39 protein-coding genes and 1 other RNA gene (1 of these 40 running past the window's edge) are annotated in these 46,078 nt (G+C 40.1%); 24 read left to right on the top strand and 16 right to left on the bottom strand.

What is annotated here, in order from left to right; translation table 11 throughout:
- A partial coding sequence (locus tag K2X50_07885) for a hypothetical protein (GenBank protein ID MBX9587165.1) occupies positions 1 to 1,087 on the top strand: 1,087 nt, incomplete at its 5' end.
- A gap of 239 nt (positions 1,088 to 1,326) precedes the next feature.
- Here the strand turns inward: K2X50_07885 and K2X50_07880 are convergent.
- A complete protein-coding gene (locus K2X50_07880) occupies positions 1,327 to 3,801 on the bottom strand; it encodes a hypothetical protein (protein MBX9587164.1) in 2,475 nt (824 codons plus the stop codon).
- A 208-nt stretch (positions 3,802 to 4,009) separates the two neighbouring features.
- Here K2X50_07880 and K2X50_07875 point away from each other — a divergent pair, with 208 nt between their 5' ends.
- Both K2X50_07875 and K2X50_07870 read left to right on the top strand, forming a co-directional pair.
- Entirely contained in the window at positions 4,010 to 7,648 is a 3,639-nt protein-coding gene (locus K2X50_07875; GenBank protein MBX9587163.1) for a hypothetical protein, read from the top strand.
- Between the two features lie 158 nt (positions 7,649 to 7,806).
- Complete coding sequence (locus K2X50_07870; protein MBX9587162.1) at positions 7,807 to 8,139, top strand: HU family DNA-binding protein; 333 nt, start codon at positions 7,807 to 7,809, stop codon at positions 8,137 to 8,139.
- Between the two features lie 21 nt (positions 8,140 to 8,160).
- Here K2X50_07870 and dcd read toward each other — a convergent pair whose 3' ends face one another.
- The 3 genes from dcd to K2X50_07855 form a co-directional block, all read right to left on the bottom strand.
- Positions 8,161 to 8,727, bottom strand: a complete 567-nt coding sequence (dcd, locus tag K2X50_07865; protein MBX9587161.1) for a dCTP deaminase — start codon at positions 8,725 to 8,727, stop codon at positions 8,161 to 8,163.
- 13 nt (positions 8,728 to 8,740) lie between these two features.
- Positions 8,741 to 9,535: an iron-sulfur cluster carrier protein ApbC gene (apbC, locus tag K2X50_07860; protein ID MBX9587160.1), complete on the bottom strand. Its 795-nt coding sequence runs from the start codon at positions 9,533 to 9,535 to the stop codon at positions 8,741 to 8,743.
- A 126-nt stretch (positions 9,536 to 9,661) separates the two neighbouring features.
- Positions 9,662 to 10,138 (bottom strand): response regulator, encoded by a 477-nt coding sequence (locus K2X50_07855; GenBank protein ID MBX9587159.1) that lies wholly within the window; start codon positions 10,136 to 10,138, stop codon positions 9,662 to 9,664.
- A gap of 230 nt (positions 10,139 to 10,368) precedes the next feature.
- On the opposite strand from K2X50_07855, the gene metG reads away from it, so the two are divergent.
- From metG to nth, 3 genes are read left to right on the top strand one after another with little or no spacing between them, the layout of a single operon-like run.
- Positions 10,369 to 12,024: a methionine--tRNA ligase gene (metG, locus tag K2X50_07850; protein MBX9587158.1), complete on the top strand. Its 1,656-nt coding sequence runs from the start codon at positions 10,369 to 10,371 to the stop codon at positions 12,022 to 12,024.
- Positions 12,021 to 12,659 (top strand): RnfABCDGE type electron transport complex subunit B, encoded by a 639-nt coding sequence (locus K2X50_07845; GenBank protein ID MBX9587157.1) that lies wholly within the window; start codon positions 12,021 to 12,023, stop codon positions 12,657 to 12,659. Before metG ends, K2X50_07845 begins: the two co-directional genes overlap by 4 nt.
- On the top strand, positions 12,659 to 13,291 hold the full coding sequence (gene nth, locus K2X50_07840) for an endonuclease III (GenBank protein MBX9587156.1): 633 nt from the start codon (positions 12,659 to 12,661) through the stop codon (positions 13,289 to 13,291). Before K2X50_07845 ends, nth begins: the two co-directional genes overlap by 1 nt.
- Positions 13,292 to 13,302: 11 nt before the next feature.
- On the opposite strand, the gene K2X50_07835 is transcribed toward nth, so the two are convergent.
- Positions 13,303 to 15,021, bottom strand: coding sequence for an ankyrin repeat domain-containing protein (locus tag K2X50_07835; GenBank protein MBX9587155.1), 1,719 nt, complete (start codon positions 15,019 to 15,021; stop codon positions 13,303 to 13,305).
- A gap of 279 nt (positions 15,022 to 15,300) precedes the next feature.
- On the opposite strand from K2X50_07835, the gene K2X50_07830 reads away from it, so the two are divergent.
- Complete coding sequence (locus K2X50_07830; GenBank protein MBX9587154.1) at positions 15,301 to 16,890, top strand: hypothetical protein; 1,590 nt, start codon at positions 15,301 to 15,303, stop codon at positions 16,888 to 16,890.
- Between the two features lie 57 nt (positions 16,891 to 16,947).
- On the opposite strand, the gene K2X50_07825 is transcribed toward K2X50_07830, so the two are convergent.
- Positions 16,948 to 19,104 (bottom strand): hypothetical protein, encoded by a 2,157-nt coding sequence (locus tag K2X50_07825; protein ID MBX9587153.1) that lies wholly within the window; start codon positions 19,102 to 19,104, stop codon positions 16,948 to 16,950.
- Positions 19,105 to 19,401: 297 nt separating this feature from the next.
- Here K2X50_07825 and K2X50_07820 point away from each other — a divergent pair, with 297 nt between their 5' ends.
- On the top strand, positions 19,402 to 21,180 hold the full coding sequence (locus tag K2X50_07820; GenBank protein ID MBX9587152.1) for an ankyrin repeat domain-containing protein: 1,779 nt from the start codon (positions 19,402 to 19,404) through the stop codon (positions 21,178 to 21,180).
- A gap of 83 nt (positions 21,181 to 21,263) precedes the next feature.
- On the opposite strand, the gene K2X50_07815 is transcribed toward K2X50_07820, so the two are convergent.
- The gene (locus K2X50_07815; GenBank protein MBX9587151.1) at positions 21,264 to 22,652 is read right to left on the bottom strand and encodes an LbtU family siderophore porin; all 1,389 of its coding nucleotides are present in this window, start codon (positions 22,650 to 22,652) and stop codon (positions 21,264 to 21,266) included.
- Positions 22,653 to 22,834: 182 nt separating this feature from the next.
- On the opposite strand from K2X50_07815, the gene pyrC reads away from it, so the two are divergent.
- Together pyrC and rnt are read left to right on the top strand one after the other, a co-directional pair.
- Positions 22,835 to 23,869 (top strand): dihydroorotase, encoded by a 1,035-nt coding sequence (pyrC, locus tag K2X50_07810; GenBank protein MBX9587150.1) that lies wholly within the window; start codon positions 22,835 to 22,837, stop codon positions 23,867 to 23,869.
- Complete coding sequence (rnt, locus tag K2X50_07805; protein ID MBX9587149.1) at positions 23,866 to 24,504, top strand: ribonuclease T; 639 nt, start codon at positions 23,866 to 23,868, stop codon at positions 24,502 to 24,504. Before pyrC ends, rnt begins: the two co-directional genes overlap by 4 nt.
- A 147-nt stretch (positions 24,505 to 24,651) precedes the next feature.
- Here rnt and K2X50_07800 read toward each other — a convergent pair whose 3' ends face one another.
- Positions 24,652 to 26,127, bottom strand: a complete 1,476-nt coding sequence (locus K2X50_07800) for an LbtU family siderophore porin (GenBank protein MBX9587148.1) — start codon at positions 26,125 to 26,127, stop codon at positions 24,652 to 24,654.
- 500 nt (positions 26,128 to 26,627) lie between these two features.
- A complete protein-coding gene (locus K2X50_07795) occupies positions 26,628 to 27,236 on the bottom strand; it encodes a peroxiredoxin C (GenBank protein MBX9587147.1) in 609 nt (202 codons plus the stop codon).
- Positions 27,237 to 27,560: 324 nt separating this feature from the next.
- On the opposite strand from K2X50_07795, the gene K2X50_07790 reads away from it, so the two are divergent.
- Both K2X50_07790 and dapB read left to right on the top strand, forming a co-directional pair.
- Positions 27,561 to 28,145, top strand: a complete 585-nt coding sequence (locus K2X50_07790; GenBank protein ID MBX9587146.1) for a superoxide dismutase — start codon at positions 27,561 to 27,563, stop codon at positions 28,143 to 28,145.
- A gap of 9 nt (positions 28,146 to 28,154) precedes the next feature.
- The gene (gene dapB / locus K2X50_07785; protein ID MBX9587145.1) at positions 28,155 to 28,886 is read left to right on the top strand and encodes a 4-hydroxy-tetrahydrodipicolinate reductase; all 732 of its coding nucleotides are present in this window, start codon (positions 28,155 to 28,157) and stop codon (positions 28,884 to 28,886) included.
- Positions 28,887 to 28,901: 15 nt separating this feature from the next.
- Here the strand turns inward: dapB and K2X50_07780 are convergent, their stop codons facing one another.
- Entirely contained in the window at positions 28,902 to 30,851 is a 1,950-nt protein-coding gene (locus K2X50_07780; protein ID MBX9587144.1) for a CocE/NonD family hydrolase, read from the bottom strand.
- Positions 30,852 to 30,988: 137 nt separating this feature from the next.
- Here K2X50_07780 and K2X50_07775 point away from each other — a divergent pair, with 137 nt between their 5' ends.
- Positions 30,989 to 31,255 carry a ribbon-helix-helix protein, CopG family gene (locus K2X50_07775; protein MBX9587143.1) on the top strand — a complete coding sequence of 89 codons (267 nt, stop codon included), beginning with the start codon at positions 30,989 to 30,991 and terminating at the stop codon, positions 31,253 to 31,255.
- Positions 31,239 to 31,607, top strand: coding sequence for a type II toxin-antitoxin system PemK/MazF family toxin (locus tag K2X50_07770; GenBank protein MBX9587142.1), 369 nt, complete (start codon positions 31,239 to 31,241; stop codon positions 31,605 to 31,607). Before K2X50_07775 ends, K2X50_07770 begins: the two co-directional genes overlap by 17 nt.
- A gap of 64 nt (positions 31,608 to 31,671) precedes the next feature.
- Here the strand turns inward: K2X50_07770 and K2X50_07765 are convergent, their stop codons facing one another.
- Together K2X50_07765 and K2X50_07760 are read right to left on the bottom strand one after the other, a co-directional pair.
- On the bottom strand, positions 31,672 to 32,748 hold the full coding sequence (locus K2X50_07765; protein MBX9587141.1) for an SIR2 family protein: 1,077 nt from the start codon (positions 32,746 to 32,748) through the stop codon (positions 31,672 to 31,674).
- A gap of 348 nt (positions 32,749 to 33,096) precedes the next feature.
- A complete protein-coding gene (locus tag K2X50_07760) occupies positions 33,097 to 33,825 on the bottom strand; it encodes a hypothetical protein (GenBank protein ID MBX9587140.1) in 729 nt (242 codons plus the stop codon).
- A gap of 149 nt (positions 33,826 to 33,974) precedes the next feature.
- Between K2X50_07760 and K2X50_07755 the strand changes: the two genes are divergently transcribed.
- A complete protein-coding gene (locus K2X50_07755) occupies positions 33,975 to 35,330 on the top strand; it encodes an MBL fold metallo-hydrolase (GenBank protein ID MBX9587139.1) in 1,356 nt (451 codons plus the stop codon).
- Here K2X50_07755 and K2X50_07750 read toward each other — a convergent pair.
- Genes K2X50_07750 through pepP form a run of 3 tightly spaced genes read right to left on the bottom strand, consistent with a single transcriptional unit; the run spans position 35,325 to position 39,094 of the window.
- Positions 35,325 to 36,545, bottom strand: a complete 1,221-nt coding sequence (locus K2X50_07750; GenBank protein MBX9587138.1) for a UbiH/UbiF/VisC/COQ6 family ubiquinone biosynthesis hydroxylase — start codon at positions 36,543 to 36,545, stop codon at positions 35,325 to 35,327. The genes K2X50_07755 and K2X50_07750 overlap by 6 nt on opposite strands.
- A complete protein-coding gene (locus tag K2X50_07745; protein MBX9587137.1) occupies positions 36,532 to 37,764 on the bottom strand; it encodes an FAD-dependent monooxygenase in 1,233 nt (410 codons plus the stop codon). Before K2X50_07745 ends, K2X50_07750 begins: the two co-directional genes overlap by 14 nt.
- Before the next feature lies 1 nt (position 37,765).
- On the bottom strand, positions 37,766 to 39,094 hold the full coding sequence (gene pepP, locus K2X50_07740; GenBank protein ID MBX9587136.1) for a Xaa-Pro aminopeptidase: 1,329 nt from the start codon (positions 39,092 to 39,094) through the stop codon (positions 37,766 to 37,768).
- 445 nt (positions 39,095 to 39,539) lie between these two features.
- Between pepP and K2X50_07735 the strand changes: the two genes are divergently transcribed.
- From K2X50_07735 to K2X50_07705, 7 genes are all read left to right on the top strand, one after another.
- The gene (locus K2X50_07735) at positions 39,540 to 39,746 is read left to right on the top strand and encodes a hypothetical protein (GenBank protein MBX9587135.1); all 207 of its coding nucleotides are present in this window, start codon (positions 39,540 to 39,542) and stop codon (positions 39,744 to 39,746) included.
- A complete protein-coding gene (locus K2X50_07730; protein MBX9587134.1) occupies positions 39,739 to 40,053 on the top strand; it encodes a cell division protein ZapA in 315 nt (104 codons plus the stop codon). Before K2X50_07735 ends, K2X50_07730 begins: the two co-directional genes overlap by 8 nt.
- A 90-nt stretch (positions 40,054 to 40,143) precedes the next feature.
- Positions 40,144 to 40,323, top strand: a non-coding RNA gene (gene ssrS, locus K2X50_07725) — 6S RNA.
- 2 nt (positions 40,324 to 40,325) lie between these two features.
- A complete protein-coding gene (locus K2X50_07720; GenBank protein MBX9587133.1) occupies positions 40,326 to 40,931 on the top strand; it encodes a 5-formyltetrahydrofolate cyclo-ligase in 606 nt (201 codons plus the stop codon).
- 18 nt (positions 40,932 to 40,949) lie between these two features.
- On the top strand, positions 40,950 to 41,564 hold the full coding sequence (locus tag K2X50_07715; protein ID MBX9587132.1) for a rhomboid family intramembrane serine protease: 615 nt from the start codon (positions 40,950 to 40,952) through the stop codon (positions 41,562 to 41,564).
- Positions 41,561 to 41,965, top strand: a complete 405-nt coding sequence (locus K2X50_07710; GenBank protein ID MBX9587131.1) for a peptide chain release factor-like protein — start codon at positions 41,561 to 41,563, stop codon at positions 41,963 to 41,965. Before K2X50_07715 ends, K2X50_07710 begins: the two co-directional genes overlap by 4 nt.
- A 127-nt stretch (positions 41,966 to 42,092) precedes the next feature.
- Positions 42,093 to 43,403 (top strand): alpha/beta hydrolase, encoded by a 1,311-nt coding sequence (locus K2X50_07705; GenBank protein ID MBX9587130.1) that lies wholly within the window; start codon positions 42,093 to 42,095, stop codon positions 43,401 to 43,403.
- Positions 43,404 to 43,549: 146 nt separating this feature from the next.
- Here K2X50_07705 and K2X50_07700 read toward each other — a convergent pair whose 3' ends face one another.
- Positions 43,550 to 44,530 carry an NmrA family NAD(P)-binding protein gene (locus tag K2X50_07700; protein ID MBX9587129.1) on the bottom strand — a complete coding sequence of 327 codons (981 nt, stop codon included), beginning with the start codon at positions 44,528 to 44,530 and terminating at the stop codon, positions 43,550 to 43,552.
- Between the two features lie 149 nt (positions 44,531 to 44,679).
- Here K2X50_07700 and K2X50_07695 point away from each other — a divergent pair, with 149 nt between their 5' ends.
- Positions 44,680 to 45,573, top strand: coding sequence for an AraC family transcriptional regulator (locus tag K2X50_07695; protein MBX9587128.1), 894 nt, complete (start codon positions 44,680 to 44,682; stop codon positions 45,571 to 45,573).
- 343 nt (positions 45,574 to 45,916) lie between these two features.
- Positions 45,917 to 46,078 carry the start of a Fic family protein gene (locus K2X50_07690; GenBank protein ID MBX9587127.1) on the top strand. 1,362 nt of this gene lie beyond the right edge of the window, so only the first 162 of its 1,524 coding nucleotides appear in the window; the start codon lies at positions 45,917 to 45,919; its stop codon lies off the right edge, out of view.

The raw sequence follows: 46,078 nt of genomic DNA, 5'->3' as shown, positions 1-46,078 counted from the left end.
AGATAAACATTTACAGTTAACAACGGATACCTTCTTTTATAATTGGTGGCGGCAACCTGCGATGCACGGCTTGCCAGGTATAGCCGAACGATCTTCTTTAGAGCTGTATTGTGCACATCCAAATGACGCACCAAAAACAGTCATTGTATTGGGCTCTGGCTTAGCAATTCTCTGGTTGGCAAGACATTTCCCTCTCACCAAATTCCTTGCATTAAAGCGCAAAAGTGATCAATTCCCCGAAACACCTCGAATTCGACTTAGAGACCTGACTAATCTAACCGCTCTGAATGTTGATGACGTTCAGTATAGCGTAATAACCCCCACTAAATTATTAGTAAAGAACCTTAAAACCGGTGAGGAGTTCGAAGGAGATTTTTACAAGGCAATTGGATTTACAACATTCCCAGATACACTGAAAGTTATTCCAAGTACCCATAAAATAGAATTAAATACTGATATGGTGGGCAAATGGAATGCGCCTCAAGTAATACCAGAAGGCGCATTATTAGAAAGCTTGATGCGCTGGCACACCTTAACGCAAACAATTGATTGGGTATTTGAGCCGCTTGCCTACCATGATGACTCTGGATTCCCGGAAATCATGAGCAGAGAGATGAGAAAAATTGGCATTGAATTAAAAGTAGCTTTTTTCAATGCATTAAGTGAAATTATACAGAACTTACAAGATTTTTCTGAGGCGACAAATGTAGGAGAAATTTTTCTTCAAGCATTTGATATTCAGAAACCTACCGATGAAGAAAAGCAACGATTTAGTAACAAATTGAATGAATTATTGAACAGATATCATCCTAAGCCTACCTCAGCACCTCTTGAATCAAAATTTTGGAAAAATGTAGATAGAACACCGAAAAGAAGTTATTCAACAACAGGGCAGATAGAGATTAAAAATCGAGATCCAAAACTAGAACTTATAGAGAAATTACTAGAAAAATGGTGGCATTGGAGCCCCGAAGGTGATATCAGAAATTTCCTCTCTGAGCCAACCAAAACAAACTTCCGCCAAGGAAATGAATTGTTAAAAAGTTTAGAACAAACGCCTGAGCTGCAGAAGGTTTCCAAATACTAGATATTGATTCAAGATAGATAGAAAATACTCCACGACTTATGGTAATGCTAATTGCTAAAAAATATTTTGGCTACAAGCTTTCTGAGATTTTACAAGCGATGTCAATGCATAGTCAAAAAACTGTAGCTAGCAATATTGCGCGACTAGAAAAACTAATGGCAATAGATTCTTCTCTGGTGGATACGCGAGACAGAATACTAAATTTATTACAATAGCCAACGGGAGACACGACCCCTTCGTTACTCTAAAACCGGGGCGTCGGTAGTACTGAGGATTGCCTTAAGCTCTTCGCATAGCACTTCATAGAATTCTTGAGTATCGGCCTCTAACATAACATCCTCAATAGTCTCACCTTGATGATCAGGAAATTCAGTTAGACAATCTACGTCCATTAATTTTTCTTGAAGCGTGGCTTTTACGACATTTTCAAAATGAATACGATAGGCAGGATGTAGAATGGCTCTATTGGCGAGTATTCTTAATGGAATTTGTTGTTGAAACTCGAGCGCAGTCGGCGAAAAATGTAATACTTTCACCAGCCAGATCGCTAGCTTAACTGCCCCACCATCCATCGCATGATGCAACAAGGTATTCTGTTCATTATCTACCCGAGAGAAAAAAGCCATAACATCGATCTTATAAGATTGACAGAGCAAATACAGTTGATAAACAAATTCAGTATGGCCAAAACGGGCAGCGGTATGAGCAATCGTTTCTTGATCATGATTGATCACAAGAAGATCCTGAGGACTAAAATGTCTTTCTAAAAGTCTGCGAAATTTTATTGGATCGCCATGTTTGGCAGAATAGAATAAAGCAGTATTACCATCCCCATCACAATCTTTAATAGAAACGTGTGCTGGTTCTTGTTGAACGATGTAGTCAATGAGATCAAGCAAACCCGCTTCTGCTGCAACATGATAAACGGATTTATTTAAAGGCGTCGCTCCAGGTCTTGGTTCGCATCGATAACGATCCGACAAAGTACCCCAACCCGATCTTAGAGCAAAATCGAGAATTTCGGGATCACCACTTAAAATCGCTGCATAGAAAAAAGAGTTTTCGGTGTGCTTCTCTGCTAGGGTATCTAATGAATAAAGCTTGATAAGTGTTAGAGCCAATGATTTATTTCTACTGCGAATAGCAGCAAGTGCTACAAGGCGCTGATGTTGAGGCGTACCATAGGGATCGGCGCCGAGTTTGCGCAAAACAGGAAAGAGTTTCCAAAAACCCTTATTTGCCGCGATCAAAGCTAGGTTAGATCTTTCTGGAATAATTCCTAATTGGCTGACTTTTACCGGATCAATTCCTCGTTCAGTTAACCACAAAATCATCTCCAATTGTTCAAATTCCACCGCGGGATGAAGTAGAGAGAACGCCCGATTTTTGTCTGTATAAGTTAATTGATAGCCAAATAATTCAACAAGTTTTTGCAGCAGCTCTTTATTTCCCGTTATCACAGCGAGAGCAGGCAAAAGATATTGAGGATCTTGTTCAATAGTAAACTCAATACTTTGTAACCAGGCAATACCAAGCGCTGTGTGTTCACCCAAAAATAAATAATGCGCAACGCCATAGCCATTCTCATCTTGTAATTTTTTTGCATCTTCACCATGCACTGCTTTCACCTGCTCCAGTAATCCCATTAGAATAGCAATTTGCCATGGGTCTACGCCCCATCGGAAGATTTGTTTGAATAATCGTTTATGTTTGGAAAGCGCAACAACTACTCGTTTTGGATGGAAATGATAGCTCTGAAAGTCGGGATGCTGCCGAGTATAAGCATCTAAGAAATTAAGATGAGCAAAGCTCCAGTTCCAAAACCCTTCAGAATTATAGGCTCGATTCAATGCTTTGCAACTCAACTGCATACTAAACCATTCCGCCGGTCTTAACTGTCTAGCAACACACTGCTGTGCATCTCTCGTTAAATGTATGAGTTGCTTTACTTCGCCTGGGAAGTTCTGCTGATGTTGTAATTGATGCGCAAATGACTTCAATCCAAAAGTATTGAAGAAATAACAACTAAATGCCTCTCGATATCTTTTTAAACTGGCGGTGTTTAGATCTCTAAGATAAGTGAGAACACCTAATTTTTTTGTTTCGTCCTTTGACAATAAAGCACAATTGAGTGCTTGATTAAAAACAGCAATGACCGAGTTCAGATCTCTTAAGCTGCACTCCATAAAAAGATCCATGCCACAAGCTTGCGCAGCATTTTTTGCCTCTTCTGTTAGAACAACCGAATCTGGTGAGGGCGGAATAGTGTCATCTTTTACCCCAACGAGTACCACAGGTACCTTAGGCATTTCGCTCTTAATTTCAGGATACCACTTATGGAGTGCATTTTTAAAAGACTCTCTGGAGTTAACATGAAATACCAGCAGGATGATATCTGTTTGTGGATAATTCAGACGACGGAGATTTTGATGTTCTTCCTGACCAGAACTGGTGCACAACTGATATTGTACTCTGCACCCAGATACCGTTTTTTCTACAGGACAATCGTTGAAAAATGAAGGAATGAAAGCGAAATCTGTTTTTTGCGCCGCATAAATGGATAATAAAAAGTCTTTGAGGGTGGTCGATCCTTTATCATTCTCTATTTTGATAAGATCACCCATCACAATCAATTTTTCATGCAATGGGTTGAGGTTGGGCTTGGCTTGATTTGATACTGCCGACGCTCCGCTACTGCTACTCACTTTTTTCATTGTTACCCTCCTTACCCTTTAATCTCGGGTAAGTTTATCAAATTCAACTAAGTAATACAATGGTTATTGCCCATTTTCTTAGGGTATCTCGCATTAAACATGATTATTTAATATTTCTAACCCGGCAAAAACCCCTTAAAACTTGTAAACTGAGGAATTTGTACTATATTTAAAATAGAGAAACCGTGAGAGTAAAAGAGGGCTTTTTATGAAAAAGAGACAGAGCGTTAAAGATGCGGCTGCCATAGCGGCTTCTGAGCTGAACGAAATAAACGAGCTCAATCGGGATCAAAGACGCAAAGCGAGTAAAGATCTACAACAAAAGATAGCTCAGGTGGACCCCCATTTATACGGCCATATTAAACAGTTCGTTAACCAATATGCCTTTGCCATACTAGAGAAGGGCGGAACAAGTGCTCTAGAATTGATAGACTACACCCTTGCCATTGACGACTATATAAAAAAAAACAAAGATAAACCATCTCAAGCTGAAGCACGAGCATTAGTTAATCAAGCCATTTATCTTGAAGCCAGAGACATGTTTGAATCTCATGATCTAATTGCCCAGCCCCCAGAAAATGGGGCCAGACTTGCGGACACCAAGGCCTGTGGTGATGAAGTAATTGAAGCCTTTGATATCGTACACCGTAATTTGCAACCATTTCGAGATGAAAGAGACGAACGGCAGCTTAAGAGAGATCTGGCTCATATAGATCAAGCCATCGAAAAAGCCAACATGTCTAATAATGAAGATGCAATCTCCGAGCAGCAAGAAAAAAAGAAAGACCTAATGCCTTTACTTAAAAAAATATCGAAAACAAAATTAGAAGCTGAGGACTTTCATAAACATCTTACTAATCTGGGCGATAGTTTACATCAACATATACAGAATCATAATCGCCTTCCTGAGCAAACAATTTCAAGCAGTTCTGAGGTAAATAATACGAGCTCCACCACGGAAACCCACGAACCACTAACACAAGCCCAGATAGATGTTGCTGCCATGCCAGAAGACGAGGCTATGGTTAAAGCTATTTTAGGGGAAGAACTCCATCTTGAAGAACTTCTAAAAGGTTTAGAAGTAGACGCGCAAGCAGATAGCGCAGCTGAAGAACTGAAACAAATTCTCGAAGACATAAACAAACCACCGGGAGAAGAATCAGAAAGAGCTCCCAAAAAAGAAACCCCCATCGAACAGCTCCTGGATGAACCGAAATTAACTGAAGATGAAGAAGCTTACATTAAAGAAAGTGTAAGACTTGGTCATTTAAATAATGAGCTAGACAAAGGTGTTAACAATTTCTTAAGGGAACTTTATCAACCCGACGAAGGTAATGCTCCCGATTTTTTCACGCAGTTTGAAAAACACTTTCTCTCCCTAGGCGAGAAAATTGATCAGGCTAATTTCGGATTTACTCATCAAGAGGTTAAAGAAACTTTCGATCGATTAAAAGCATTTACTGCTGAGGTCAAAAAAATAAATAGCACTATCATGGATCCCTTCGCTAAAGCAGCGGCCATAGCTGATTTGATTCAAGCAACCCCCACGCTATATCGGGATGCTGCTAATGTAGTGATTTACACCAGTGATCTTATGGCGCACTTCAAAGAGCAATCCACTGCCTTCACGAATCCTCAAACAGGAATGGGGCATCCACTTGAACATTACACTGTAAAATTTAGTCAATTGCTCACAAAATATCAATTGCACTTAAAAAATTACGAGGGATTAGGTCATCATTTAGGGGCAAAAGAAAAAGCCTCTAAATTGAATGAACGTTATAGCAAAATCGCCCTCGATTTTAATAGAGAAACAACGGTATCGACAACCCGACTTATTGAAGATTACAGAAAATTAGCAGACCTACATGTTAAGGATGCTGCGGTAAAAACCAAAACAGTTTCCTCAAAAGAAATTAACGACCATTTCAAAATAGCCCGCGATCAACTATTTTTGTTTATTAGCGGAAAAATGCCGACAGAAAATAAAGCAAACCTTGTTGAACTAATGGAAAACGTATTATGGCTCTACGAGGCAAAACTTCATGGGGGTACAAGTTTAGAAAACAAGGAAATTATTCTGAAAAACATACCTTTGCTTTTGGGTTTTTGCCAAATAGCCGATCCGAAGCATGTGAACGAACGGTTAATGGATACTTTGAGATCTACCATAATCGCAATGAGAGATCCACAAGCAAAAAACCCCCTCGATTTCAAAGACGATGAAAAGCAACGCAAAGATTTTATTGCTTTAACTAACAAAGTGATGGCTGTTATTGACGAAACTAGTATCAGGGCAAATAAACAAGGCTTACAGAATATAGCCGCTAGCTTCGAGGAAATTGATTTTAAGGCAGGCCTCCCAAATACTGAAGATAAAGGCAAGGAAGCAGCCCATGAAGTAGCTGCTACTACTCCAAAAGCAGAGATAGAATTTGCTGATTTGAGCGCCCAGTTTCAAGAATTATCTGAATTAAAAGAACCCGTACAAGCAGAGCCGGCTAAGCCTGAGGCACCAGAAGCACCTTCAGAACCTGAAATTTCTATGATTGATGTTGAAAAATATGTTGAAGAAAATAAAGCCATGCAGGCAGAAATTACCGCTGCAAAAGAAGCCGCTCCAGTTGTTCAGGTAGCACCACCAATGGCACCAGTAGAGCCTGAGCCCTCTGCTGTGCAAAAGACAGCATCTGTAGCACAAAAAGCACCGACCAAAGAAATTCCTCCTGAAATTGCCGAATTTAAAAAGAATTTAGGTACTGAAGGAAGTGTGATGTACCATCTTCGATTTGGTTATCGTACCGCCGAGGCTAATATGAAGCCCGCCGAATATATCGAGCATCTTAAAGTCTGCGAACCTGAATTATATAAATTAAGCGAAGCCCGTGCACAGCGACAAATTCAAGGTAAACAAACAGACACTCCTCAGAGCAATAGAGCAGAATATCGCGAGGCGATGCGAAATTTTAGATCCGAGGGAAAATTTGGACCCATCATCGCACTGGTGGGTACCGGTTTAGGTGCTGTATCAAATGATTTAAAAACTTTTGCAACGAGAATAACAAATCCAGGGTTATATCGACAACAACGCGATGAAGCACAACTACGCGCACAAATAATGGCCGTATCTAGCGAACTTGTAAAACGTGTGTCTCAACCCGAAACGATTCCAGGGACTTGGCAATTACGAGTCGAATTGACCAGACCTCTGCACCAAAGCATACAAGCTGATCTTAATAAAGTAGGAAAACCTGGCACAGATATGAATGCGCTACGACAAAAGTATTCCGGTTCTACCACTGAAGTATTGAAAGAATTATTAGAAAAATCTAATGATCAACAAGCGGCAAAAAGGGAACTACAAGCTAAAAATAAACAATTGAATACTGTTCTTGAAAGAGAAGATCTTAGTCCGAAATCTCGTGAAATCTTTGAAGCAAAACAAAAAAAGATTGAGGCAAATATTCAAAAAATAGATGGAGCCCATCAACAAGAAAGCAAAGCTACGAATATTGTCATAATTGTGCAAATTGACACACAGTTAAAATCTGTTATGCAACAATTGCATCAAGCTGGCATCGAACCAATAACAACAAAGTGGCCACTCTCTCGTATCAAAGAGCATGAGCAAAGGACACCACTTGCAACTTTATCGTTTTCCTGCAAAGAACAAAAAATTGAGGATCTAGCTGCAAAACTTGCACAAATTAGACACCCAGTATCAACTGAGAGGATCAAAGGTAATCCAGTATTTAAGGACAATTACAGCCAAGCCTTAGAAAAAGTTCAAGCTTCAAGAGATCAAGGCCAATCCACCAACACCTCAAAAATAACGATAAATAAATGAGAAAGGGGGCAAATCTAAGATTGCTACATTCTTAAATAACAGCTTAGATAATGGCAAAGTGCTAGTTAGAGAATGCAGCAATCTTAGATTTGATCCCTTTTAATTGACGCCGGGGACATTCATGCTATGATACCGATCAAGAACTTTTCGGCCAAAATATAAAGGGGACAACCGTGGTTAAATCTCAGCTTGCCATTAAAATTTCTGACAGATTACAGCATCTGCCTATGAAAGCGATCGAGATGTGCGTACACCAGACGATTGATATGCTCAGTGATGCTCTTAGCAATGGGCGACGTATAGAAATTCGTGGTTTTGGCAGTCTGAAATTAAATTATCGAGCGCCTCGAAACGCCCACAACCCCAAAACCGGCGAGAAAGTTGCCACAATAGCAAAATTCACCCCCGCGTTTAAACCTGGAAAAGATCTTCGAGATCGCGTGAATGCGCAATATGGCCAGCCGATGATCGCTGAAACTTTAGATGACTAACAGCAGCAATTACTGACTACACTAAGCCAGCGGAAGTGTGACGCCGATCTGCCCCATGTATTTTCCTGCTCGATCGCGGTAAGACGCTGCGCAAACTTCGTCTGATTCTAAAAATAACACCTGAGCCACACCTTCATTTGCATAAATTTTTGCGGGCAACGGTGTTGTGTTTGAAAACTCGAGCGTCACATGCCCTTCCCATTCAGGTTCCAAAGGTGTGACATTGACAATAATTCCACAACGAGCATAGGTCGATTTACCTAAGCAAATTGTCAGAACATTACGTGGAATACGAAAATATTCGACTGTACGCGCCAAAACAAAAGAGTTGGGCGGAATAATGCAAGTATCAGAATCAAAATCAACAAAACTGTTTTCATCAAAATTTTTAGGGTCTACGATAGCAGAATTAATATTCGTGAACACTTTAAATTCAGTAGAACACCGAACATCGTAACCATAACTCGATGTCCCGTAAGAAATGATCTTGTTGCCTGCAATTTCACGAACTTGAGCCGGTTCAAACGGTTCAATCATGTTGTGCTCGTCCACCATCCGGCGGATCCAGTTATCAGATTTAATAGACATAGTGTTCCTTATTTCATTCAACGACGATGTCGGGAAATTTACCGGCATAACTCTTCGGTTGCAAGACTAACTGTTCAAGCATTTTTACTGCAATTTCCTTGTATCGATTTGCGATAGGACTGTCAGGTGCGGCAACCACCGTCGGAGATCCACCATCTGCGTCTTCACGAATTTGTTTATCTAATGGTAGCGACCCTAACATTATAACATCCGTCGCAGCAGCCAGTTGCTCACCGCCCCCTTTCCCAAAAACAGCTTCTTCGTGGCCACAGGCTGTACACACGTGAGTCGCCATATTTTCGATAATTCCCAAAACAGGAATGCTCAGTTTACGAAACATTTCCAAACCTTTACGCGCATCGAGTAATGCTAAATCCTGCGGCGTAGTCACAATCACAGCGCCAGCAACCGGAATTTTTTGCGCCATAGTTAACTGAATATCACCCGTTCCAGGCGGTAAATCGACGATCAAAAAATCCAACGCAGACCATTGAGTATCAAACAATAATTGCTGTAACGCTTTACTCACCATAGGCCCACGCCAGACCATCGGTGTATTCACATCGACTAAATATCCCATAGACATCGATTCAAGACCATGACGCACAACAGGCGTCAAGGCTTTTCCTGATTCATAGTGTGGAGTTTCATTGGCCCCTAACATTAGCGGTTGACTAGGACCATAAATATCAGCGTCGAGAATTCCTACGCTGGCCCCAAATGATGATAGCGCCAACGCTAAATTGACAGCCGTTGTAGATTTGCCCACCCCCCCTTTTCCAGAGGCCACAGCAATGATATTTTTTATTTGAGGAAGAGGTTTCAAACCAGGACGAACAGACCGAGACTCAATATTATAATTTACCATCTATAGATCACACCACTAGTAATGCCTTGTGCTAACCCTACGTGATCAAAATGATCGAGTCAATGGCTATTTTGCAACCACTCTAGCAAGCAATCGATCAAGCTTACTGCAGAGCTCGGTGGGAGAAACTGGCTTGAGCAAAAAGTCTGTCATGCCAGCCTCAAGGCAGGCCTGTAGCTTTGTAGGAACCAAATGAGCAGTAAACGCTATAATGGGGACATTACGATTAGGGTTGTCTGTGGTACGAATACAATGAGCCACATCAATTCCACACATGCCTGGCAGACCAATATCCATCAGAATCACTTGAAAATGCTCTTTTGCGATGATCTGCAAAGCAGTTTCACCATCAGAAGATATTTCAAGCGAATAACCCCGTCCTTCCAGCAACACTTTGCAATACTTTTGGGAAAGCGGTTCATCTTCAACCAACAAGATACGACAATTATCGTCATTGACGACACTGGTGCCTTTCTTGATAATCAAATCTTGATCATCAGAACTCTCAGAAAAGATGTTGAGATAGTCAAACGTCTCCAACATGCAACATTGCCTTCTTATTAATTCATTAGCAGAACTGACAGAAATAACATTAAGTATTAGACACGATCAATAGACAATATCTGCAATGCTTGTACTAGATTTGAGATAATATTGGCACAAAGGGGTCAAATCTTGACAAATAGACAAATAAAGAAATAGACATTTAGCTGACGTGCATGCCTGAGCCCATGCTGTTATACTGGGCAAATTTGATAATATGAGTGATCTTCATGAGTAAACAACGACAACTCCTCGTTACTGTAGCCTTACCTTATGCCAATGGCCCTACACATTTGGGGCACTTGATCGAACACATCCAGGCCGATATCTGGGTACGACTCCAGCGATCGTTAGGCAACGATGTGGTTTTTATTTGCGGAGATGACGCGCATGGCACGCCCATCATGATCAGCGCTGAAAAACAAAACATCACTCCGGATCAGTTGGTTGCGCAAATTCATGACGTGAGAAAGCAAGACCTCAAAGACTTTCAAGTTCATTACGATAATTACTACACCACCCACTCACCTGAAAATAAAGCGCTTTCTGAAATGATTTATCAACGACTCATGGATAATGGCGACATCGAATCCAAAACCATTTCTCAACTTTTTGACCCCGCAAAAAAAATGTTTTTGCCTGATCGTTATGTGAAAGGAGAATGCCCAAAGTGTGGAGCAAATGATCAGTACGGAGATAATTGCGAAGTCTGTGGCGCAACGTATTCCACCACTGACCTTAAAAATCCGACGTCAATTTTATCCGGCGAAAAACCTATTGAAAAAGAATCTGTGCATTATTTTTTCAAACTTGCCAATCATCAGGATTTATTAGAAAAATGGCTCAAAGCAGGACATCTACAAAGTGCTGTGAGCAATAAATTAATGGAGTGGTTTTCTCAAGGGCTTTCTCCTTGGGATATTTCTCGTGATGAACCTTATTTTGGTTTTGAAATTCCTAATGCCCCCGGAAAGTATTTTTATGTGTGGCTGGATGCGCCCATTGGTTACATGGCAAGTTTTGTGAATCTCAGCAAAAAAAGAAACAATCTTGATTTCGATCATTACTGGGTTGATGAAAAAGCAACAGAGTTGTATCACTTTGTTGGCAAAGATATTGTGTATTTTCACGCATTATTTTGGCCGGCGATGCTGCACGGCAGTGGCCACCGCATGCCAACCAACGTTTTTGCACATGGTTACCTCACGATCAATGGCGCAAAAATGTCTAAATCGCGCGGCACCTTTATTACAGCTCAACAATATAGCCAACATTTAGATTCTGATTATTTACGCTATTATTTCGCCGCAAAACTGAATAACGGAATCGATGACATTGATTTCAATTTCATTGATTTTGCACAACGCGTGAATTCAGATCTTGTTGGTAAGGTTGTGAATATTGCGAGTCGCTGCGCAGGATTCATCACAAAAAATTTCGAAGGGAAATTAGCAGAGAAATTCGAAAGCGACGATTTATTTAATCATGCAATTCAACAAGCCGATAAAATTGCAGATCTAATTGTGCAACGCGAATATAATCAAGCAGTCAAAGAAATAATGGCGCTTGCAGATTCAGCTAATGCGTATATCGCAGAACAAGCACCTTGGGATCTTGCAAAAAAACCAGGACAAGAAAGCCGTGTACAAGCGGTGTGCACACTCGGACTCAATTTATTCAAAGTGATTATGACGTATCTTCATCCCATAGTTCCGTCATTAGCCACCAAATCAGCTGAATTTTTAAATTGCCCAGAACTCACTTGGCAAAACGTAAAAACACCCTTATTGGATCATAGGATCAACACTTTTACACCGTTACTCACTCGCATCGACGCTGAAAAAGTGTCTTCGTATTTTACCGAGCAACCTACCGTTAACGCATGAACAAAGTCACTATTACAACCATTGATGCTGTTTTACCACAAACCCAATGTGGATTGTGTAGTTACGGTGCTTGCCAACCGTATGCTAAAGCACTCATCGAAAATAATGCGCCCATTAATCTTTGCCCACCGGGCGGCGTTGAAACACTCAAAAAACTTGGCGAATTATTACAACAAGACCCCACTGCGCATATTGAAGAAATGCAAAAAAAAACAAAATTACCGACACGCGCAGTCATTCGAGAAGATGAATGCATTGGCTGTACTAAATGTATTCAAGTTTGTCCTGTTGATGCCATCATTGGCGCTTCCAAACAAATGCACACAATTATAACGGACGAATGCACGGGTTGCGATTTATGCCTTGCTCCCTGCCCCATGGATTGCATCGATATGAAACCCATTATGATAGAAGACCCTGTGACAATAAAAATGCAGGCGAATCGTGCGAGAGAACGTTATCATGCGCGACAAAAACGCTTAGGGCTTAGCAAGCACGAATCAGAAAACAATGACATCTCTTCCGTGCAAAATACACAACAAGTTGACTCTGTCGATGCCCGCAGACTTTCTATCGCAGAAGCTGTTGCCCGTGCCGCAGCAAAACGTCAGCAACTCAACACAACGAAATCATGATGAATACAGTTAAACGCACTCAAATTTTTTCACGTTTTCAAGAAAATAATCCTCAACCTACCACTGAATTAATATACTCAACACCTTTCGAATTACTGGTCGCTGTCATGCTATCAGCACAAGCAACAGATATCGGTGTTAATAAAGCGACACCCGCTCTTTTTAAAAAAGCCAATACACCTAAAAAAATGCGCGCGCTGGGAGAGGAAGGACTCAGAGAAATGATTAAAACCATTAATCTCTACAAAACAAAGGCCAAACACATTATTCAAACATGCGAGTTATTAATCCAAGAACACAACAGCGTTGTACCCTCAACACGTGAAGAATTAGAAAAATTTCCGGGCGTTGGTCGTAAAACAGCGAACGTCGTGCTCAGCGCAGCTTTTGGTCAACACACTATTGCTGTAGACACGCACATTTTTAGAGTTTCAAACCGCACGGGATTAGCAAAGGGCAAAACCCCTTTAGAAGTTGAACTTGGTTTAGAAAAATCAGTGCCAAAACAATATTTGCAAAATACACATCATTGGTTGGTTTTGCATGGTCGTTACGTGTGCAAGGCACGAACACCGCTTTGCACTAAGTGCTTAATTAAAGATTTGTGCGAATATCCTGATAAAACAGAATAAGATGCGCACAATTACTTTTTAGTTGGGGCAATTAATGCTGAACTTGGAAAATATTTTTCTGCTTTAAAAGCTTCCATTACGACTCTAACGTTGTTACCAGGAGCACCATTTATATTACTGTCAATGAGTTCAACCCCATATTTTACAACGAGAGCACTGATAGTACTCCAATAAGATTCTTTTAGCATAGCTAAACTAGCCAATTTATTAAAAACCTTTAAACCTCTCTTATCTGTTGAGAATAGATCTATGCCACAGTTCTCATCTTCTACAATCATGCAAATTAAATTTGCGTCGTTAGATTTAGCTGCGGAATGTAAGACCGTTTCACCTTTATTATTTTTTGCGCATTTTCCCTTCATCATTATTCGGCCTGTTTCGCTTAGCATTAATAGTTTTAAAAACCACACGGAACCAGATGCAGCAGCAGTATGGGCGACTGTGTTTCCTTCTTGATCTTTTTGTAGAGCGTTCTCAAAAAATGGAAGAAGAAATGTATACATATTGTAATGCCCGCCTTTACCAGCATAATGGAGTGATGATCTTCCTTTACCGTCAACTGCAAGCACACCATTTTTGGGTCTAGGATCTTTTAAAACTTCTTTTAGTAAAGATAAATGGCCGAATTTAACTAAAAGATGTTCTACTGTGGCTTCATTTTTAAATCGATCAGTCAGAGACACTAAACCACTATTAATAAAGTGCCAAAATATCTCAGCGCGCCCACCCTCAATGACATGCATAAATAGCGTTTTAGCATCTAAGTGGTATTGTTTCATAAGGGAAAGCCCTAGCTCCAATTTCCCTGTCCTTAAAGCATTACCTGCAATACAAAGAGCCAATTTTTGAATAGTTGCGTCGTCTAAATAGCCACTCAATGGATGTTCTTCTTCCGAGAATCGATCATATAGTTTCCAGTGTGCGTAGGTGGAAGCTACAACGGCCAAGTGGAGTCCAATATAAGGACTAACGCCTTCTGTGATTAAAAAATCGATCATTTCTTCATGACCACCTTTTACTGCGGACGTGAGTAGAGTTTCATCAACGAATTCTCCAGCTCTTTTAGGATACACTTTTCTCAAATCATACTTATGCGTCTCTTTGAGGTACTTGAGAATAGGGATACTCCCACCTAATGCCGCTTGATGCGCAATAGCGTCGATGTGATGTAAAAATACTTCTGGCCAACGCACATAAAAATCTATCAAACATTCTAATTGATCGCCTACTGCATAGTAAGAAGCTATACAATGATTACCACTGTCTATAGAGGCTGTAATTTTATCACCAAGAATTTCTTCTACTGCACTTTTTTTGCCACAAATGGCTGCAAACTTTGGTGCAGCTCTAAGATCGTTTCTGATGAAAGAAGTTAATACGGGTAATGCCGAATTGAGCACTTTAGCAAGATGTTTAAAATCAATTTTAAATTTATTGAAGTTGTCATCGAGTTCTATTGCGTCATGAAGATAAGCAAATGCATCATTATTTAATTCTGATTGGACATTTCGTAAAAACAATCGAAACAGCGCCCCCTGGCTTTTAACCCAAAGACTTGTGCATGATCTGGATAGGCTCACAGCGTCTTTAATCGTTGATAATTGTATCATGTGACTATGAACGTCTCTGCCAAGCACAATAAAAGGGTTGTAAGCGTTATCCGGAGTAATTGAGATAACAGAAGTTTGTTCTGCTGCTGATTTATCTTGGCTGGAACCAGTTTTTTTCATAAAGGACCTCTATAGACATGGCAATATTAGCCAATATATCATAAAAAACGACCTATTTCAACCGGGTCCAATGGAATCTTTTTTATGGATTGACAGCACCTCATATCTCTGGGGAAAAGCCTTGCAGCTGGGCATCCTAGGCTTTTATCAGACGTTATTTGAGCTATCCTGAGTAAACTAATCAATGATTAAGACCGGTCTTCCAAAGCCTAGGCTCCAGGTACAAATCAGGAAAATGTACTATAATTAGATTAGAGATTCATAGAGAGGAGAGAAATCATGTCAACAGAGAAGTCAGAGAATGAATTAAAAAAAGAGGCTGGTGCGCTGATTGCTAAAACTGGCAAAAACCTTGAGAGATTGATTAAATCGCTAGGAGAAGGTTATCGAGTTGGCGGACAAGACTCATTAGCACAATTAAAGGTGCAGCTAGAACAGTTTGAAAGATGGCAAAATGATGCGAACATAAATGCCTCAATGTATACAGAAGCATTAGATAAGCTCTATAAAACAATTAATAGAGCTATACAAAATCCTGAATTTAAAGAATCACAATCGTTTTCCGCTCGACTATCTAGAAGAGCAACCACAATGCTTCAACGACAACAAAAAGTGATGGGACAAGTCTCTAAACAAGAATCGGAAGCTAAAGAAGTTGAGTCTGAACAAGCAGCAAAAGTGGGTGAACAAGCCGCTAAACAAGAATCGGAAGCAAATGAAGTTGAGTCTGAACAAGTAGCACAAGTAGACGATAGTGATGATGATGTCATTATTCTACCCAGAGAAAAAGAAGATTCTGTTGAACAAGAAGAAGAAAGTGATGAGGATGTCGTATTTTTAGACCCTAAGACCGGTGAAGAACTGAAAGCAAAAAATAATGATCAAACAAGTGGTCAAGAAACCAATATACAAGAGAACGATGTCGAGGAAGAACAATTTGAAAGCGAAAGTGAAACTGACAATGAGATGCTAAATAAGTTGGCAGCAATTAAAGAGACGATGCCAAAGATAGAAGTGGTAATGAGAGGCGAAAATGGTCCTCACAATGATGAATCAGAACAGACAGAAGAAGAAAATGTTGAAGTATTACGGGAAAGATTAAAAGCTGTTCAAGATGGACAATCAAGAAATGAAGCCCTCATGGCTGGCGTCGAAAACATCGATGAATTAGAAGAAATGACTAAAAAGATGGGTGAGGCACAAGGTCTGAAAGCACAACTCGATGAAACAGAGCCTGGAGTTGAACAGAAAGAAGATGAAACCGAGGGGGTGACGAATACAACGGGTGTGAGAGAAGAAGCAAAAAGTGATAAAGGTAAAGAAGAGATTGGAAGTGGACAAACTGTAGAAATTCAATCACCAAGTGAAACAGTAACAAAATCCAATGTTACACAATCGTTTGTGAGCATTATCAAGAAAGCAGATAATATAGTGACTGCAGGAGCGCGAGTACAGGATCAGATTGCAGAACTGCGAAGCGATATTAACGTTATAAAAAATCAGCCTGAATTCCAACAATATCAAAAAGAGCTTGCTCAAGAAAGACGTGAGAACATGCAGAATGCTTTGAAAGAAAATTTTCCTACAACTTATAAAGAACCCAAACAAACGGAAATCAACACTAGTCAACCTAAACTAGATTCAGATCAAAAAGCGGCATATAAAGCAATATCGAAACTCGACACACTACTTGAGAGAGTAGAAAAAAGTAAAATTGGAATAGTTAAGAGCATTCTAAAAGGGCAAGTGAGAAAACATTTAGAGGCAATGAATGCGAATCCACTAAAAGATAGCATACAAAAAGTTGGGGGGTTAAAAACAGAAAAAACTCAGGAAGCTGATGTCCGCCCACAATCATTTAAGAAATAGTGAAGAGTTTGAATTAAATTCAAATTCTTCACTACCTTTCGATTTTTCATCATAATATTAATATTCTAATCTCGCATCTCGTTGTGCTGACAACTGCTCTATCTTACCCTGAACATCTTGTTGTGCTGTATGATCTTGAAGACTGTTTTTTTGATGCGCTTCCATATCACCAAGCGCAGGAACAACTTTGACTGCATCTTCAAATGCTTTGTCCTGTTTATCACTTTGACTTCGGACGTTAAGCTTTGTTTGACCATCCTCAGCTTTCGACAAATGAACGCAGGCATCTTCTGTTTTGATCACGCATTGATCTTGAAATTCAATTACTGTTGCACCTGTTTCAGAAGCTGCCGTTATAGCTTCTTTTAAAATATTTTGAAAATCTCCGGCTAAGTCGTTCAATTTTATTTCAAATGCCGGGGGACCACTCTCAGCTAACACAGCCAATCCTGTCATTTTAGCAACGGATTCTGCAAAATCATCTGTTTCTGAGTATTCTTGTTTTTTTTCTGATGCCGCGTCTCCTGATGTTCTTTTTGAAAGCATTGCTCCAGTTAGGGTGCTCGTTGGTGCTTGAACGGCCACACTAGTTGGTGCAGTAACATTACGAATTTCAGGTGCTCTTGCATTTACAGAACCATGATGTTTAGCAGCATCACGCTTAATTTTTGTCGCCAAAAGAAAATTAGGCTTCGTCTCTGCAAGCTCATTTTTCAAACTTGCCAGCTGAGCAATAAATTTATCAGGATGATATTTTCCTTCCTTCATTTGCTTATCAAGCTGATTTCTTACCCCCTCTAATTCAAATAGATACCCCTCATGTACGCGGCCTTTTTTCTCTTTAATTCTATGGCCATTACGAATCATTTCATCAATATCCTTCAACATACCCCTAGCTTCTACAATTTTTATTTTAGGCTCTAGACTTTGAAATTGAACAACCAACGGATGATCAATATCCTTGGCTAACTTGTTCAAATATCTCTGCTCAGCGCGTCCACGAACGACTAATACCGTTAATAACTCTTGGGCGGTTGAAGAGCGAGGATCTTGATCGAGCAGTATTCCAACCTGCTCAACATAGTTCTTACCATTTAATTTACCATGCAATTCAGGATCGGTTCTTGCTATATCCACTAATATAGATCGCGACATTTCTATTGATTTCATTATGGTGGCAAGTTGAGCCGCTCCTGACAACCGAGTTTCATTTGCTGTGCAAAAATAACCACCACGAAGATCTTGCATATAATCGTGTTCTTTAATTACATTAGCTAATGTAGCATTATCATTTCCTGGCACAAACACACTTTCATAATTTTTCATGAGGTGCATTGCGAAAGCTATTCCACCAGCGCGATCCAAACCATCGGTACAATGGATGGTAAGTGGATTTCCTTGACCCAATGTATCAGCATAAACAGTTGCGAGTGTTTCTAGATCTCCTGAGTCAAGATGTTGCTCATCAAATTTACTCACATTTGCATGTATAACTCTGACATTAATAAGCTCACCGTTATTGCTTTGAACTACTTGCATATCTTGAAATTCGTGTATGTTAGGCGACAACTTCTTTTTCTCGCCACTACCTAATTCCTCATACGCTTCTGCATTTTCATGTCGCCCATCTTCACGTTGGGGCCCCAACACAAGAACTGTAATGGTTTTATTGGGTGAATCTTCCTGAATAGCTTCAAAACAAGCATTTCGGTAATTCCGCCCGCCTCCTTCAATTGCACCCCCCCTAATAATATCTGCGATTTGAGCTTTTCCATTAGCTTGTCTATCATCAATTCTTCCGTGCTCCCTCTCATATTCCCCCACTGCATGTTGCCCTATTCTTAAAAATGGTTGTAAAGGCGCTGGTTGGACATACAATCCATTCCCAAAATTAGTTAGACCCACTATTTTTGTAGTAGCCATAGGTGTTTCGAATCGGTATCCACCAAAACGCACTTGATTCTTGTAGGGTCTGCCATCGATAACAAGTGCCACTGGCTTAACTGGCGCCCCATTGATATCCGTTAGATTCTTTTTAGTCCTAAGATCATAGGTAAGCACATCAGCCATAGGAACAGAATCCTTCATTTCTGACTGTTGATTATTAGGTAATTTCTGAGCGAGTGAATCTAACCCTGCCCCGACCTGACTTAATCCCTTAGCATCGAGCCTTCTAGCACCTTTTCGCACAGCCGCTGATTCTGACTTTTTCATAAATCATGCTCCAGTAAACCCCTATATTTAACAGTATAGTACAAAATTAGCCATTTTACCTGGAAGTGCTATAAACCTAGGCTCTGCGGCTGGGGTCGGGGTTAAAGCTCAGACCCTTCAAAAATAGGGTATTCAGCTGCTTCCGAAAACCTGCAATGCACGGTAAACCTTTGCTACACTGCAGTCTTCAGGTTAAGCCTCAAATTCAGACGAACCAGCTACTCAAAGCAAATACAGCTTGAATAATATGAGAAATTGGGGTATATTGGCAACTTTTACCCATTTAAGGCGATAGAAATGCACGAACAGCATCTATTAGATCCTAGCTCACCTGCCAAAGCTGACTCTCAAAATAAAGAAGAAGCCAACCAAGCAAATAGTGCTTACGGCCTTATTAATCAGGGTAGAGATATCCAAGAGTATATTTGTGGCTTCCTCTCCATGAGAGAAACAGTGAATTGGGGAATGGGGTGTACGACACTTTGGCAAAGAGCCCAGCCAATCTTATTAAAAAAACTACTCCAATTGAAACTCACCTCTCGTGTCATTGATGGCTTTGATTATTTGCTGGACGTGATAGAGCTCAGCCCAATTTTTCAGCATTACCGATTAAATTATCAAGAGCTCGCGACAATACTCAGCAACGCCAAACCTCTCATCGACATTCTTTTTAAAAATGATCCAAATTGTGAATGGAAAATTATCGCTCTCTGCGGCAAAGAATATCTCGTCGAAGAATTATTAGGCGATACTATCACAACGACAGTGGATTCTTACGGGCGAGGCCCTTTACATTATTATACGATAGCTCGACGAATCGATTGCGTAAAACGTCACCTAGCGCGTCATTTCCCCCCTAAAGGTGAACGTTATACTGCAGAAGAAATTGAACGTTTTGATCCTCATCATAAATTACCTACTCTCGCTGCTTTAGTGGGTGACAACGAAGCGTTAGAATATTATCGTGATATTGGTTATGACCTGACAAAAGTGTACTCCCATAAATCTCGAGTCGCCAACGAAGAAACCCTTCTAACCTACGCTCATTTTGGCGGGCATAACGACACCGTTGATTTTCTTTTAGCAGTTGGAGTAGACCCCGCAGTTGGTCCACATCCCGCTATTATGTCCTCAGAAAATGGGCACTGGGATTTATGGAAACGAGAAGATCATTCGCTACCCGAGTCTCACGAAGAATTACTCATGATTGCAAAACATGCCTGCAAAATGGGAAACTATCCAGTCGCTCTGGAGCTAAATTCAAATCATAATATTGCATGTGAAGATCTTGTAGAAAGTGTAATTTCAGGCGGACATTCCGACATTTTTTGGCAATTTCTGAAAGAAGATATATTTACACTCGACCAACGTTTTAATAATGGTGAAACTGTTCTTCATCTACTCGCTAGAGCGGGACATTTAAATTTAATTCGCGAAGTGTTAAAAACACCCGAAGGTAGCAAACTGCTTTACGAACTTGATGACGACGGTCGTTGCGTTTTACATCATGCAGCCATTGGTGGACACTATCATGTTTACGATTTTTTATTTAAACATCATTACCTAGATAAAGAAGTGCCTAGAGATGCCCAAGGATTAACTGCCGCACATTGGGCTGCTCAATCAGATTGCCCCTGGTTTTTAAGACGTTTACAGCGGGATAATCCTGACCTGCTTTCTCTTCGCACTTTCGACAATAGTACCGTGTTGCACTATGCTGCAGTTCCAAACAATCCTCAATTATTGATCATGTTGACTGAAGAATTCAAAACAGATTGGCTCACTACAAACGATAATAATCAAGCCCTATTTGAAGTATTATTAATGTTCGCCAATGCAGACGAACAACAAGCTAATTTAAATTATTCTTCATATCTCGCATCGAAAACAATCACCGCATGGAACACGTTGGCAATAATGCTCGAAAAATACCCTCAGGCACTTGATCAACCAACCTCAGAAGGCGATTCAATTAGAGACATTCTCGAAGCGTACAGAAAAGACGAAACTTTCCCAGGTTATTTATTTGAAAAAGTTCTCAGCGCATCACAAGATAACATCGTTGAATTAAAATAATTTAAAATTATCAGAAAAAAATTTCGCGCTTATTATTACTCACTCCACTGCCACAGCAGCAGTGGAGTAATGCAATTTTCTAATTAGAAATAAACACCAATTTGCGCAAGGAATAAGTTACGATGTCCACCACCTTGCGGTCCAGGAGCAGTTACAGCAGGTCCTCCAGCGGTTGGAACTAAACCAGCTGAGGTGTCGTGACCGTGATAATTTTCGTCATGGCGATATTCAAAACTTTCGATTGTGTTTTTCCATAATGAAATGTTGAACGTTCCGATGTAACTATCTTTAGGTAAGTTAAGCGCCAAAGCGTCATGTGAACGATCATATGCTGCAGCGACAGCAGCAGGAAATGCACCAAGATCAAATCGATAGTTTGCCTCAACATGCAAAGCTGTTGGGCGCGCACCATGATCATTAAAATTCATATCACCCGTCACAAAATGGCGTGTTGCTGCAATATATTCGGCAGCGAACCCCAAAGATTGGTAGCCCAATTCAGTATGCAAATCATAAGCTGGAACACGATGTTTCAGTTTTTCTGTTTGGCGACTCACTCCAAAACCGGTGAATTCATCACGATCAAAAAAACCAGTTCTCTGTATACCCGTTGAATCTGCGACGTTGGCAATATAACCAGCACCAGCCTCTGCAGAAATATCATTGCAAGAATAGCGATAACCTGCGTTCGCACCCCACTGGTTGATTCCTGTGCTGTCCACATCACTATCGCCCCGGAAACCGTAAACGGAACCGTAAAATCCTTCGTAATTCACACCCAATAAAGCAGCACGAGTATTGGTTTGGCCCAAAGCGGTAGTAAGAGCCGTCGTGACCGCACTGGTCGCATAGCGTCCAAAGGGCACATACATTTGGCCTAAAGAAAAATAAACAGGGGAATAATCTAAATTACCAATTGTGAGGAAAGCGCGCTCCAAAAATATTCTAGAATTTCCTAATCTAAATCCTGAACCTTGTAGCAGCTCATCAACTCCAGCATTGTCATAATTAAAGGAAATATAGCCCATCGCCCACTCACTCGCATGAGCGAACACATCAAACCGGGTATTCGTTAAATTGATATCATGTCGAGAAGATCGGTTATAGGACTGCGCCCAATAGGCCTGCCCCACCACATCACCACTGAGCTCAATCACTGGATGGTCTACATAAGGAAGTCGTTGATTTTTCAGTTGTTTAGCGAGTTTTTGTTGCTCTTGTAAAAAGCGTAGATCTTCATTCATTGAAGATAAATTAACAATTAAATCACTGGCATTATAAGCTGACCGAATCCCGATATACGGTGAAGTCGTTACTGTATCACCACGCGTGAACACAGTGGAATCTTCGGTTGTAGTTGTATTTGCTTTGAATGATTTGACCTTAGAATTATGCTGACCTTCGTCTGCTAATGCCATTCCAGAAGAAAATGCTATACCCAGACTCGCGAAACCTAATATTAAACTTTTCATCCTATAAACTCCTGTTGAAGTGACTCACAAAGAATCTCAGAGTATAATTAAAAATAAACTTGTTTACTATACTGTAGTTATGTAAACCTAGATTCTGCAGTTGGAATCTACTACGAGACCCTAATGCAGTATCTAGGTTAAAGACATATCTGTTGTCTACTATTTTTATGAAGAAGTGAGCAATGAACACATTATCCATGGTAATGCCTGATGATTTTCACATCCATTTACGCGATGGTGATTTGCTCGCCACAACGGTTCCTCACTGCGCTGACTACTGCGCGCGAGCAATCGTCATGCCAAATTTAAAACCTCCAGTCACCAACACAGAACTCGCTCAACAATACCGCCAACGAATCTTGGATCAATTGCCTGCAAACGAATCCTTTCAACCTCTGATGACACTTTATCTCACTGAAAACACAACCCCTGACGACATCATATCAGCAAAAAATTCTGGCATTATTTCCGGAATAAAATATTACCCCGCTGGAGCAACAACGCATTCGCTAGCTGGGATTCGTGACTGGAAAAAAATATCACACATCTTAGAAACAATGCAGAATGTTAATTTACCCTTATTAATTCATGGCGAAGTGACAGACCCACAAACCGATATTTTTGATCGCGAAGCTTTATTTATTTCTAATGTGCTCGACCCTATTCATCGCGCATTTCCTGATTTAAGAATAGTGGTTGAACATATTTCTACGGAAGAAGCGGTTGATTTTGTCACAGCAGCATCTAGCAACATTGCTGCCACCATCACAATCCATCATTTATTATTGAACCGCAACGATCTTTTAGTTGCCGGTGTTCATCCACATCATTATTGCGCACCCATTTTAAAAAGAGCAAAACACCAGCAAGCACTCATTAAAGCAGCTATTAATAGTACTGGAAAATTTTTCATGGGCACTGACAGCGCCCCTCACAGTATTGAAACAAAAGAAACGCAATGCGGTTGTGCCGGAATTTATACTGCTCCCGTTGCCTTAACATTATATGCTTCACTATTCGAAGAAAATAATGCGCTCAACAAACTTGAAGGGTTTTGCAGTCATTTTGGCGCTCAATTTTATCAACTCCCTATTAACCAAAAAAAAATAATATTAGAAAAAAAGCCCTGGGTTGTTCCATCTTATTATGCATTTGGAAATAGCCGTGTAGTTCCTTTATTTGCAACTCAAACAATTAACTGGCGGATCAAAAAATGAAAAAAATAACCTTTAAAAATCGTTTCCGTGGATTTATTCCTGTTGTGGTTGATGTTGAAACCGGCGGTGTCAATCCTGAAACGGATGCTCTGCTGGAAATAGCCGCTGTTATGCTTAATATTGACGAAACAGGAATTTTATCACGACGAGAAACCATTCATTGTCATGTCGCTCCTTTTGAAGGCGCTCACCTCAATCCAAAAGCCTTAGAAATTAATCGCATCGACCCTTATCATCCTTTTCGATTAGCAAAATCTGAAGCAGCAGCATTAGAAGCACTATTCACACCCATTCAGGCTGCACTCAAAGAACATCGCTGTCATCGAGCTGTGTTAGTCGGTCACAACTCATGGTTTGATTTAGCGTTTATTAAACAGGCAATTAGTCGCGTTGGATTAAAAAATCACCCTTTTCACAATTTCACGAGTTTAGATACAGCAACACTCTCTGCACTTGTTTATGGCGAAACTGTTTTATCTAAATCATTAAATAAAGCGGGCGTGGAATTTAATTCTGAAGAAGCCCATTCTGCAATTTACGATGCAGAAAAAACCGCTGATTTATTTTGCATAATATTTAATCGTTGGCGGAACCTGAACATTTCTGAAAATGAAATCCCAGCAACTCCCGGTTAAGCCATTTAGGTTTTGGTCACTCAATGCCCGCGTTCATGAATTTAATGAATAACGCTCCTATTCCTACAGTCACCACTATTTTTTTGTTTTGCACAAAAAGAAAAAGCCCGCATAAGCGGGCTTCTTCATAGAGTCTAGATCGGCTGATTAGAACACTACGCCTAACCGAATTGCCGCTGTACCATTATTATTATGGTCTCCGCCGTGGTGGTGATGATGATTATTATTACCTTCCTGACGGAAAGCAGCTTCATCAGCTACCGGTGTAACGACTTGGCCACCGCCATGATGACGTCCGCTATAGCCACGATCATAGTGATATTCAAACGCTAATGTTGTATGTGGTAAAACATTTACGGTTATATCACCTTGATAACGCCATCTTGGAAGAAGAACTCGTTCTGCTTCCCATGAACGCTGAAAGCCTAAGCTGAAGCCAGTATTATATCCCCAAACATTGGAGAAATAAGTACCAGTAAGATCACCGGCTTGAGCACGAGTTTCATTGTCGTGATGACGAGCCTGTCTGTTATTTCGAGCATCTAAGTTACGAAGTGCAGCAACATAGTTTGCGCTGAAATAAACTGGACCATATGTAGCATCCCCGTGGAACGCTGCACCACCTGATTGGCGAAGAAGCGGAACGCGTGGGAAGTTTGGTACAGTGCTAAATCGAGCTAAATCTTCGACAGCAGCTAGATATTCAACGTCACGAATATCTTTTAGGTATGAAGCACCTAAATGATAACGCACATCGTCGTAAGCGCTGCAATACCCAACATTAGCACCCCAGTTTTCGACTCGAGTGAAAGAACGTGCACCGTTCTCATCACCTTCACGATTATCTTGATCATTTACATGAAAATAACCGCTTTGAGCACCATCGAGAGCAAATACTGAAGCATACAAGCCATAATTGCTAACCCAACCCAATTGTGCAGTGGTAGCACGAGTTTGAGACAGTACTTGAGTCAAACTTTCGGTGATTGGATAAATATCTGGATTGTATCCAAATGGAACATACATTTTACCTGCGCGGAAATAGAAAGGTGAAGAAGAGAAATCACGAATCGTGATATACGCTTCATCAACTCCTAAATGTCCGTTAGCCCAAACAGCACCTTTATCAGAACGGAGGCTATCTGTATAAGCTTCGAGATCATCGCTGGTATTGATACCAAGATCAAATAAATTCACTGAATCTGCAACGTATGCAAGTCCAACATGGCCTGTAACGCAGTGGTTTACATCCACGTCAACAAACAAGTTTGCGTTGTTTACATTTAATTCAGCAGAGTATTGATGAACACGAAATCCAGGAACAGTTCCCAACGGTGCGCGGTTAGTATATTTACCGTCAACGTTGATTATGCCACTGAAATGTATGCGATTCATCCAGTCGAAAGAAGCGACTGGTGATTTTGCATTACTAGCGTTGATAAAGCGCTCTTGCGCAAAACTTTCGCTAGACAGTGCGTGTTCGGCTCTTACGCCGTGATGCTCATGATGACGAGCATGATGCTTTTGATGCTTATGATGCTCTTTTCCTTCGTTAGCAGCCATTACTGGCGCGCTCACGAGTCCTAGAGCAAATAAGGAAGCAACAACAGGTTTAAAGTTCATTGTTCCTAATCTCCTTTTAATTTCAACATAGGAAACAGAATTCCCACGTTAGCACATTCCATGCTTCCGTGAACCACTTCACAATGAAATCAGCGGATCCGCTAATTCCGAAGTCAGGTGACATCCATTTCCCGATTCATTACAACCCGATACCTCACAAGGAGGCCAAACGGGATGTTGCTAGCAATATCACTTTTGGCCAATTTGCAAAGATAAAATCTTCGCAGTCGCAATGTATAACAGAGTTCACTTTAAAAAGGAACCCCAGTCTTACATATTCTTCTGCAGACAATTTGCGCATTCAAACTGTATTTGTTTTCACACAACAACATTTCTGCAAAAAATGCCGGGCCATTTTATTTAGGATTTATATGATTTGCAAGCAGTTTATATTTAATTGACCTTTAAACTGAAGCGCGAGAATTATAACGCATTGAAAAATATAGAGAAAGGAAGGTGTCAGAGATAATTAGCAATCATTCTCTGACACCATTTGAATATTAAGCTAAGTCTTCTGCATTTTCAGATAAGAATTGTGCAACGCCTGCAGGTGTTGCAACCATACCCGCTTTGCCTTTATTCCAGTTTGCAGGACAGACTTCACCATGTTTCTCATGAAATTGAAGCGCATCAAACAATCGAATAATTTCATTGATATCACGACCCAATGGTAAATCATTAACGAGTTGCGCCTTCACAATACCATTAGTATCAATAATAAATGCGCCACGTAATGCGACACCTGCTTCTGCATGTTCGACACCATAAGATTGACAAATTGAATGGTTCACATCGGCAACCAGTGTGTACTGAACCGGCCCAATTCCACCTTGAGCAATAGGTGTATTTCGCCATGCATTATGGGTAAATTGAGAATCAATAGAAACAGCTATCACTTCAACATTACGTTCTTTAAACGCATCAATCATCTTATCTAATGCAATAAGCTCAGAGGGACAAACAAAAGTAAAATCCAAAGGATAGAAAAATACTAGCGCGTATTTATTTTTTATTTCTTGTGCAAAATTATATTTATCAACGATGTCACCGTTTGCTAACACTGCGGCAGCAACAAAATCAGGCGCCTTTCGGCCAACTAAAATACTCATATCTCTCTCCGTATTAATTACAACGATGCCTAGTCTATACAAACCTCTTATTAGAAGAAAGTCACATTCCACTGGAATGATCATACCCCTACAAATGATACTGAGAATCATTCTCAGTTAGAATACCATGAACTCCCTGTTAAATCAACATAAAGCGCTTATTTGGGCTAGCTACGAAACCACTTTCTAACATCAGATGGAGATTGGACACTATAGAGACACAGCGGCTCCCGCGTGTCGGTCTGAGTGATTAGACTTCTTGACATTTCTTAACAAGATTCTACACTCGAGATTCAAACTATCGTACGACATAAGGAAATTATCATGACATTTTCACTCCCAGAACTACCCTACGACCGCAAGGCATTAGCACCCCATATTTCAGAAGAAACCCTGGATTTCCATTATGGCAAACATCATTTGGCCTATGTGAATAATTTAAATAAATTGATCGAGGGGACTGATCTCGCTAAACAATCCTTAGAAGAAATCATCAAAACCTCTTCAGGTGGAATTTTTAATAATGCCGCACAAGTTTGGAATCATACTTTCTATTGGAATTCACTTTCTCCAAATGGCGGCGGTGAACCTACTGGAGCATTGCTAGAAGCAATCAACAACACATTTGGTTCGTTCTCTGCTTTTAAAGAAGCGTTTACAAAAGCAGCAACAACGCATTTTGCTTCTGGATGGGCGTGGCTAACAAAAGATGCTCAAGGTAAACTCGAAATATCGAGCACTGCCAATGCCGGCACACCAATGACCGATGGAAAAAATGCATTATTAACGTGCGACGTATGGGAACATGCGTATTATGTCGACACACGCAATGATCGGGCGAAATATGTCGGTAATTTTTGGGAATTAGTGAACTGGGACTTTGTGGCAAAAAATCTTTCTAGCAAATAAGGTGACAATATGATTCCACGTATTGCTGTTAATGGTGCTCAGGGGAAAATGGGCAAAATCACAGTCCAAACACTTCAAGAACATCCCAAATTTAAATTGGTTGGCGAATTTGGACGTCATACAGAATTACGTGGAGCAATTAAAAATTCTCAACCTGATATTGTAATTGATTTTACAACGGCTGCGGTCGCATTCGAAAATGCAAAAATCATTATCGAAAGCGGAGCTAATGCCATCATTGGCACAACGGGTTTTACACCGCAACAGATTTCAACACTAAAAAAAGTATGCACGAAAAAAAAATTAGGCGCGATTATTGCGCCTAATTTTTCTATCAGCGCACTTATTTTGATGCGACTTGCAAAAGAAGTTGCTGGATATTTACCCAACGTTGAAATTATAGAAGCGCATCACGAAAAGAAAGCGGATGCGCCATCCGGAACCGCTATTAAAACTGCAGAGCTCATTAATCAAGCTCGTGCAAAAACAAAAAAAATTAATTCCCATGAAATTCTTTCCGGCGCTCGCGGTGCAAATAAAGACGGCATTCCTATTCATTCCATACGACTTCCTGGATTTCTCGCTCACGAAGAAGTTATCTTCGGCAGCCCTGGAGAAACCCTACACCTAAAACACAACACTATCGACCGCAACGCCTTCATGCCTGGCGTTCTCCTCGCCTGCGAAAAAGTGCAGCACCTCAACACCCTCGTCTACGGCCTCGAAGAACTGCTTTTTTAATAACGGCGTCGTAACCTAAAGACGCGACGTAGTAATCGTAACTGGAACAACAGGCAATTCTATAAAAGATACTTGATTAGGCGCATGATAAATTCGTTGTACTGCTTTTTTGTAATCACCGGCTTTTGCCCAAAAAATGGAAGGAACAAAAGTTTGTGGATTGCGATCATAAAGCGGAAACCAGCTCGATTGAATTTGAACCATGATCCGATGGCCAGGTAAAAATACATGATTGGCTGTTGGTAACGCAAAACGATATAATTGCGGTTTATTTGCTGCAATGGCTTTTGGTTTTTCTAAACTTTCTCGATAACGCCCCCTAAAAATATCAGCAGAAATCATTAACTGATATCCACCCATTTCAGGGCGTGAACCCACTTCATCAGGGTAAACATCAATGACTTTTACTACCCAATCAGAATCAGTGCCACTCGTTGACGCAATTAAATTAGCCATCGGTTGACCTGATATTTTCACAGGCGATGTTAAAACAGTTGACACATAAGATAGCACGTCCGTTCTACCTGAAGCTTCTCGCTGATCATCCAACAACCATTCGGGCCATGTGAGACCCCGAAGCGGATCATGACCAACTGGACGTATGGGTCGTGAACGAAAAGGTACTGGTTTTGCAGGATCAGAAATATATTCATCATACGGCGTTTTTTTTGATTTTGGCACATCAAAACTCGCCAACATACCAGAGGTTAAATACAAGGGTGTTGTTTTTGTTGTTGGTAATTCAGATAAATGTTGCCATGTATTTGTACCCGTTTCAAAAGCAGAAATGGCAGACACATTAGCTTTAGGTGCATTATCTTTTAAATATTGATCGAGAAAAGGATGCAAAATATTCTTCCTAAAATATAATGCCGTATCACTATCAAATTTTACTTTTCCAATTGAGCTTCCGTCTCTAATTTCCTGACCATGATACCATGGCCCCATCACTAAAAATAATTTATCCTTAGCATCCGCTTTTTGTTTCAACGCATTATAAACCGCAATATCACCGTAAATATCTTCTTGATCCCAAAGACTATGCACTAACATCACCGGAATTTTTATGGGTTGTGTCGCTAATATTTTATCTAAAGCTTGTTGTTGCCAGAAAGAATCGTACGCGGGGTGAGCAAGAATTTTATTCCAAAATCCAATTTGCTCAAGTCCATAGCGACGCCCTAATTCACCCGCGGACCCCGCACGCAAATAAACATCGTAATCATCATAATTATTCGTCCACCATAATTCTTCATTTTTTCGCGTGCCAACTTGCTCATAAATATAAGGCATCATTTGCTGACGAAAAGCACCGTTATGAAACCAATCATCACCCATCCAACCATCAACTAAAGGATTCATCGGCACAGCGACTTTTAATGCAGGATGTGGATTGACTAGCGCCATCAACGACAATAAACCATCGTAAGAAATTCCGAGAATCCCGACTTTTCCATTGCTTTCAGGAATATTTTTCACCAACCAATCAATCGTGTCGTATGTATCAGTGGCATGATCTACTTTTGTTGAATTTAAAGGTCCGACTAAAGGCCTACCTAAAACGTAATCACCCTCTGAATTATATTTCCCACGAATATCTTGCAGTACTCTGATAAACCCACCCTCTTGAATAACATCTACAGCATTATCATAACCGTACAATGTAGGCCCAAGATGCGAACTTTCCGAGTGTGTGCTCAACGCTTTAGCATTATAAGGTGTGCGTGTTAACAAAATGGGAGCATTTTTTACCCCTTTTGGGATAATGATCACTGCCTGCAATTTCACACCATCACGCATCGGAATCATCACTTCTCGCCGCACATAATCAAAACTATCTTTGACAGGTACGAATTTTGCAGGCGTTTCACTCGGTAAAGGATTCGCAACAGGTGTTTTCTGATTATCAGCTATAGCAATAGATGCGAAAGCTACTAGAACAATACTTGGTAACCACTTGTGCATAAAGTCCCTCTTATGGTGATTCATTGATCCAAACTTTACCACATATGTTAAGACCACGCCAAAACCATATAGCACCTTGACTTTTGATATCAAATATCATATAATTATCAATATGAATATATATATGAGGTGACACTATGACCGCATTATCAATTACATTACCAGGACGGCTTGCAGCTGAAAGCGCGCGCCTCGCGGAGCGCATGGGAATCTCACGCACTGAATTTATTCGAGTCGCAGTCAAACATGAGGTGGCGCGGATAGAAAAGGAGATGATGCTAAGGTCCATGGTAAAAAGTTTTCAAGCCATGCGTAAAGATAAGCACTATATCACTGAGTCAGAGGCTCTTGACGAAGGCTTTTCCGGTGAAAAAATAGAAGATCGCGATGACTGGTGGCGCTAATTTAATTCTTACACAAGGTGGCATTTATCTAGCCAAGCTTAATCCCTCAAAGAAAGGAGAAGTAGGCAAGGTAAGGCCAGTAGTTGTATTAACGAATCAAATTATATTAGATTCTGAACCACCGATTATTTTTGTGTGCCCACTGAGCAGCCAGTCACATAAAAAATTTGCTAGCCTGCATATTGAAATTCCTGCTCGAGATAGTTTATCAACAGTAAGTTATGCACTCGTAGAGCATTGCAGAGCAATCTCACAACAGCGCATTGCAACACATCGCCTAGCGCAACTCCAGCATCGAGAAGTTGTTGATATCATTCAACGGCTAAATACCCTAATTGATTACCAGTTTTAAAATGATAGCTAGATGCAACAAGAAGATAATATTAACAATCCAAAAACGCAGCAGATTTAAAATCTTATTCTGTACTTTCGCCATCTACTTTTGAGGACTCTGTAAAACTTAGAGCCCTGAGAATTTCTTTTGCCTCGAAGGGCATTCTACCATCTTGGCGCGAATCAAAATCAAGCAAGTCTTCAAGTTTATAGGGAAACATTTTTTCGATCAATTCTATTCTGTCTCCTAATTTTTCATTACTAAAATTAGCGTCAGGAGATATATAGTAAACTTTTGTATTATCATTTTTAACAGCCCGCGAGATAATATCATTTACATGACTATCATTAAAGCTATAGCCAATGACTAGAAGAATCTTATCTTTTATCGCACGCTCAAACTCCTTAAAGTACATTGATATCAACTCATTTTCTAATACTTGTTCATCCTTCTCAGTTCCAAGGATCATCATTTTATCATCGCCGTCAAACCAGTTACTAGAACCATGCAGTTTATAGTAAAGTATTTTATAAACAGACTGATTATCATTCACTACCGCTTTTTGATTTTTCTGTCTATGGGATATCTCATAAAAATCATTTTGCAGATTGATATCAATTCTTGAAATATTAGCACGAGAAATAACCTGCTCTTGCGGAGGACTCGACAAATACGTGTAATTTCCTGCTAAACTTTTTGTAATATTACAAATACCTGGATATATCAAATCAATACCTCCACGAGACCCATCTCGTAATTCGATAAGGTATTCCAGAAGAATATCCTGATTTAATGTAAAGAAATAAAGTTCACATCTATCAGGTTTATCATAAACATATTCCTGAATAGCTCTTTTAAATGAAACAACTTTTTCTCCTTGTTTTGCTGCCTTTTGACAAAATAAATTCATCCTGTCAAAACACTCTTCTACAGCATTCGCAAAATCGTTAAAGTTGTTATCTTTACCTTTCTGTAATAGAGAATAAATTTTCTCGAAATTTTTTTCTGAATTTATTAACTTAAATAAAATTGGATTATCACGAATTCTAGGGGCATTACTAAGATAAGTATTGAACTCGCCAGCTAATGGCAAGCCAAAAGCCTTGGAAAAACCGGCACCTGTTAATATTACAACTTCTTTAAACTTTTGATCTGTCATAACAAACCTCTTCCTTGCCTAGAGAAATTATAGCAGAAATTAAAATCACAACTATTTTCGAGAAGGTGACGGTAATGTCGCACATTTCGTTGCTGATCTTATTACATCGAAGGATCACATTAATTGGCATTATAAATTCTCTTTGGAACCCTAGATTTGATCTCAATATTCTTTGAATTAGCCACCCTCTCTTTTATGCCTTCGACAGCACAAGAAGTCCTAACAGACCGAGCAATTCTCACTTCCCGTTCACTCGGGTCCTTTAGATAAGGATTAGTGTCTATAAGCGGCTTAAAGGTTTTCATATATTAATTATAGCAACCTTTAAGTGTTGGAAAAGCCAAAACTTCACAAGCTGGCCCAAAGTGAAGCTGTGGAAGCAGGATTAATGTCGGGAGTGGGGATTTTTTTTCGGAACTCATCCGTGAAGATTCCGTCCACACGAATGCTGTAATTTAATTCACCCGCCGGATCAGCGCCATGAAATTGATTAACAGTATCAAACCAAGCCGAATAACTTGTGATGTATTTTTTAACTCCAGAATGATAAACATAAAACTTTTTCTTCTTGTTTGAATTGAACCAAATAAATTCGTGACATTGATCAGAATAAACATGATCCCTGTGAGGCGTAATACTTGCTTCGCCCTTATCAAATATCAGCATGATTCTACCTATCGATTTAAAAGGCAATGTTTTGATAAACTCTACCACTTCAGGAAGTTGCTCAGCATAATATGTCCATTCACATTTCTCAGTTTTATTGAGGTCAAAATAGTTATATTTTTCATTGAGTGCTTGTTCTTTCAGAAAAATATGAGATGCCTCTGTCAGTCTTGCCTGCCAAGTTTTTAGGGGGTACGGCCCGATGTTAAATTTATCTTTTTGCTTGAGTGTATTGTTAAAATAATTGTTGATGAACTGAGTGATTACAGTGTCGAGCAATTTCAATTGCTCAATATCAATATACTCATCCATTGATTTATAGGTCGGGTAGCGTATATTGAGATCCGTTTTAAGTGATTTGGCATATCTCTGATACCAATAGCCTATATAGATCTCTTTAATTTTGCTCAAGAGCGACATTCTATATCACATCCCATGATTTAAAACACGATAGAAGCAGCGGATAGCATAGCCAAAAGACTCGCTTCCTTATAAAATCAAAAATATTATCCCAAATCCGCGCTATACTACAAGTATGGATAGAATCAATTGGAGCATATATGGAACTCACATTTTGTGGGGCAGCGGGAACGGTAACCGGTTCAAAGTACTTGGTAAAGAGCGAGGGGCATCAGTTTCTGGTGGATTGTGGCTTGTTTCAAGGGCTGAAAGAGTTGCGATTGCGAAACTGGAGTGCACTGCCTTTTGATCCGCATGAGATCAATGCGGTAATGCTGACACACGCACATATCGATCATTCAGGCTATATTCCACTGTTGGTGAGAAATGGTTTCAAAGGAAAAATCTATTGCAGCCCTGCAACAGCCGATTTGTGCCGAATTTTGTTACCGGATAGCGCCCATATTCAAGAAGAAGAGGCCTTACGCGCGAATAAATATGGTTATTCAAAACATCAACCTGCTCTACCCTTGTACACAATAGAAGACGCCGAAGCTGCATTAAAACATTTTATTACAGTGCCGTTTGGTCACGATTATAGTTTAACGGATTTCTTTAGTTTTCGTTTACAACATGCCGGGCATATTTTAGGCGCCTCAATGATCAGAATTTTCACTGAACAAATGAGCGTTTTATTTTCGGGTGACATTGGACGCATGAACGATCCTATAATGAAACCACCGAATCAAATTGATACAGTCGATTATTTGGTGTTGGAATCAACGTATGGGGATCGCTTACATGATGCCAAAAACCCCATCGACGCGCTGAGTGAAATTGTTAATCGAGTTTCCGATCGAGGGGGCGTTCTTGTAATACCTGCATTTGCAGTAGGCAGGGCTCAAAATATTTTATATTATTTACATCAACTGAAAGCACAACGACGCATAGCTGATTTACCGATATATTTAGATAGTCCGATGGCTATCAGTGCTACTGAATTATTCTGGAATTATCCTCATGAACATCGCCTTCCTTGCAAAATCGCTAAAGAAGTGTGCGAAAGCGCTACCTATATTAATACACCGGAAGAGTCAAAAAAACTCGATGAAAAGCCAGGACCAAAAATCATTATTTCAGCCAGCGGAATGGTAACAGGTGGCCGTGTGCTTCATCACATCAAAACTTTCGGACCCGATGAAAATAATTGTATTTTACTAACAGGGTATCAAGCTGAAGGAACTCGCGGAGCGCGAATAGCGGCGGGCGAAAAAAAGATTAAATTATTGGGTGAAACTCTAATGATCAACGCTGAAGTCTGCGAATTAAGCAATACATCAGCTCATGCCGATTATGCTGAAATTTTAGGTTGGCTTAAAAAATTTAAAAAAGCACCTAAAGAAGTTTTCATTACACATGGTGAACACAACGCAGCATTGGCCATGCAAAAACATATTACGGAAAATTTAGGATGGAAAACAAAAGTACCTGAATACAACGAAACAGTAAAACTATAGCTTTCCAATATTAGGCAGCTCACCACGAAAACCCATGGCTTGATGCATAAAAACTCTACGCAGCCATCGGTAACGATTGGTTAATTTTAAAGTAATATCTCGTAAGTTTTTCAAAAAGCCCTGTTGCAGAGCAAATCCTTCTTTGAAAAATCGCATAGCTTCAATCATTAACTGGTTATCACTTCGACGCCACCGTTCATAACGTCGCAAATTTTGAACCAAACCAATATCACGTTTCATTGCAAAATTATCCATAACCACTTCACTTAAACAGGCAGCATCAAGAATGCCTAAATTCAATCCTTGCCCCGCAAGCGGATGAATGGTGTGAGCCGCATCGCCAATTAATGCAACACGAGGATGAACATAATGCGCGGCATGTCTCATGATTAAAGGATATACTATCGGTTTATCGATGACAGTAATTTCTCCTAACTCATAATCAATTGCGCCCGCCATTTTTTCGCCTAAATCTTTAACATCAAGCCCCATCAATTCTTCAGCTTCCTCTGGAATTGTTGACCAAACAATTGAACAATGGTGTTGATTTTCTAATGGTAAAAATGCAATCGGTCCATTTTCTCTGAATCGTTGGCGCGCAACTGAACCATGAGCATTTTCTGTTTTAACAGTCGCCACAAGCGCAGTATGATGATAGGGCATTTCTTCAACAGGTATATTCAGTGTTTTTCTCACCCAAGATTCAGCACCGTCAGCCCCAACGAGTAATTTTGATTCAAACTTTGCTTCATCTGAACATTTTATTTTCACCACGTCATCATCAATCATCATGACATTTATCTGTACAGGACAAAATAAAAATAAATTGGGTAGTTCTTTAGCACGATTTAACAATGCTTGAATCAATGCTTCGTTTGCAACAATATTCCCCAAATATTCCCGACCCACATCTCTATAACTAAATAATACTCGCCCCACTCCCTCTGCATCACTTACAGTAATTTCACGAAAAGGACTGATTTTTTTAGTCGATATTTCATCCCAGCAGTGTAATCGCCGTAAAATTCGCTCTGAAACAATATTGATAGCACTCACTCGAACATGTTTTCCAGCGGACGTTTCTCGGAATTCTTTAGCTTCAAGAAGTGCAACTTGCAGCCCTGCACCAGACAGTTCAATTGCAGTAATTAATCCAGGAACTCCCGCACCCACAATAATGACATCAAATTTCTGTACATTATTATTCGTCGACATGCATCGATACTCCACAAGATAAAGGGCTAATGTAGCCAACCTGTCCCAAAGAGCGTTTAGATAACCAACGCTTTGCCATGGGCACACAATCCATCACTGTCATCCCAATATTTCTTGCCGTCGTTAATGGAAAGAATGCATTGGTGAAAAAGCCGACTAAACTATGAGTAATATTGATAATTTGCAAATGATCAGCACGTCGCCTGTCTACATAATCACACAAACTTTTTTCAATGTGAGAAAAACCTTGCTCATTGAGTATTTCAACCAACACTGCAACATCTCTCAACCCTAAATTCAACCCCTGCCCAGCAATAGGATGAATTGCATTAGCTGCGTTCCCAATTAACACGATACGTTTTCTCACGAGCTCTGTTGCTCGATGCATCACAATAGGAAAAACAACGGGTGGTGTAGCTTCCATAAATCGGCCTAATCGGTAGCCAAATATCGCTTGTACTTTTTCAATAAACTCTTCTTGGCTTAATGCCATAACTGCGTTCACTTGTGAATGTGGCACTGTCCATACCAATGTTGATTTTTTTTCACCTAACGGTAATAACGCAATGGGACCCGTTGGAGTAAATCGTTCATACGCAATATGTTTATGATCTCGAGCTAACTCAATATTACTCACGATGGCACTTTGTTGGTAATCAACAGAATTAACGGCTATTCCCAACAATTGTCGCACAGCCGAATAATGTCCATCAGCAGCCACAACCAAATTTGCACTAATTTGATGTTCTCCTTCAGGAGATTGAAATTTCACACGCGCACAAGAATCATCATTAATTAGCTCTTCACATTTTGATTGGTAAAAAACAGTGATATTTTCATGCTCATCCAGTAATCGCGATAATTGAATTTGTAAATATTTCGCTTGTACAACATAACCTAATGCTGATAATTCTTCTTCTTTGGCTGACATTCTAACCTGACCAAAGTATCCTTTATCAGTCACTTTAACTTCGTTTACAGATTCAACATAAGGCGATATAGAAGGCCAAATATTGAGCGCTGATAAAATATTTTTACTGGACGCGGATAAAACAATGGCTCGCTCACCACCTGGAATATTCTCATCAGAATAATGACGCGGTTGAGCTTCTAATAGTGCAACACGATATGAATTTAAAGCCAGAGCTAAAGTGGCGCCAACTAATCCTCCACCAACAATAATGACATCAAAATTTTTTACATCACATTCATCACGCACTTTATCGAGCCTCTACAGTCTGACCGGCAATAATCGCCTCAATCTCTTCAATAGTTTTTGGAATTTGCGCCGTCAGCACCTCGTGCCCCGTAGGCGTCACTAACACGTCATCCTCAATTCGCACACCAATATTCCACCATTTTGGATCAACTCCTGGCTCTCCTGCACTGATGTAAATACCAGGTTCAACCGTGAGCACAATGCCTGCGCCTAATGTGCGCCATTCGCCCTTAATTTTGTAAGCCCCCACATCATGAACATCTAAGCCTATCCAGTGTCCAATATTGTGCATATAAAAAGGTGTATACGCCTTATCTTGAATTAATTGATCGACCTTACCCGACAAAATTCCTAAACGAACTAAACCTCGAGTAATTATGTTGACTGCTGTTTCTTGAAGATGATCCCATCGAACGCCTGGGGAAACTTTTGCTATAACTGCAGTTTGAGCTTCCAAAACAAGTTCATAAATTGCTTTTTGTTCGGGCGAAAAACGTCCATTCACCGGAAGTGTTCTGGTCACATCACTTGCATAACATTGCCACTCACAGCCTGCATCAATGAGCACTAGATCACCATCGAGCAACGGCGCAACATTATCTCCGTAATGCAATATACAACTATTCGCACCACTACCTACGATTGGAGGATACGCTTGCTCACGCGCACCATGACGAATAAATTCCGCCACAAGCTCAGCTTCTAACTGGTATTCAAAACTATTCGGACGCACAGTTTGCATCGCACGAAGATGGCCATGCGCAGTAATTGCAGCTGCTTTTCGCATTAATTCTATTTCGTGAGCCGATTTATGAAGCCTCATTTCATGCAAAATAGGTCTTAAATCCATTAATCGGTCTGGCGCTTGCACACCAGTTCGCACTTTAGCTCGCAAATTGGCAAGCCACTGTATAAGCTGACTTGAAAGAGGATCAGAAGCTTCCAACAAACTATAAACCTGACCATGATTAGCCAATAATTCAGGCATTTTTTCAGCAAGGGATCCAATCGGATAGGCTTCATTGGCGCCATATTCCTGACATGCTCGCGTTTGTCCGATAATTGGACCCGTCCAGCGTTCGCGCACGGGATCAGGTACTTTGCAGAATAAAATCATGTCATTTTTAGTAACACCACGTCGCAACACGACTATAGCATCGTCTTCTGGAAAGCCTGTCAAATAATAAAAATCGCTGTTTTGACGAAATGGAAACATCACATCGCTATTGCGAACTTGCTCTTTCGCACTCGAGAGAATCACTACACTCCCTGGTTCACACTGATCCAGTAACTGCTGCCTTCTTTGAGCAAACGCTGATCGATCTATCATAAATTAAACCCACTTTTTAAAACTGATAGTTACATTATATCACTCAATGGAGGTCCTCGCACAGCATCTCCCGGTTAATGCGGAAGAAGCTAGAACAACAACTTGACCCTTTGAATGAAGATCACTAAGATAAGCCATTGATTAATTTAGAGCCAAGGTACTTGATTCTTTTTTTCTGTTGGGCATGATGCTAAACAGAGTGTAAAAAACTTGAGTAGCTACTCAGAATGCAACTTGAGAATGGTTAAACGCTCAGATTTTAGTCAAGGTCGCTTCAAAAACGGGATTAAAAAGCGGAGTCTACTCATGTACATGAGCATTTTTAATCCCATTTTTGACGCGAGATTGGCAAAATATGAGTGTTTGTCTCTAGTTGCAGAGTAGTTGCAAACTTCATAGACTGGACTTTACAGGTAGTGTTATTTGAACAAAGAGGTCATTTAGGATGAATGATGTAGATCTGGCTAATTTAGATCAACGCATTGAGGCGCTGCTTCACGATCGGCGACATTTGAAACTGGAAAACCAAAGTTTGCGCCAAAAATTATTTCGCATGACACAAGAACGCGCACAACTACAAGACAAAAATTTAATAGCTGCAAGCAAGATTAAACGTGTTCTTTCCCAACTTAGGAGTGACATCAATGAATGATATAACTAACACAGGCAATACTGTTACCGTGAAATTATTAGGGCGCGATTTTCAAGTGAAATGTCCACCTGATAAAGTAGTAGATTTGCAAAATGCTGCAGTATATCTCGATTCACAAATGCGGGAAGTTGCAAATAGCGGGAAAGTTCAAAGTCTCGATAGAATTGCTGCGATTGCCGCATTAAACGTTGTTTACGATTTAAAATCAGAAAAAAAACAAAGCCATAGTTTTATGGAAACTATTAGTAATCGAATTCAAAATCTTCACAACAAAATTGAAAAAGCACTCGCAGAAGAAACTGCTTAAATTGGTTGAGTATTGACCCAGATATAAGAACAACAGAAAATGAGTAGAATTACGGAGTGGCAAAATTCCGAAAGTTGAGCTAGAATTAAATTGCCTCTCTGGTATACGACAAGCGGGCAGTTATTCTTGAACCGTTACTGCGTAAGACTCGGGGTTTGTATAGTATCGCGGTGTGCATGTCCTTCACTGGAAAGCCTAATTCGATACCGATTACCCCACCTGAACCAAAGGGTTCAGAATAGTCGTTCGCACCGGTACCACGGAGGCAAACCATGAATCTTCTAACAAAAAGCGCCGTTCGATCCACCATTCTCGCTAAACGGCGAGCCTTAACCTATGACGAAATTCATCATGCCAGCCAAGAAGCTTGCGAGCGCCTTATCAGCACATCGCTTTGGCAACAGTCTGAACATATCGCTTTTTACATCGCTCATGATGGCGAAATCGACCCTACACCCCTGATAGATTTAGCCACATCACAAAATAAAATTTGTTACCTCCCTGCGCTCGCAACTACCGATCTTAAACATTTGGTTATAGTGCGCTACGAACTTGAAGACATACTCATAAAAAACCGCTATGGAATTCCTGAACCACTACAAGATGAACATAAAATCATTGCACCAGAAAAATTAGAGCTTGTGTTAGTACCACTTGTGGCTTTCGACACAACAGGAACACGACTTGGCATGGGCGTTGGCTATTATGATCGAACCTTTGCATTTTTAAATGAACCCAATCAGACTAGACATCCGCAATTGGTAGGTTTCGCGTATGATTTTCAACAACAAGATCATTTAGAAGGCGATGCATGGGATGTGAGACTCGATTGGATTGTCACTGATGAAGAAATCTATCATACTCAAAAAAGTGAATAAGTTAGAAAAAGGGTTTTTATGAACGATATTATTGCAAATTTAACGGCTCTCATCAACGCAATGGAAGTCAATTCTTTTTTCCTTTTAACCGCTATTGCGATAATGTGGGTTATCAATTTTGTGAATTGGTGGGTTCTTGGTTCACGATTAAATATCTTCGGCGTATATCCTCGTCGTTTGTGGGGATTAATCGGCATTCCAGTTTCTCCTATTTTACACGGACATTTTAATCACTTATTTTTTAATACTTTCCCTTTATTCATTTTGGCAAATCTTGTATTTCTAAAAGGATTTGCAATTTTTTATTTTGTGACTGCATTCATTGTAATCGGAAGTGGAATTGTAGTTTGGATTATTGGACGACCCGCTTTTCATTTAGGCGCCAGCGGACTCATTATGGGTTACTGGAGTTATCTCATTATTCAAGCCTATAATGAACAAACCATTATGTCGCTCGTATTAGGCGCTATTAGTTTGTACTATTTTGGTGGACTATTACTCGATTTATTTCCTGACAAACGCGAAGTCTCTTGGGAGGCTCACTTATCTGGATTTGCAAGCGGCATTGCTGCCTATTATTACGCGCCACCTCTCTTACTACATTATGGCGCATTATTTGGAATATCAAAATGATCACACTGAATAAGTGGAAACAACTCAATAATCAAATGCAACAACTTAACATTGCTGATTCTGATCTTGTTGAAAAATTTATCATAGGCTCTGGACATGGCGGACAAAAATTACAAAAAACGGCCTCATGTGTTTATTTGAAACATATTCCTACTGGACTCGAAATAAAATGTCAAAAATCACGCATGCGCGAAGAAAATCGTTTTCATGCTCGCCGTCGACTCATTGAGAAAATCGAAGAACAACTTTTTGAGAAAAAAAGCCAACATCAACAAGAGGCTGAAAAAATCCGCCGCCAAAAACGCCGCCGCTCACGACGTTCAAAGCTCAAAATGCTCGCCGATAAAAAACAACATGCCGGAGTCAAAAAACTACGAAAAACTCCCAGCGGTGAAGATTAAAGACCTCACATCGTAGCCCCCACTTTAAGCCCCCCCTAAAAGCCTGTCTCGCCTGCCTTTCGAGCGCCCCTAATAACCCTATGAAATGTACTATAATTACCATAGGCATAGGATGAGAGGTAATAGTATGAGTCATGAGAAAGGCGCGGGGAAAGAACCTCCAAAAAGAAAGAATAAATTAGAACAATTAGCGGGTGAAAAACCACCTGGACCGACTGCTGTACATTCAAACGAAAACAATGCGGATGCACTATTAGGCAAAAGAGAACGAAGCCCAAGAGCCCAAGCAGATGTCTCACAAAGAAGTAAACTTGCTCGCATGGGACTTCCTGAATCACAAGCAGCCACTTCAGAAGAAAGTCCCAGAGCAGATAGTTCCGGATCCAAAAAAAGTAAACAAGAACGCATGCTAGGAGAGACAACCACAGAAACTTTTGTCGATCCAAATTACACCGAAAGCAAATCAACTGTAAATCTCGCATCAGTCGTTATAGGAAGAATAATTTGTTCTGTTATATTAACGGATCGCCCAACGATTCCAGACGAAACCTTCAAACAAAATTTATCTGTGGTAAGTCAGTTAGCTGGAGATCCAAAACATAGCCCTCTTACAATCATCACGGAAGACGGCGCAAGAGTCTCGGGTCTAAAAGTTGAAGCAGACCCACCAACAACTAAAACTATTATAGCTTTTCAAGGTCAAAAAGGAAATTTTCAAGATCAACAACAATTAGAACGTGTTTTTGAAATTGCTCGAGAGACGGGCTGTAATGTTGTCGCCTTTAACTACAGGGATAATCCAAGTTCTAAACAGCATTTTATAAACGATGCATTGACAACAACAAATTATGTGACAGATCGCATGGGCGTGAGCCCTAAAGACATTTCATTTTATGGCGAATCTTTTGGAGGAACAGTAGCAGCTGAAACCGCCTTACAACTAAAAAATAATTCAGAAAAAGAGGTTAAAGTTGTTTTATTCAGAACACCTAAATCTCTAGCTGATGCAGTTAAAATGATTGACCTTGAAGCTTTGTTAAAAAAACCTGCGATGGCACTTTTACAAGAAATAAAAACAAAAATTGGCGAAACACAGCTTGTTAAATATATTCTGAATAAAGGTATCAACGGTGATTTTGAAGCACAAGAAGCGGTAATGCAACTAAACCAAGATAATGTGAAATGCGTACGAGTTGAAGGCGATCCTATAATACATAAAAAAGCGAATGTCGAACACAAGAACATGTCAGTGTGCACAACAAAAGAAGATGACAAACATAACGCTTCACCCTCTTCATTATCTGATAGGTCAACAAAATGGGTAAGAGCGGGACAAAACGCGACTCAAGAACGACAAAACGGATTTGATTTACTTCGTGAACACTCTAATCCTGGATTCAAACAACAACAACAGGTTGTTTCAGCGGCTAAAAAATAGGTGGGAGCATAAAACTTTGTTATTGAAATTTTCATAATTCATTGATTATAAAAATGTAAAGATCCGAGCTTTGAATTTACTATTGAACTATAATGAAGGCCAATCTCTTGACCTTCATAAAGTTTTTTGCAGGAATGCGTTAGCTCTTAATTATTAGATAGGTTAAGACTTTGCATTATATTAAGTGATGATGACTCTACAATATCTATACTTACATTTTGCACTTTTCTAGCCTTCTCAAATACTTCAGCGGGTGAGGTTGTGCCAGCAATATGTTCAGTGCCGGGTACACCAAAATGAATCCATCCTGAATTAAAACCATCCATTGCTTCTTCATAAGCCTTAGTTGTACCTGGCGCTAAACCAAATGATTCCATTTTAGTTGCCCATTTTTCGCGAGAAACAGCCACTGCTTCAATTTGCTTGCCGAGCACCACGCTCATGTCACGAGCAAGATCGTTTGGACTTATCGGAGAACCAAGTTCCACGATTTTATTACCATGCCACCCTTTAACTAATAATCGAGCCACTTCTTTGCCGATGTCATCAGTTGCAATCATTGGAATGGCACGCTCTGTTGGAGCCATGAAGAATTCAAGCTTACCAGTTAAAGCTATCCACTTCATGCCATGTGTATAATTTTCAATGAAACTACCTGCTCGAATAAATGCTGTTGGAATTGATAGATTACTGAATGCTTGTTCAAGCAAATGAGTGGAAGTTATAACCCCAAGCTTGCTAGTTTGCTCTGACCCTATTGAAGACAACACTACTAGTCGTGGTGGTGATGCTAAGCGAAGAGCTTCGCTAAAACCTGCAATCATTTTTTTTGAAAAGTCTGACGAGTAAACTAATGTAGGAGGCAACATTAAGTAAGCTGCTGCAACACCAGTCATAGCTTTCGCGAGAACTGCTGAATCATTGAAGTCTCCCTGGCGCACATCAACGCCCTGACTAGACCATTCAACAGCTTTATCTGGATTACGGCACACAGTGCGTACTTTATGTCCTGCAGCGAGCAATTGACGTGCGGTAGCACTCCCAACATTGCCAGTAATTCCTGCTACAAAAAATACACTCTGACTTTTGGCGAAAAATGCGCTCTCAGATGGTTCTTTTAAAAACATAATATTACTCCTTTCGTTTGTGGTTGAGATTGTGTAACAAAGCAAAATTAGTATATTGCTGCGTTTGTAGAAAGTGAATTCTCAAAAGTCTTTATTTATTGCCTAATAATCTGCGGTGAGCTAAAATGACTACATTTGTAGGGGTTGTAATGCAAAACTTGCCTTCTGATTTAGCTATGCTAATCAATCTTACTTCTCCTAAAGAAGGATTGAATGAATTACCTGTTCCAAGTGTGCACTGCATAAAAATCTCTCAGCCGTCGCAATATTCGAAGCATCGCTGGTGGCCATCTTTTGGTATTGTTTTACAAGGTTATAAAGAACTAATGATGGGCCGTGACGTTTATCACATACAAGCAGGGCATTACATCGCGACTCCTATTGAGCTGCAAGTTACTAGCAGAGTTCGTTTAGTATCTTCAAAGCAGCCATTTTTATCTTTAGTTATGCGCATTGATCCACTCATGCTTAGCGAATTATCTGCTCAACTAGAACAAGACAGTTCGCAAGATATAAAAAATTCTGTACGTGCAATTTTTATCGGAAAGGCCAGTGATAAAATGATGGAAGTTGCAATTCGTTTAGCAAAACTTATACAAGCACCAGAGGATGCAGCAATTATTGGACCCTTGGCCATCAAAGAAATGCTGTACCATTTATTAAAAAGTGAAGATGGCCCTATCATTCGACAGTCCGTGCGCTCTGGCAGCATTATGCATAAAGTATCTCAGGCAATTTATACCTTAAATTCTGAATTGAGTCATGATATCAATATAGAAGCTTTAGCAGAAGAAGCCAACATGAGTCGCTCTGCTTTTTTTAAGCACTTTAAAAAAATTACTGCAATGAGCCCAATTCAATATCAAAAACGTCTGCGTTTATTAGAAGCAAGACGCTTAATGATCGATGAAGCTAAAACTGCCGAGACTTCAGCTTTTACAGTTGGATATAAGAGTACTTCACAATTTAACCGAGAATATACACGTATGTTTGGCAGTCCTCCTTTACGAGATGCAAAACGATTGGCGATTCGGCACACTTGACCACTTTGACCTCGCAGTTAAGTTCCAATAGTTTTCTCGCCAGGCCGCAAATAAAACCAATTTCCTACACCTTCAATTGCATATCTACTTCCCTTTAATAATTGGCGATGAAAGAATCCTTTTTGCATTGATTAATCTCCGAGAAACGCGGGCAAGCACTTCCTAGTAAGCCTACTCGGAAACCAACAAAGGGCCTAGTAGATCTACTAGGCCCTTATTGGCTTCTAAGAATTGTATATAACACTAACATTACTTTAGAGTTTGACGATAGCATTATTTTAGAGTAAAATAGAAGCATCATTTTAGAGTAATTGCCTTTAAGCAGAACTAGGAGCCAATTTGAATGGCAAAACCATTTCACAAACTATTAGCCGAATCGCTAACCCGCGCTGAAGAGATGAGCAAAGACGGTATTGTACGCACTGAAGCAATATCCAGGGTGGATCGTGAACGACTTCAGAAAGGTGGCTGGTTAATGCCAGTTGCTTCGGGCTGGTATTTACTT

It is taken from the genome of Gammaproteobacteria bacterium (genome assembly GCA_019748175.1).
In the GTDB taxonomy this organism is placed as follows: domain Bacteria; phylum Pseudomonadota; class Gammaproteobacteria; order JAIEPX01; family JAIEPX01; genus JAIEPX01.
The sequence above is the reverse complement of the archived record's forward strand: the minus strand, read 5'-3'. Positions and strand labels throughout refer to the sequence as shown.

Bases quoted from the DNA above. Each gene is read 5' to 3' on its own strand.
- K2X50_07880 (MBX9587164.1), bottom strand. From the start codon at position 3,801: ATGAAAAAAGTGAGTAGCAGTAGCGGAGCGTCGGCAGTATCAAATCAA.
- K2X50_07875 (MBX9587163.1), top strand. From the start codon at position 4,010: ATGAAAAAGAGACAGAGCGTTAAAGATGCGGCTGCCATAGCGGCTTCT.
- dcd (MBX9587161.1), bottom strand. From the start codon at position 8,727: ATGTCTATTAAATCTGATAACTGGATCCGCCGGATGGTGGACGAGCAC.
- K2X50_07855 (MBX9587159.1), bottom strand. From the start codon at position 10,138: ATGTTGGAGACGTTTGACTATCTCAACATCTTTTCTGAGAGTTCTGAT.
- metG (MBX9587158.1), top strand. From the start codon at position 10,369: ATGAGTAAACAACGACAACTCCTCGTTACTGTAGCCTTACCTTATGCC.
- K2X50_07845 (MBX9587157.1), top strand. From the start codon at position 12,021: ATGAACAAAGTCACTATTACAACCATTGATGCTGTTTTACCACAAACC.
- nth (MBX9587156.1), top strand. From the start codon at position 12,659: ATGAATACAGTTAAACGCACTCAAATTTTTTCACGTTTTCAAGAAAAT.
- K2X50_07835 (MBX9587155.1), bottom strand. From the start codon at position 15,021: ATGAAAAAAACTGGTTCCAGCCAAGATAAATCAGCAGCAGAACAAACT.
- K2X50_07830 (MBX9587154.1), top strand. From the start codon at position 15,301: ATGTCAACAGAGAAGTCAGAGAATGAATTAAAAAAAGAGGCTGGTGCG.
- K2X50_07825 (MBX9587153.1), bottom strand. From the start codon at position 19,104: ATGAAAAAGTCAGAATCAGCGGCTGTGCGAAAAGGTGCTAGAAGGCTC.
- K2X50_07820 (MBX9587152.1), top strand. From the start codon at position 19,402: ATGCACGAACAGCATCTATTAGATCCTAGCTCACCTGCCAAAGCTGAC.
- K2X50_07815 (MBX9587151.1), bottom strand. From the start codon at position 22,652: ATGAAAAGTTTAATATTAGGTTTCGCGAGTCTGGGTATAGCATTTTCT.
- pyrC (MBX9587150.1), top strand. From the start codon at position 22,835: ATGAACACATTATCCATGGTAATGCCTGATGATTTTCACATCCATTTA.
- rnt (MBX9587149.1), top strand. From the start codon at position 23,866: ATGAAAAAAATAACCTTTAAAAATCGTTTCCGTGGATTTATTCCTGTT.
- K2X50_07800 (MBX9587148.1), bottom strand. From the start codon at position 26,127: ATGAACTTTAAACCTGTTGTTGCTTCCTTATTTGCTCTAGGACTCGTG.
- K2X50_07795 (MBX9587147.1), bottom strand. From the start codon at position 27,236: ATGAGTATTTTAGTTGGCCGAAAGGCGCCTGATTTTGTTGCTGCCGCA.
- K2X50_07790 (MBX9587146.1), top strand. From the start codon at position 27,561: ATGACATTTTCACTCCCAGAACTACCCTACGACCGCAAGGCATTAGCA.
- dapB (MBX9587145.1), top strand. From the start codon at position 28,155: ATGATTCCACGTATTGCTGTTAATGGTGCTCAGGGGAAAATGGGCAAA.
- K2X50_07780 (MBX9587144.1), bottom strand. From the start codon at position 30,851: ATGCACAAGTGGTTACCAAGTATTGTTCTAGTAGCTTTCGCATCTATT.
- K2X50_07775 (MBX9587143.1), top strand. From the start codon at position 30,989: ATGACCGCATTATCAATTACATTACCAGGACGGCTTGCAGCTGAAAGC.
- K2X50_07770 (MBX9587142.1), top strand. From the start codon at position 31,239: ATGACTGGTGGCGCTAATTTAATTCTTACACAAGGTGGCATTTATCTA.
- K2X50_07765 (MBX9587141.1), bottom strand. From the start codon at position 32,748: ATGACAGATCAAAAGTTTAAAGAAGTTGTAATATTAACAGGTGCCGGT.
- K2X50_07755 (MBX9587139.1), top strand. From the start codon at position 33,975: ATGGAACTCACATTTTGTGGGGCAGCGGGAACGGTAACCGGTTCAAAG.
- K2X50_07750 (MBX9587138.1), bottom strand. From the start codon at position 36,545: ATGTCGACGAATAATAATGTACAGAAATTTGATGTCATTATTGTGGGT.
- pepP (MBX9587136.1), bottom strand. From the start codon at position 39,094: ATGATAGATCGATCAGCGTTTGCTCAAAGAAGGCAGCAGTTACTGGAT.
- K2X50_07735 (MBX9587135.1), top strand. From the start codon at position 39,540: ATGAATGATGTAGATCTGGCTAATTTAGATCAACGCATTGAGGCGCTG.
- K2X50_07730 (MBX9587134.1), top strand. From the start codon at position 39,739: ATGAATGATATAACTAACACAGGCAATACTGTTACCGTGAAATTATTA.
- K2X50_07720 (MBX9587133.1), top strand. From the start codon at position 40,326: ATGAATCTTCTAACAAAAAGCGCCGTTCGATCCACCATTCTCGCTAAA.
- K2X50_07715 (MBX9587132.1), top strand. From the start codon at position 40,950: ATGAACGATATTATTGCAAATTTAACGGCTCTCATCAACGCAATGGAA.
- K2X50_07710 (MBX9587131.1), top strand. From the start codon at position 41,561: ATGATCACACTGAATAAGTGGAAACAACTCAATAATCAAATGCAACAA.
- K2X50_07705 (MBX9587130.1), top strand. From the start codon at position 42,093: ATGAGTCATGAGAAAGGCGCGGGGAAAGAACCTCCAAAAAGAAAGAAT.
- K2X50_07700 (MBX9587129.1), bottom strand. From the start codon at position 44,530: ATGTTTTTAAAAGAACCATCTGAGAGCGCATTTTTCGCCAAAAGTCAG.
- K2X50_07695 (MBX9587128.1), top strand. From the start codon at position 44,680: ATGCAAAACTTGCCTTCTGATTTAGCTATGCTAATCAATCTTACTTCT.